This is a genomic window from Amphritea balenae, assembly GCF_003858655.1.
GTDB lineage: Bacteria > Pseudomonadota > Gammaproteobacteria > Pseudomonadales > Balneatricaceae > Amphritea > Amphritea balenae.
The window spans coordinates 57672-115342 of record NZ_RQXV01000014.1 but is presented as its reverse complement, the minus strand read 5'-3'; the positions used below and the strand labels follow the sequence as shown (position 1 = coordinate 115342).

At 47.6% G+C, this 57671-nt stretch carries 42 protein-coding genes and 1 pseudogene (2 of these 43 cut by a window edge); 32 read left to right on the top strand and 11 right to left on the bottom strand.

Translation table 11 applies throughout. The features are described from left to right. From EHS89_RS19375 to cobT, 8 genes are all read left to right on the top strand, one after another. A protein-coding gene (locus EHS89_RS19375) for a DUF1289 domain-containing protein (protein WP_229753624.1) crosses the window boundary here: on the top strand, positions 1 to 157 show its 3' portion. 113 nt of this gene lie to the left of the window's left edge; only the last 157 of its 270 coding nucleotides appear in the window; the start codon falls outside the window, past its left edge; its stop codon occupies positions 155 to 157. 412 nt (positions 158 to 569) lie between these two features. Beyond that, positions 570 to 1526, top strand: a complete 957-nt coding sequence (locus EHS89_RS19370) for an ABC transporter substrate-binding protein (RefSeq protein WP_124927820.1) — start codon at positions 570 to 572, stop codon at positions 1524 to 1526. A gap of 22 nt (positions 1527 to 1548) precedes the next feature. Beyond that, entirely contained in the window at positions 1549 to 3204 is a 1656-nt protein-coding gene (locus tag EHS89_RS19365; RefSeq protein ID WP_124927819.1) for a sensor domain-containing diguanylate cyclase, read from the top strand. A 367-nt stretch (positions 3205 to 3571) separates the two neighbouring features. Then, positions 3572 to 5692 carry a hydantoinase/oxoprolinase N-terminal domain-containing protein gene (locus EHS89_RS19360; protein ID WP_124927818.1) on the top strand — a complete coding sequence of 707 codons (2121 nt, stop codon included), beginning with the start codon at positions 3572 to 3574 and terminating at the stop codon, positions 5690 to 5692. 49 nt (positions 5693 to 5741) lie between these two features. Then, on the top strand, positions 5742 to 6593 hold the full coding sequence (locus tag EHS89_RS19355) for a hypothetical protein (RefSeq protein ID WP_124927817.1): 852 nt from the start codon (positions 5742 to 5744) through the stop codon (positions 6591 to 6593). Positions 6594 to 6611: 18 nt separating this feature from the next. Continuing rightward, positions 6612 to 7349 carry a glutathione S-transferase family protein gene (locus EHS89_RS19350; RefSeq protein WP_124927816.1) on the top strand — a complete coding sequence of 246 codons (738 nt, stop codon included), beginning with the start codon at positions 6612 to 6614 and terminating at the stop codon, positions 7347 to 7349. Between the two features lie 199 nt (positions 7350 to 7548). Further along, positions 7549 to 8070 carry a bifunctional adenosylcobinamide kinase/adenosylcobinamide-phosphate guanylyltransferase gene (cobU, locus tag EHS89_RS19345; RefSeq protein ID WP_124927815.1) on the top strand — a complete coding sequence of 174 codons (522 nt, stop codon included), beginning with the start codon at positions 7549 to 7551 and terminating at the stop codon, positions 8068 to 8070. Further along, complete coding sequence (cobT, locus tag EHS89_RS19340) at positions 8067 to 9116, top strand: nicotinate-nucleotide--dimethylbenzimidazole phosphoribosyltransferase (RefSeq protein ID WP_229753623.1); 1050 nt, start codon at positions 8067 to 8069, stop codon at positions 9114 to 9116. Before cobU ends, cobT begins: the two co-directional genes overlap by 4 nt. 77 nt (positions 9117 to 9193) lie before the next feature. Here the strand turns inward: cobT and EHS89_RS19335 are convergent, their stop codons facing one another. Further along, complete coding sequence (locus tag EHS89_RS19335; protein ID WP_124927814.1) at positions 9194 to 10906, bottom strand: HAD family hydrolase; 1713 nt, start codon at positions 10904 to 10906, stop codon at positions 9194 to 9196. 395 nt (positions 10907 to 11301) lie between these two features. Between EHS89_RS19335 and EHS89_RS19330 the strand changes: the two genes are divergently transcribed. Further along, positions 11302 to 11655, top strand: a complete 354-nt coding sequence (locus EHS89_RS19330) for a hypothetical protein (RefSeq protein WP_124927813.1) — start codon at positions 11302 to 11304, stop codon at positions 11653 to 11655. Positions 11656 to 11842: 187 nt separating this feature from the next. Here the strand turns inward: EHS89_RS19330 and folD are convergent, their stop codons facing one another. Next, positions 11843 to 12736 (bottom strand): bifunctional methylenetetrahydrofolate dehydrogenase/methenyltetrahydrofolate cyclohydrolase FolD, encoded by an 894-nt coding sequence (gene folD / locus EHS89_RS19325; protein ID WP_124927812.1) that lies wholly within the window; start codon positions 12734 to 12736, stop codon positions 11843 to 11845. 433 nt (positions 12737 to 13169) lie between these two features. On the opposite strand from folD, the gene EHS89_RS19320 reads away from it, so the two are divergent. From EHS89_RS19320 to EHS89_RS19295, 6 genes are read left to right on the top strand one after another with little or no spacing between them, the layout of a single operon-like run. Next, a complete protein-coding gene (locus EHS89_RS19320) occupies positions 13170 to 13877 on the top strand; it encodes a corrinoid protein (protein WP_211340375.1) in 708 nt (235 codons plus the stop codon). 28 nt (positions 13878 to 13905) lie between these two features. Then, positions 13906 to 14613 (top strand): DUF1638 domain-containing protein, encoded by a 708-nt coding sequence (locus EHS89_RS19315; protein WP_124927811.1) that lies wholly within the window; start codon positions 13906 to 13908, stop codon positions 14611 to 14613. A gap of 52 nt (positions 14614 to 14665) precedes the next feature. Then, positions 14666 to 15142, top strand: coding sequence for a methylenetetrahydrofolate reductase C-terminal domain-containing protein (locus tag EHS89_RS19310; protein ID WP_211340374.1), 477 nt, complete (start codon positions 14666 to 14668; stop codon positions 15140 to 15142). Next, positions 15139 to 16152: a methylenetetrahydrofolate reductase gene (locus EHS89_RS19305; RefSeq protein WP_124927810.1), complete on the top strand. Its 1014-nt coding sequence runs from the start codon at positions 15139 to 15141 to the stop codon at positions 16150 to 16152. The genes EHS89_RS19310 and EHS89_RS19305 overlap by 4 nt, the downstream gene beginning before the upstream one ends. A 2-nt stretch (positions 16153 to 16154) precedes the next feature. Beyond that, positions 16155 to 17063: a dihydropteroate synthase gene (locus EHS89_RS19300; protein WP_124927809.1), complete on the top strand. Its 909-nt coding sequence runs from the start codon at positions 16155 to 16157 to the stop codon at positions 17061 to 17063. Between the two features lie 9 nt (positions 17064 to 17072). Further along, a complete protein-coding gene (locus EHS89_RS19295; RefSeq protein WP_124927808.1) occupies positions 17073 to 19094 on the top strand; it encodes an ASKHA domain-containing protein in 2022 nt (673 codons plus the stop codon). A 381-nt stretch (positions 19095 to 19475) separates the two neighbouring features. Here EHS89_RS19295 and EHS89_RS19290 read toward each other — a convergent pair whose 3' ends face one another. Both EHS89_RS19290 and EHS89_RS19285 read right to left on the bottom strand, forming a co-directional pair. Further along, complete coding sequence (locus EHS89_RS19290) at positions 19476 to 20453, bottom strand: GlxA family transcriptional regulator (protein ID WP_124927807.1); 978 nt, start codon at positions 20451 to 20453, stop codon at positions 19476 to 19478. A 306-nt stretch (positions 20454 to 20759) separates the two neighbouring features. After that, positions 20760 to 22331 carry a trimethylamine methyltransferase family protein gene (locus EHS89_RS19285; protein WP_124927806.1) on the bottom strand — a complete coding sequence of 524 codons (1572 nt, stop codon included), beginning with the start codon at positions 22329 to 22331 and terminating at the stop codon, positions 20760 to 20762. A 425-nt stretch (positions 22332 to 22756) separates the two neighbouring features. Between EHS89_RS19285 and cobA the strand changes: the two are divergent. Next, positions 22757 to 23647, top strand: a pseudogene (gene cobA, locus EHS89_RS19280) (uroporphyrinogen-III C-methyltransferase). Positions 23648 to 23768: 121 nt separating this feature from the next. Here cobA and EHS89_RS19275 read toward each other — a convergent pair. After that, positions 23769 to 25367: a BCCT family transporter gene (locus EHS89_RS19275; RefSeq protein WP_124927805.1), complete on the bottom strand. Its 1599-nt coding sequence runs from the start codon at positions 25365 to 25367 to the stop codon at positions 23769 to 23771. Between the two features lie 1007 nt (positions 25368 to 26374). Between EHS89_RS19275 and EHS89_RS21530 the strand changes: the two genes are divergently transcribed. After that, a complete protein-coding gene (locus tag EHS89_RS21530) occupies positions 26375 to 28618 on the top strand; it encodes a calcium-binding protein (RefSeq protein ID WP_124927804.1) in 2244 nt (747 codons plus the stop codon). A 208-nt stretch (positions 28619 to 28826) separates the two neighbouring features. On the opposite strand, the gene EHS89_RS19265 is transcribed toward EHS89_RS21530, so the two are convergent. Together EHS89_RS19265 and EHS89_RS19260 are read right to left on the bottom strand one after the other, a co-directional pair. Continuing rightward, the gene (locus EHS89_RS19265) at positions 28827 to 29246 is read right to left on the bottom strand and encodes a phosphoadenosine phosphosulfate reductase (RefSeq protein WP_124927803.1); all 420 of its coding nucleotides are present in this window, start codon (positions 29244 to 29246) and stop codon (positions 28827 to 28829) included. A 208-nt stretch (positions 29247 to 29454) separates the two neighbouring features. Beyond that, on the bottom strand, positions 29455 to 30630 hold the full coding sequence (locus tag EHS89_RS19260) for a p-hydroxyphenylacetate 3-hydroxylase oxygenase component (protein WP_124927802.1): 1176 nt from the start codon (positions 30628 to 30630) through the stop codon (positions 29455 to 29457). 364 nt (positions 30631 to 30994) lie between these two features. Here EHS89_RS19260 and hpaA point away from each other — a divergent pair, with 364 nt between their 5' ends. Together hpaA and EHS89_RS19250 are read left to right on the top strand one after the other, a co-directional pair. Further along, complete coding sequence (gene hpaA, locus EHS89_RS19255; protein ID WP_229753620.1) at positions 30995 to 31951, top strand: 4-hydroxyphenylacetate catabolism regulatory protein HpaA; 957 nt, start codon at positions 30995 to 30997, stop codon at positions 31949 to 31951. A 214-nt stretch (positions 31952 to 32165) separates the two neighbouring features. After that, entirely contained in the window at positions 32166 to 33104 is a 939-nt protein-coding gene (locus EHS89_RS19250; RefSeq protein WP_124927801.1) for a flavin reductase family protein, read from the top strand. A gap of 425 nt (positions 33105 to 33529) precedes the next feature. Here EHS89_RS19250 and EHS89_RS19245 read toward each other — a convergent pair whose 3' ends face one another. Then, entirely contained in the window at positions 33530 to 34741 is a 1212-nt protein-coding gene (locus tag EHS89_RS19245; RefSeq protein ID WP_124927800.1) for a multidrug effflux MFS transporter, read from the bottom strand. Positions 34742 to 35328: 587 nt separating this feature from the next. On the opposite strand from EHS89_RS19245, the gene EHS89_RS19240 reads away from it, so the two are divergent. Together EHS89_RS19240 and EHS89_RS19235 are read left to right on the top strand one after the other, a co-directional pair. Further along, a complete protein-coding gene (locus EHS89_RS19240; RefSeq protein ID WP_124927799.1) occupies positions 35329 to 36600 on the top strand; it encodes an alginate export family protein in 1272 nt (423 codons plus the stop codon). Positions 36601 to 36672: 72 nt separating this feature from the next. Continuing rightward, the gene (locus EHS89_RS19235) at positions 36673 to 38082 is read left to right on the top strand and encodes an aldehyde dehydrogenase family protein (RefSeq protein WP_124927798.1); all 1410 of its coding nucleotides are present in this window, start codon (positions 36673 to 36675) and stop codon (positions 38080 to 38082) included. Between the two features lie 397 nt (positions 38083 to 38479). Here EHS89_RS19235 and EHS89_RS19230 read toward each other — a convergent pair whose 3' ends face one another. Continuing rightward, positions 38480 to 44890, bottom strand: a complete 6411-nt coding sequence (locus EHS89_RS19230; protein WP_124927797.1) for an AAA family ATPase — start codon at positions 44888 to 44890, stop codon at positions 38480 to 38482. 3 nt (positions 44891 to 44893) lie between these two features. Next, positions 44894 to 45616, bottom strand: a complete 723-nt coding sequence (locus EHS89_RS19225; RefSeq protein WP_124927796.1) for a response regulator — start codon at positions 45614 to 45616, stop codon at positions 44894 to 44896. A gap of 335 nt (positions 45617 to 45951) precedes the next feature. Here EHS89_RS19225 and peaA point away from each other — a divergent pair, with 335 nt between their 5' ends. The 7 genes from peaA to qhpG all read left to right on the top strand — a co-directional run bounded on the left by peaA (position 45952) and on the right by qhpG (position 54545). Continuing rightward, positions 45952 to 47547 (top strand): quinohemoprotein amine dehydrogenase subunit alpha, encoded by a 1596-nt coding sequence (peaA, locus tag EHS89_RS19220; RefSeq protein ID WP_124927795.1) that lies wholly within the window; start codon positions 45952 to 45954, stop codon positions 47545 to 47547. Between the two features lie 75 nt (positions 47548 to 47622). Next, complete coding sequence (gene peaB / locus EHS89_RS19215; RefSeq protein WP_124927794.1) at positions 47623 to 49068, top strand: quinohemoprotein amine dehydrogenase maturation protein; 1446 nt, start codon at positions 47623 to 47625, stop codon at positions 49066 to 49068. Between the two features lie 39 nt (positions 49069 to 49107). Further along, on the top strand, positions 49108 to 49434 hold the full coding sequence (gene qhpC / locus EHS89_RS19210; RefSeq protein ID WP_124927793.1) for a quinohemoprotein amine dehydrogenase subunit gamma: 327 nt from the start codon (positions 49108 to 49110) through the stop codon (positions 49432 to 49434). 11 nt (positions 49435 to 49445) lie between these two features. Then, positions 49446 to 50582 (top strand): quinohemoprotein amine dehydrogenase subunit beta, encoded by a 1137-nt coding sequence (gene peaD, locus EHS89_RS19205; protein WP_124927792.1) that lies wholly within the window; start codon positions 49446 to 49448, stop codon positions 50580 to 50582. Positions 50583 to 50702: 120 nt separating this feature from the next. Continuing rightward, positions 50703 to 52433, top strand: a complete 1731-nt coding sequence (locus EHS89_RS19200) for an ABC transporter ATP-binding protein (protein ID WP_124927791.1) — start codon at positions 50703 to 50705, stop codon at positions 52431 to 52433. Between the two features lies 1 nt (position 52434). Then, positions 52435 to 53169 (top strand): subtilisin-like serine protease QhpE, encoded by a 735-nt coding sequence (gene qhpE, locus EHS89_RS19195; RefSeq protein WP_124927790.1) that lies wholly within the window; start codon positions 52435 to 52437, stop codon positions 53167 to 53169. 44 nt (positions 53170 to 53213) lie between these two features. Continuing rightward, entirely contained in the window at positions 53214 to 54545 is a 1332-nt protein-coding gene (qhpG, locus tag EHS89_RS19190) for a flavin-dependent monooxygenase QhpG (RefSeq protein ID WP_124927789.1), read from the top strand. A 115-nt stretch (positions 54546 to 54660) separates the two neighbouring features. Here the strand turns inward: qhpG and EHS89_RS19185 are convergent, their stop codons facing one another. Beyond that, entirely contained in the window at positions 54661 to 55155 is a 495-nt protein-coding gene (locus EHS89_RS19185) for a MarR family winged helix-turn-helix transcriptional regulator (RefSeq protein ID WP_124927788.1), read from the bottom strand. A 247-nt stretch (positions 55156 to 55402) separates the two neighbouring features. On the opposite strand from EHS89_RS19185, the gene ectA reads away from it, so the two are divergent. The 4 genes from ectA to EHS89_RS19170 all read left to right on the top strand — a co-directional run. Next, positions 55403 to 55897: a diaminobutyrate acetyltransferase gene (gene ectA, locus EHS89_RS19180; RefSeq protein ID WP_124927787.1), complete on the top strand. Its 495-nt coding sequence runs from the start codon at positions 55403 to 55405 to the stop codon at positions 55895 to 55897. 50 nt (positions 55898 to 55947) lie between these two features. After that, positions 55948 to 57255: a diaminobutyrate--2-oxoglutarate transaminase gene (gene ectB / locus EHS89_RS19175; protein WP_124927786.1), complete on the top strand. Its 1308-nt coding sequence runs from the start codon at positions 55948 to 55950 to the stop codon at positions 57253 to 57255. A 119-nt stretch (positions 57256 to 57374) separates the two neighbouring features. Beyond that, positions 57375 to 57503 carry a hypothetical protein gene (locus EHS89_RS21525; protein WP_268239393.1) on the top strand — a complete coding sequence of 43 codons (129 nt, stop codon included), beginning with the start codon at positions 57375 to 57377 and terminating at the stop codon, positions 57501 to 57503. A gap of 18 nt (positions 57504 to 57521) precedes the next feature. Then, positions 57522 to 57671: the 5' end (the start) of an ectoine synthase gene (locus EHS89_RS19170; protein WP_124927785.1), read on the top strand. It continues 255 nt past the right edge of the window; 150 of the gene's 405 nt are visible here — the first part of the coding sequence; the start codon lies at positions 57522 to 57524; its stop codon lies beyond the right edge, outside the window.

Below are 57671 nucleotides of genomic sequence, written 5' to 3'. Positions count from 1 at the left end.
TGGCCGAACGGATGCTGAGATTGAGCAGTGGCAGAGCTATGATGCCGGCACCCGAGTCGGGCTTGAGGCTGAAATGCCTGAGCGTGTTAAACAGCTGATTGAACGTCGCCGTGCTGAACGGGGTGGCTCAGCGCGTCGTAGTCGCCGACGTACCTGATTCTGATTATATAACTTATCGTTGTGATATTTGTTGCTACGAATGAGAAGGCAATTAATCTCGTCTGAGGATTAATTGCTAACTCTGAACAAAGAACGTCTATATTCCCGCCTCGATTCTTTTTATGAGTAAAACAAAAGGATGCATTAAGAGTAATTGAGCACCTTGCTTATCTCTAAAATTTGTCATATCCCAGTTTGGGTGTTTCAGGATTGACCATAAGCGATGGCCGACTAAGCTGTTAACGTGACTTTTAATTTCACATTTAAAAGGACTTTGTCATGCTAAGCGTTTGCTGCCAAGAATCGATGATCCCGAGCTCTGGAGAGCCTCATTTCCCCCAAAGTATTTATACCCTCACGCCTGTATTCATCAACGACGAGATTAAGTTCAGGTCTTAGGAGGGTTTATCATGAGAATGAGAGTTTTTGTGGTATTTCTGTTTCTGTTTGTTTGGCGCTCAGTTGCTGCTGTTGAGCAGATATCTGTTCAATTAGACTGGAAACATCACGCATCTTATGGCGGCATCTATGCTGCATTAGCTAAGGGTTTTTATACCGATGAGGGGTTGGATGTTACCCTTAAAGCTGGTGGCCCGAATGTTGATTGGGTGGCTCCGGTGGTATCAGGAGAATCTCAATTAGGTATAGGCTCGGGTGAAGCGCTGCTTATCCATCGTTCCCAAGGTCTTCCGGTCAAGGCTTTAGCTGCAAGTTTTCGTCGTAGTCCTGTGGTTTTTTTCTCGCTTGCCGATTTCGGGATTAAGCACCCGAGTGACTTTATAGGCAAAAAAATACGTGTAGCGCCCAATTTGAAGCCGGCTTTAACCGCTATGCTTTCCCGCTTTGATATAACCCCTGATCAATATGAAACCGTAGTAATGGCAAGCAATCTGGACCTTGTTTTGAGGGGGGATGTACCTATCTGGGGAGCTTATATCACTGGACTGACACAGTCTGTGATGTCCAATGGCCACAAGGTAAATCTGATATTTCCGGATAACTATGGTGTGCACTCCTATGCCAGAGTGATCTATTCGACGGAAAAATTTATCGCTGAAAAACCGGAGGTAGTGTTTCGATTCCTGCGCGCAACGTTGAAGGGTTGGGAGTGGGCCGTGGAAAATTCTGAAAAGGTGGGTGAATTAGTTAAACGTCATAATCCTGCCGTTGACAGGGTTATGCAAAACCAGGCTATGGCCGCTAGCATTCCATTAGTGCATACCGGTGAAAATCGTATAGGTTCGATGTCACCAAAGGTGTGGGAAAATATAGCTTCTACCCTGGAGCTTAGTGGCGTTCTGGAGAAAGGTATCGACCCTGTAGATGTATATACACTCGAATTCTTGCGCCGAATTTACGGTCCTTAGCGGATAGGTTACGGATTAAGTTATGCGCCTTGCAACACGGATGTCTTTAGCTTTCAGTTCGTTCGCTATGATCGTTGTGATGGCTATTAGTCTGTTTGATTACAACAGCAGTCGGGATTCGCTGAAGGCTGCTGTAGTGTCTGAGCTGGACGCTATTATTGAGGAAAAAACAGCCGCCTTTGAGGTTTGGTTCGCTCATCAATTGATGGGGCCAAAAATGATCGCAAACTCGAATCATGTGTTAACTCATATCGATGAACTCTCGATATCCGGGATAGACGAAGATCAAAGGCTTCTTGCCGAGCAATATCTGCAGCAAGAGTTGACTAACTGGCATCACAATAATACGAGCTATAATTCCATTTTTATAATGAACGCAGCGAACGGTGAAATTTTTATTTCGAGTGATCCTGACCTGAAAGGTCAGTTTAAAGAGGATAGATCCTACTTCATCGAAGGTCGTCGCGAACTATATATACAACCCCCGTATTATTCTATTAGTACCCAATCGCCCTCGATGGTGGTTTCGGCCCCTATAGAGTCAGCTCCGGGTCATCCGCTGGCAGTAGTCGCCGCACGGATTGAACTTGAAAACCTCCAGATCCTTGCTCAACGAGTTGCTGAAAGACGGGACAGCTTACAGGCCTATTTTGTTGATAAGGCAAACCTGTTTGTCACTCAACCCAGGCTTATTCATAACCCGGCAGTGCTGTCGCGGGGTATTCATACTGAAGCGGTCAAACGCTGTCTGAACGGTAACAGTGGAATCTGGGTGGGGATTGGCGCTCAGAAAAGACCTGTAATCGCATCATATCGTTGGTTACCACAGGCCGGTCTTTGTCTGGTGGTAGAAATAGCGCAGGAAGAGGCTTTCAGTTCGGTGAATGAATTGGAGAGGAAAATTCTGCTGGTCAGTTTATTCGCACTGTTAACCAGCTCTATTTTAGGTCTGCTGCTGGCCAGAAAGATGAGTGCTAGGTTAGCGCTGTTAAAACGTGGAGCAAAGCGTATTTCAAAAGGCCGGTTGGACGAGCGTCTTTGTATTTCGGGTCAGGACGAGATTACAGATCTGGCTCACGCGTTCAATACAATGGCCGATAATCTGGCTGAGCGGGAGTTGCAGCAAAAACAGGCGGAAGAAAAAAACCGCTATCTGGCCAGTCATGATGGCTTGACAGGGCTGCCTAATCGCGGACTATTATTTGACCGATTGAAGCAGGCAATTATTGCCGCTAAAAGGAACAAAACCGAAGTTGCGGTCATGTTTATCGACCTGAATGACTTTAAGCAGGTTAATGACGAAAGTGGTCATGACGCAGGTGATCTTGTAATTAAGGAGGTCGCGGATCGTTTGAAGGGATGCCTTCGGGAAATGGATACTGTGGCCCGATACGGAGGTGATGAATTTGTACTGGTTATGGAGGATCTATGTGGTACTGATGCCACCCATCGTGTTGTAAATTCTATTTTTCATGCGGTTAACCAGCCTTTCGAAATTGATAATACAGAAGTGAATATCGGCGTTAGCATTGGTATAGCACTATATCCGCGAGACTCAGTAAGCATCAATCATTTGATCAGTTTGGCGGACGACGCTATGTATGTAGCAAAGAAAGAAACAAGCCAACATTATTGCTTTGCTTACGAAATGGAGCTGGAAGCTGAAAGTCCTGATTGATGAATGAGTTACTGCATGCGCTATTGTGAAAGGCTGTGAGCTAAAGCTTTGTTGCTTTCATTGATATCAAGAATATAACCCGCCATCACGAACAAAACCGTTGCTCTATTAAGTAGCGGCATATTAAAAAGCAGGGTGTTTATGAAGAGCCAGATTTTCGGCTGACTATGACTATAAGTAATTTCGCTGTGAAATGATTATGTAACGGTTCTGTTGCTACCTGTCTTACCTCCTTCTCAAAGTAACCCTTTTCCTGGTATGGGCTTATGTCGCGCAGCGAACAGTTTGTGCCGCAGTATGCTCCTTTGTATAGCCCTGTTCCTGATAGCTTGTACGCTGGCCCGGTTTTTTATTAATGAGGTAAGGTATGGCTTTTCGTTTGGGTATAGATACAGGTGGCACCTATACAGATGCAGTATTGGTTGATGACCAGCAACAGGTTGTGGCTACCTATAAAAGCCTGACTACCCGCTATGATCTGACCATCGGTATCGATAACGCTCTGTCTGGTTTGCCGGCAGAAATGATGACCGATATTACCCTGGTTTCGTTGTCGACTACTCTGACCACTAACTCCGTTGTTGAAGGGCAGGGCGCGCCGGTCTGTGTGCTGTTGCCGGGTTATAATGAGCGTCAGATTGCTCAGAGTGGTTTGTTAGATATCGTTACCGACGAAGGAGCTGTGCTGCTCACTGGTGGACACGATGCCAATGGTGATGAAAGTGAGCCGCTGGATGAAGCCGCTGCTCGCAATGCGATACTGGCACTTAAAGATAAAGTATCAGCTTTTGCTATTTCGGCGATGTTTGGTACCCGTAATACCAGCCATGAAGTTCGGCTACGTACTTTGGTTGAAGAGCTGACAGGGAAACCGGTGGCCTGTGGCCATGAGTTGGCCAGTAGTCTGGGTGCACCTCAGCGGGCACTGACCGCGGTGCTAAATGCCCGCATGGTGCCATATATTCAGCGTTTGATCAGTTCAGTAAAAGAGATCCTTAGTCATCATCAGATTGTCGCGCCGTTGATGATTGTGAAAGGCGATGGTTCGTTAGTAAATACAGATACAGCCTTACAACAGCCCGTTGCTACGGTGCTTTCCGGTCCTGCCGCCAGCGTAGTGGGTGCCTGTGCTCTGAGTGGCCTTAAAAATACAATTGTTGCTGATATGGGTGGCACTACGACGGATATAGCAATCGTTAGTAATGGTCAGCCAGAACTTTGTTCAGAAGGTGCCAGAGTCGGTGATTGGCAGCCGATGGTTGAGGCCGTACGGGTTTATTCTGTGGGCCTGGGTGGCGACAGTGAAATTCATTACAGTACTGCCGAGGGTATCGGTATTGGTCCACGTAGGGTGGTACCTATGTGTCTGTTAGGTCATCAGTACCCCTGGGTATTAGAACGTCTGGAACATCAGTTAAATGATTACCCTAATGCCCGTAATAATCGTTTTGTGATGCGCCTTGAAGCAAACGAAGTGCTATTGAATCAGCTTGGTGAGCATGAGCGCTATGCCTGGGAAAGGCTGGCCGATGGTCCTATAGAGCTTGAAGCTGCAGTGATGGAAGATCGTAACTTAGGTCGGTCTCTGGCAAAGCTGCAACGTGCTGGTCTGGCTATTTATAGTGGTTTTACCCCTTCAGATGTGGCGCATGTGTTAGGGCTGAGTAAACACTGGAGTACTGATACTGCTAATCTGGCCGCAAAAGTGTGGGCGAAGCAACTTCGTAACTTGTATGGCATGGGTAAATGGGAACTGGGTGATGCGAAAGAGCCTTGCCGTGAAGTTTATCAGCTGATCGTCACTAAGATCAGTACCACGCTGGTTGAGGCGGGTCTGCATCAGGCGGGTAAGCTCAGTGAGGCGCGGGCACAGAATCTGGCAGGATTATTGACGGAACTTATCTTTAATTCAGAACAGGAGCCGGGTGCCGGTGCGCTGTTTAATCTGGACTTTGCAGCGGACTATCCTCTGGTAGCCGTGGGTGCGCCATCTGCCAGTTATTATCCGGTCGTAGCGGATATGCTGGGAACTGAATTGATATTACCGGAACATGGTAATGTTGCTAATGCGGTCGGTGCGGTGATGGGGTCTGTGGTCCAGCGGGCAAAAGTAACCATATCCCAGCCAACCTATGGCGCATTCTCGTTGTATCACAAAGGTGAACCTAAGCGATTCAGCAATCTTCAGGAAGCAGAACACTGCGCTGAACAGATTGTCAGAGAGGAAGCGCTAAAAGCGGCATTAGCTGCGGGAGCTGCTTCGGTTGAGGTGGTTATCTCCAAAGAAGAGAATCATATCACTCATGATATCGATGGTGATCTGTTCCTGGATAGTGAGGTTATTGCCACCGCAACCGGTCGACCGGACTGCAGGGCTTTAGTACTGAACGCTAAAGGTGACTCTGAAACCAGTGTAGATATAAGCCATGATGTAGGCACTGATCTGGCAAGCGCCAGTGATGCTTCATCCCGGTATAATATTCATTAGTGCATAGATAAGATTTTAATAGATAAACTGTTTTCATTCGGGAGCCAGAATGAAGGATTCAGGTAGCGAAGCTTCGGTCGTGAAAAATGCAAAACCACAGGTAAACACTGCCCGGCTAATAGATCGATTGTCAGAAAAGCTGGCTGAGCAGGGGTTGCTAATACGCTCGCAATTATCTCTCGATGTGGATGATCCCTTGTTTCCTGAATGTCTGTCTGAGAGCTTGACTGATGAGCCGGATGAAGAACGGTCAAAGATGGCTGAATCAACTCAGGACAGCTGTGTTGTAACGCTGTTGTTGATTGGTAATGTTGGTTCGTCTCTCTGGCCGGCCTTTAGTCAGTCGCCGGAGTATCAGGACTTGTTACCTGATCCTCTGGATCGCTGGAGCCTCAGAGTGGGTCGGCAACTGGCTGAAGAGTTTGATGCAAGGGTGCTGTTTCCATTCGGTGGACCTCCTTATCATCCTTTTCTTAGTTGGGCTAAGCGCAACGATACCGGTTTTGAATCGCCTCTGGGTCTGACATTGCATCCTGAATTCGGATTGTGGCATGCGTACCGCTTTGCGCTGGCCTATAGCGGTAATATTGATATCGAAGCAGGGTTGGACGATTATCAGAAAAGGGCTGATGTTATTAGTCCTTGTTCAAATTGTCCGGATTCAAAAGTGCGTGAACATAACTGTAAAGAAAAACCTTGTCTGAGCAGTTGTCCGGTTGATGCTTTTTCATACCAGGGGTATCAGGTGAAACGTTGTGCTGCTTTTCTGGCGCAGAATCCAGAGCATGACTGCAACCTTAAGGGGTGTCGAGCCCGTAGGGCTTGCCCGGTCGGGCAAAACTATCATTATGATGATTTGCACGCTCAGTTTCATATGCGCCAGTTTGTGGTGAGTCATTAGGGATGCGGATGTTTAATCATGAGCTATAGCCTTTATGGAGCGCCGGATAGCGCAAATATTATTGTTCACATGGTACTGGAGCATTTGGCTCATTTGGTCGGACCGGATGAATTGAGCTATGAGCTGAAATGGGTCGATTGGAGTGTTAAAGAGCATCGTTCAGATCAGTTTCTCAGTACATTGAATCCTCAGGGGTTGGTGCCGGTATTAGTCGATGGTGATCAGCCGGTTTTCGAAACTGCAGCGATCGTTCTTTATTTGGCGGATAAGTACCAGAAACTTGCGCCTTTAGCGTCTGCGATGCCAGAGCGCCCCCGCTTTCTTCAGTGGCTATTTTACCTTTCAAATACCCTGCATGCGGATCTAAGGGTGCAGTTCTACCCGGATCGCCATGTTGTAGATGAATCAGCGGTTGGCCCGCTATTAGAAAAGACCCGTGAACGTGTTGCCGGGCATCTGTCTTTACTGGAGGACGAGCTGGCAAAAAACAGTTCTGGCCCCTGGTTGATGGGAGAGCAACTGACTGTTCTGGACTTTTATCTGGGGATATTGTGTCGCTGGTCGCAGCTGTATCCCCGGGGGCGGGCTTTAAGCCCGGATGTACTGATCTGTTTGCCGCATTTGCAGGCACTGTTAACTGAGTTGGAGCAGCTGCCGGCTGTTGTAAAGGTTTTTCCAGAGCATAAGATCCGCGCGCCATTTTTTAACCAACCATCGCCTCCTGATCTGTCAGTCGAAAAAGTTTCGGCATTTTGATGCGCGTTCTGGCTTCTTTCGATGCGGGTGAAAGATATATGTTGTTGGCTTTGATACAAGTTAAGTACTGGGCTGAATAAGCCCTTTTCTATGCTGAGGATGTTCTTATAATGGTTGGCGCAATGAAACTGATAGATAGTGTAACTTTCATTACCTGGCCTGTTAGCGAGGCTTACCTCAGTAAGTTTGGGAATCTTAAATGAAACAATTGATCCTTGGCGGAGCCCGTTCCGGTAAGAGTGCAATAGCGGAAAGACTAGCGACGGAATCTGATAGTCAGGTGCTTTACATCGCCACAGCTACAAGTGGTGATGGCGAGATGGCAGAACGTATTGCAAAGCACCGGCAACGGCGCCCTGATCACTGGTTGCTGACTGAGGAGCCGGTGCATCTGGCTGCGACTCTGAAGCAGCAGGCCCGCGAGGGGCTATGTATATTAGTTGATTGCCTGACGCTGTGGCTGACAAACATCATGTTTATGGATGAAGGCCGGCATTTTCAGGTAGAAATGGATGCTTTGCTGAAGACCTTACCCGAGTTGCCCGGCGAGATAATTATGGTGAGTAATGAAGTGGGTTTAGGCATTGTTCCTATGGGTGAAATGACCCGACAGTTTCAGGATGAATCCGGTCTGCTTCATCAGAATGTGGCAGCGGTCTGTGATCGCGTAGTATTAACTGTTGCGGGCTTACCGCATACCTTAAAAGGTGAAAAGTTGTGACCATTGAGTGGCTGAGTAATACCCTTAAAGTACCTGATGTAGCCCTGCAGTCAGCCGCGCTGGAGCGCCAGATGCAACTGACAAAACCGCCCGGATCATTGGGTCGGTTGGAAGATGTGGCAGTGCGCCTGAGTGCAATGCAAGGTAGTGAAAAGCCTTCGGCAGAAAAGATCAATATCACTATCTTTGCTGCTGATCACGGTGTAGTTGCTGCGGGTGTGTCCGCTTTCCCACAGGAAGTGACGGTACAAATGGTGGCAAATTTTTCCGCTGGTGGTGCTGCCATTAGTGTATTGGCTAAGACGCTGGGGGCAAGCCTGCAGGTGGTTGATGTAGGCACTGTGACCGATCCGGGGACAATGCCCGGTGTGATTAGCCGTCGTGCTGGCCATGGCACTGGCAACCTGCATAAGCAGGATGCGATGACATCAGAACAGTTAGCTATTGCCATGAATGCCGGACGAGAAGCGGTGCTACAGGCAAAGGAGATGGCCGCGGATCTGTTTATTGGTGGTGATATGGGTATCGGCAATACCACGCCGGCAGCTGCGATCGCCTGCGCGTTACTTGGGGCTGATCCTGTCGATCTGGCCGGTCCTGGAACCGGCTTAGATGCTGAGGGTGTGTCCCATAAAGCACAAGTTCTGCAACAAGCATTGCAGCGTTATGAGGGGCTCGAGTCTGAACCCTTAAAAGTGTTGCGTTGTCTGGGAGGCTTCGAGATAGCCGCGTTAACCGGGGCCTATATCAGTTGCGCACAACAAGGTTTACCGGTGCTGGTGGATGGATATATCACCACCGCCGCAGCATTAGTGGCGGTTAAGTTGCAGCCTGGCGTGAAAGACTGGCTGATCTTTTCACATCGTTCAGCCGAGCCTGGGCATAAGGCGATGTTGGAAGCGCTGGATGCAGAGCCATTACTGGATATGGGGATGCGACTGGGTGAAGGGAGTGGCGCCGCGACAGCAGTACCTATGCTGCGGGTTGCCTGCGATCTGCATAATGGTATGGCAACCTTTGCTGATGCGGGGGTAGCAGAAGGCTAGTTTCGAAAAGGTTGGTTGCAGCTATCATGCTGTCGGTTTATCGAGGTTACGTTTTCTCAATTGCTACTGCGTCAACCTTACTTGCGCTGGATATTACGGCAGGCTAATACCAGCGCCCAAAACTCAGAAAAGTCATTAACCACAACATCCGGTTTGTGCGGATATCGTTCCGATCCAGGAAATATTGTATTCAGCCAGGGTTGGTCCCACAGGGCACCGTTAAAGAACACGCTGGTAATTCCAGCACTTTTTGCGGCAATGACATCGGTAGTACTGTCGCCCACATACCAGATATCTCTCCCTATGCCAGAGCCAAGATTATCCGCAGCTTTATAGATCTGATCGGCATGGGGTTTACGGCGTTCAGTATCGTCACCACAAATTTCGGTATCAAATAGCTCGTTCCAGCCGGTGCCCTCGATGGTGGCAAGCTCGTGGCTGAAGAACTCCCGGTCGCGGTTGGTGATTACGCCAACGGTCAGGCCTAGTTGGCGCAAGCCCTGTAACACTTGCTTCACTTTGGGTTCAAAGGGCAGGGCAGTACCGTAGTAATTGCGGTAGTGGCGATTAAATCCCTGGTGCGCAATCTGCTTAGCCTCCTGATTATCGGCAAACAGGATTTCGAAGATATCGGTACGGGATATCTTGCGATCCAGTTTTATTTTGGGGTGCAGGCTGAGGTTTTCACGGACATATTCTACCAGTCTTGAATCATCGGGTGATTTGCATGAAGCGGAAGGAACCAGGTGATCCAGTAAGCCCATTTCCCGCAGATCTTTTAACATGTCATCCACTGCGTGGTACATCGCATCCAGGGTGTCTACCAGAGTGGCGTGCCAGTCGAACAGTACAATTCTTGGGTAGGTCAGGTTTGCAACCGCAGGGTGCCAGTCGGGCTCTTCGCGGGGTGGTGGCGGTGTGAGAGGGGGTAATCGGGCAGGTCTTTGATTGAGAAGGTTTGTCGCTATTGGTTGCTCAGAACAGGCACTTCCGGCGGTTTCTACCAGATCGATCAGCTGATCAAAACTATTAGCAATAGCGGTAGGTGAATGGTCAGCATGGTCTGCGGCTGAAAAAACATATTCAAACCAGTTATCGTCCCACAGGGCACCGTTGTAAAATACTGAGGTGATATTGGCTTTGCTGGCGGTAATCATGTCCGTCAGGCTGTCACCAACATACCAGACCCTTGTATCAGCGGTTTCGCCGAGTCGCTCTATCGCATGAAGTAAACCATGGGGGGCGGGCTTATAGCGTGGCGCTTCGTCTCCGCCCAGGGTGAAATCAAATAGATTTTGCCAGCGACCATTATCAACCTTTGCCAGCTCTGGAGCGAGAAATTCACCACTGCGATTAGTCACTACCCCTATTTTGATACCCAGTTTTTTCAGGTAGCAGAGATAGTCATGCATGCCGTCCTGAAATGGCGCTACGCTGCCGTAATGATTGTGATAGCAGCGATCATAAGCGCGGTGGGCAATGGCGTTGGCGAGATCGTTATCGCCAAACAGGACGTCAAAAATATCGGTGCGGGAGATGCGTTGCTCGGCCAGTACTTTGGGGTGTAGGTGGCGGAAGATCCGGATATAGCGGATTAGCTTCTCATCCTCCTCTGTCTTAGCCTGTCCCTCCGGCAGGATATGCCGCATCAGATCGAGTTCGTCCAGCTGTGCCAGCATCTCTTCTATCGCCTGATACATCGCATCGTGGGTATCGACCAGGGTGCCGTGCCAGTCAAACAGTATAACGGTGGGAAAAGGAGGTGTTGCGCCTGCAGTTGAAAGTGCCATTACCTGAGTCCTTATCGCGATACATTACAGGTCAGACTAGCAGCAGAAGTTTAGAGAGACCAAATATCCTGGTCGTAGCTGATGGTAAATGAGCTGTTTCAGGTGTTTTGATCAAATGATTAAAATAGCATCTTGCGTCAGATTGAGTGCATCAAAAAAATAATTTCGGGCTGATATTTGGTGTAATCAAAATGAAAAGTATAACTTCAATTTTTCTATTTCAACTTTTAAAACAAAATGATAGAGCGGTATAAATCGCTGTAATTTGTTGTTGGTCTGTAGTTTGCAATGTTTTATATGAGTGAAACGATTCACGTTTGATTCATTAAGGGATGCAATAGTAAGGGTGCAATAACGATAAGGGAATGCTGATGCTAAGCCGATAGGTGATCAAAATGACCAGACTAGCTAACCAAAGATCTTACCAACAAACTAACCAAAGCCGTTTGGCTGCCGAAAATAAAAAGTTTCAAGGCAGTGGTGGTGTCAGTGTGGGAAATGTATCTGCTGGTTTTATTCCTGCATTTATGGACCCTGTATCCGGACGAATTGAGCTTTCTCGTTATCCTGATGGGCGCCAGGCACCGTTTCATATGTTGGATGGTTTACCGGATGAATGGATCATAAGGAGAAATCTGGCAGGTCATGTTGAGGAAATCCGCTGTGCGATTGTCTCTGGGTTTGTCCGTCTGGGTCGATTTTTTACCCGACAAGAGGCTGCTGATTTTATTAGCAAGCTAGATGCCTGATTCAGGCATGTTCAACGCTCGTTTGGTAACTTCTGGTAGATTGAACTCTAAGATTTTTCTGCATCAGCGGCTATTTCGATAGCATGCGATTCGGTAATTTAAGCAATATATTTAAAGGCCAGAAGCCGGGTAGGTATTGAGTAATACTGCCCGGCTTTATTATCAGGCTCACCTGACTTTTGACTGTTTAGTTCTGAGTCGGTATCCAGGTTGGGATCGGCAGATCATTCTGCCGTAGTGCGGCAGTGAGTGTGTTTAGCAGCAGGCAGGCGATGGTCATTGGCCCAACACCACCCGGCACCGGAGTAATGGCACCTGCCACTTCAGCTGCGCTGGAAAACTGAACATCACCGACTAAGCGGGCTTTGCCGCTATCCTGCTCGATACGATTGATGCCTACGTCAATCACTGTAGCGCCGGGTTTAATCCAGCTTCCTTTGACCATCTCCGGACGGCCGACAGCAACGATCAGGATGTCTGCCCGGCGACACTCTTCTTGTAGATCTTTAGTGCGGGAGTGGGCGGTGGTGACGGTGCAGTTTTCATTCAATAGTAGGGTGCTCATCGGTTTTCCGACAATATTAGATCGACCCAAAACCAGTGCGCGGGCGCCACTCAGGTCGCCAAGTTGGTCTTTGAGCAGCATCAGGCAGCCGAGTGGCGTGCAGGGGATAGTACCGTTGCCACCGGTAGAAAACCGACCCACATTAACCGGATGAAAGCCATCTACATCTTTACGGGGATCAATGGCGTTAATGACAGTATCAGCATCGATATGATCCGGTAGCGGAATCTGTACCAAAATACCTTGCACGCTGTTGTCATTATTTAGTTTGTTTATCAATGCCAACAGGTCTGTCTGAGAAGTACTTTCGGGCAGCTTATGAACAAAAGATGACATGCCTACTTCGATCGTTTGCTTACCCTTATTGCGCACGTAAACCTGGCTGGCAGGGTCTTCACCTACCAGTATTACTGCCAGGCCAGGTGTAATTCCCTGCTGGTGTAGTTTGGCTACTTCCTCTGCAATATCGTTACGGAGACTGGCAGCAAACGCTTTGCCATCAATGAGTTGTGCCATCTTTGTAAGGCCCTTTCTGGTTACTGGTGTTAATTGTCTGATCATGGCTTTTTTTGATTAAGCCAAAAGTTGCGCAGGTCAGCCTGGCTTTGTATAAGTGCTTCGAAATCTATCGCGCTGAAAATGTTGTGCTTTCTATCACGGTCATTTTAATTCGAGTTTTGCGCAATGAGTTTTTGCTCACAAAGTTATCCAGTAACGACGCCTCTTCAGATCTCTATTTTTCAGCTATACAGGGTAGGCCTGAACGGCATCCGGGCATGCTCCCGCGCGACCTGCACTTTACAACTCGCGACGGGCTATTTTTGGGTGTCGCTTTCCAGTAACTTCGGGTCGCACAAATATCAGAACGGATAGCGCTCTGGCCATAATCTAAAGCAACATTCCGTCCCCCGAGACGGACAGGTTTGAATAACTACTGGGGTTTATGCAGATGTCTGATGTTGAAGAGTTGTATGACGAAGAAGAGCTTGATCTGACCACTCTTCCCGATGATGAGCTTGTTGAGCAGATGTTCGACGACTTATACAACGGTTTACGTGAAGAAATTATGGAAGGAACAAATATCCTGCTTGAGCGGGACTGGTCACCGTCCAGAGTACTGAACGAAGCTCTAGTGGCCGGTATGGCAATTGTGGGTGTGGATTTCCGTGACGGTATTCTGTTTGTTCCCGAAGTACTTTCCGCAGCGAATGCAATGAAAGGAGGAATGGAGATTCTTCGTCCTCTGCTGGCTGAAACCGGTGCAGAGTCAGTCGGTAAAATGGTTATCGGTACAGTGAAAGGTGATATCCACGATATCGGTAAGAACCTGGTAGCGATGATGATGGAAGGTGCCGGTTTTGAAGTTATCGATATTGGTATCAATATTCCAGTTGAGGATTACCTCGAAGCACTGGAAGAGCATAAGCCAGACATTTTAGGTATGTCGGCACTGCTTACCACTACCATGCCGTATATGAAAGTTGTGATCGATACCATGAAAGAAAAAGGTATTCGTGATGATTTCATCGTACTGGTTGGTGGTGCACCTTTGAATGAAGAGTTTGGTGATGCAGTCGGTGCAGATGGTTACTGCCGTGATGCGGCTGTAGCTGTTGATATGGCTAAAGAGATGGTTGCTCAGAAGCGAGCTGCCTGATCTCTGGATAGATATTGGAGCATCCGAAATGCAGTTAGATGTACATTCAGAGCCTCAGGCTGAGCGGTCTCGTAAACGGGCCTGCAAAGTGCCTCAGTCTATTCGTGAATTTTCGGATCAGCGAACGGATGCTTCGGCGGTAGTGATTACCTGTTCGGCGTTGTTGCGGGAGATCACTGCGATCTCCCGAGCTAACGGCTGGACTCACCTGCAGACGCAAAGTATCAGTGCAGAGTTACATAACTTTCCGGAAAAAATTCCAGCGGCGGTTAAACAGCATATCGATGCGGCCAAAGCCAAAGGACAACAAGTGTTTGTTGCTTATGGCGATTGCGGTACCGGTGGTTTGTTGGATGCCATGCTGGAAGAAGAAGGTATAGAGCGGATACCGGGTGCTCATTGCTATGAGTTTTTTAGCGGTGGCGAGCGTTTTAACCAGTTTCATGAAGATGAGATCGGTACTTTTTACCTGACGGACTTTCTGGTGCGACATTTTGATCGTCTGGTTATTCGGGGGCTAGGGTTGGATAAAAAGCCTGAACTGGAACCTATGTATTTTGGGCATTATCGCAAGCTGCTGTATATCTCGCAGAGCGATGATGAGGGGTTGAAGCGTCAGGCTCAGGCAGCCGCTGATCGGCTTAACCTGACCTTTGAGCATTACGCTGGCGGTAGTGGTGATCTGGGTGCCGCGCTTGAATCCTTTAACCGCAGAATCGCGGTAGAGCTGAAGTAACTGATTTGATTTGCATATCCCACGGTTAAAGCGATCGTGGCGGGAGGTGTTTGTGTATTCCGTTCGTCTTTGGGTAGTACGCCATGCTGGCGCATTTGAGCGTATCTACAACATGTTTGAACCGGTGCTGGTTAAGTTGCATCCGGTATGGAACAAGATCGGTTATCAGCGTGCTGAAAAGCCGATGAGCAAGATTGAACAAGCCTGCAAAGGGTTGCTCTTTGATTGCAAAATGTGTGGCCAGTGTGCTCTGAGTTCCACCGGTATGTCCTGTTCTATGAATTGCCCGAAAAATCTGCGTAACGGTCCTTGTGGCGGTGTACGACTTAACGGTAATTGCGAAGTGTACGCCGATCGCCGCTGTGTCTGGGTGGAAGGCTGGAAAGGTAGCCAGAAGATGAAGAATGGTGATCGTATTTTTGCAGTACAAAAACCGGTTGATTTTAGTCAGCAAGGGAGTTCTTCCTGGTTGCGTGTCGTGCGTCAGATCTCGAAAAATAAAGAGCAGACCAGGGAGAAATCGCAGTGATTTTTCATGATGAACCTAATGCGGGCGATCCGTTTCCACATCTGCCGGATCATTCCTCGCAGGGGCGGTTGGAGCGGGTACTTCGGGCCGGTCATTTCGCGGTTACTTCTGAATTGGCGCCGCCGGATTCAGCTAATCCTGAAGATGTTTACGACCGTGCCCGGGTATTTGATGGTTATGTCGATGGTATGAATGCCACCGATGGTTCCGGTGCTAACTGCCATATGTCCAGTGTAGGTATGTGTGCCTTACTGACCCGGGTGGGTTATTCCCCGGTCATGCAGATCTCCTGTCGTGATAAGAACCGCATCGCTATTCAGGGGGATGTGTTGGGCGGTGCCGCGATGGGCGTTACCAATATGCTCTGTCTGACCGGTGACGGTGTGCAGGCGGGGGATCATCCTGAAGCTAAGCCGGTATTTGATCTTGACTGTATGTCTCTGCTGGAAACGGTACGAGGCATGCGTGATAAGCATGAGTTTCTCAGTGGTCGTACCATCACTGATGCACCTAAAGTGTTTCTGGGGGCTGCATCTAATCCGTTTGCGCCACCCTATGATTTTCGCCCTCACCGTATGGCGAAAAAAATTGCCGCCGGTGCACAATTTATTCAGACCAACTACTGCTTTGATATTCCTCGGTTCAAAGAGTTTATGGCCCGTTCAAGAGATCTGGGCTTGCTTGAAAAGGTTTTTGTGTTGCCGGGTGTGGGGCCAATGGCTTCCGCCAGAACAGCGACCTGGATCCGTAATAACGTACCGGGAATTCATATCCCGGATGAAGTAATTAATCGTCTGGCTGGTGCTAAAGATCAGAAAAAAGAGGGCCAGCAGATCTGTATAGACCTGATTCAGGAGCTTCGTGAGATCGAAGGAGTGAGTGGGGTGCATGTGATGGCTTATCGTCAGGAAGAGGCGGTAGCTGAAATTATTGATCGTTCGGGTGTACTGGATGGGCGTGTGCCCTGGTATCCGGGACGCGACGAAGAGTTACTCAAAGAGAGAGCATAATCATGACCGATACTATTATCAGCTCAGCTACTAAAGAAGCCATCATCGGCTTTGAGCGTCCGTTTACCATTATCGGAGAGCGTATCAATCCTACCGGACGTAAGGTTCTGGCTGCTGAGATGAAAGAGGGCGATTATAGCCGCGTTGAAGCGGATGCCCGGGCTCAGATCGAAGCGGGTGCACATATACTTGATGTGAATGCCGGTATTCCCCTGGCGGACGAACCGCGAATTCTGGCTGAAGTTATTCAGTTGATTCAGGGCTTCAGTGATATCCCTTTATGTATCGATTCTTCTATCGTTGCTGCGCTTGAGGCAGGTCTTGAAGTGTATCAGGGTAAAGCGCTGGTTAACTCAGTAACCGGCGAAGATGAGCAGATGGAGCAGGTATTGCCGCTGGTTAAGAAATATGGCGCGGCGGTTGTTGCTATCTCTAATGATGAGACTGGTATTTCTCAGGACCCGGATGTCCGTTTTGAAGTGGCAAAGAAGATCGTTCAGCGCGCCTCTGACTACGGAATTCCGGCCTGTGACGTTGTAGTCGATCCTTTGGTAATGCCGATTGGTGCGGTGAACACTGCCGGTGTTCAGGTATTGAAACTGATTCATCGTTTGCGTACCGAACTGAAAGTTAACACTACTTGTGGTGCTTCTAATATCAGTTTTGGTCTGCCTAACCGTGATGGTGTTAACGGCGCGTTCCTGAGTATGGCTATCGCTGCAGGTATGAGTTCTGCCATCGCTAACCCACTACATAAAGAAGTTATCGCAGCGACACTAGGTGCTGACGTGATGATGGGGCGTGACCCGGATTGCATGAACTGGATCCAGCGTTTCCGTGAAGCGCCTGCAGAAGGTGCTGAAGGTGCCCGTGGTCGTCGTACCAGTGGTCGCCGTCGTCGCACAGCTTAAGGAGAATGTATGTCTGATACGGCTACAGTCGTTTTTACACCAACCGGTCTACGGGGTGAATTCCCGCTAGGTACTTCAGTATTGCAGGCGGCACAGCAGTTAGGTGTAGACCTGGAATCCAGTTGCGGTGGTCGCGGAATCTGTGGCCGTTGTCAGGTTATGCATAGTGTCGGGGAGTTTCCCAAACATGGGATCAACTCCCTGGCTGAGCACCTTTCGCCTCCGACAGAGCGGGAAGAAGGGAAAAATAATGAGGTACTCAGGCACGGACGTCGCCTGGGATGCTCGGCCCAGATCCTGGGTGATATGGTTGTCGATGTTCCCTCCGACAGCCAGATACATAAACAACATATAGTTAAAGAAGCGACGGCTGTTGAGATTGATCATGATCCGGCTGTGAAGCTATTCACTGTGCAGGTACCGCCGCCGAATATGGATGAACCGCAGTCTGATCTGCGTCGGGTGCAGCAGATTTTACTGGATCAACATCATGTGCAGGCGATCAGTACCGATCTGTCTGTGCTGCAGGCCTTACAGCCGGCATTAGACAGGGCTGAGCGGCAGATAACGGTTGCTGTATACCATGATACTGAAGATCAGAACCAGATTATGGCGGTATGGCCGGGCGTTAAAGAGCGGGTTTATGGTCTGGCGGTAGACCTGGGCTCAACGACGGTTGCTGCGCATCTGTGTGATCTGACCAGTCGTGACGTTGTTTCCAGTTCATCGGTTATGAACCCTCAGATTCGCTTTGGTGAAGATCTGATGAGTCGGGTCTCATACGTCATGATGAATGACGGTGGTGATCGTGAAATGACTCAGGCGGTGCGTCAGGCCTTTAATGAGATGGCGAAAGACGCTGCAGAGAAAGCGGGTATCAAACTGGCTGATATTCTAGAGCTGACCGTGGTGTGTAACCCGATTATGCATCACCTGTTTCTGGGTATTGATCCAACGCCATTGGGCTCGGCTCCATTTGCACTGGCCACAGATCGTCCGGTGACAGTGCGTTCTGCTGAGCTTGATATCCATCTGCATCCTCAGGCGCGATGCTTCGTCTTGCCTTGTATTGCCGGGCATATTGGTGCTGATACAGCCGGAGTCATTCTTGCTGAACGGCCTGATCAGGCGGATGAGATTACATTGATTGTCGATGTCGGTACCAATGCTGAAGTGGTATTAGGCAACAAAGATCGCTTGTTGGCTGCGTCCAGTCCGACCGGTCCGGCTTTTGAAGGTGCGCAGATCAGCTGTGGCCAGCGAGCAGCAACCGGCGCGATCGAAAGAGTGCGCGTTGACCCTGAAACACTGGAGCCGCGTTTCAAGGTAATAGGTTGTGACCTTTGGTCTGATGACCCCGGTTTTGCAGAGCACACTCGCAAAATAGGCATCAGCGGCGTTTGCGGTTCAGGAATTATCGAAGTATTAGCTGAGCTATTCCTGGCCGGTGTGATCGATTCAGATGGTGTTATTGATCCGGCAATGGCTGAGAAAAGTCCCCGGGTTATCGCTAACGAACGAACCTTCTCATATGTGCTGTATGAGGGTGATAAAACCCTCCAGATCACACAGAATGATGTGCGCGCTATTCAGCTGGCAAAGTCTGCGCTGTATGCGGGAACTCAGTTGCTACTTGATCATCTGGGTATTACTAAGGTTGACCGGATATCCCTGGCGGGTGCATTTGGTAGCCATATCGATGTTAAGTATGCGATGGTGCTGGGTTTAATACCGGACTGTAATCTGGCCAATGTAGGGCCGGTTGGTAATGCAGCAGGGACGGGGGCCAGAATAGCCTTGTTAGATCGTTCTAAACGAAATGAGATTGAACAGGTATTACGTCGGGTAGAGAAAATTGAAACGGCTACCGAGGCAAAATTTCAGGATCATTTTGTTAAGTCGATGGCGTTTCCGCATCTTACCGACCAGTTTATAGAGCTGGCTAAAGAGGTTCAGCTGCCAGAACGTCGTGTGGTTAATGCTAGTGGTGGTACAGGTCGACGTCGCCGTAGAGTTCGCAAGGCGTCATAGTTTTTGGGAAGGTGCGAATAAGTCCTTTATTTTCTCTGCGGGCTATAGAACGGTCAAGTGCGCGAAAGATAGTGCAGTGAAATGTCTGGACCTTTTCAAACTATCTGACAAAGCAGGTGACCGTTATAGAGCCCGCCCCCTCTTTTTAAAAGAAGGGGGGCTTTCAGAGAGACTGAATCTCGGTGTTAACAATTTTCGACGTACAACCAGTATGCCTGTAATTGTTGCCTTGATCTTCAATCTCTCTGAAAGCCAGAGGCGTAAGGGGCTTGTTCGCACCTTCCTTAGCACTGCATATAAAAAAACCGGGCTATTGCCCGGTTTTTTTTTAATTAATGCATCCAGTACTATCGTTTGCCTGGGTCTTGTTTGTTGCTGTTATTACGAAACCGGCGTTTTGAGTTTGCGTTCATCCCGGGGGGGTAAGCCAAAATAATCGCGGTAGCATTTACTGAAGTGGGGTGCCGAGACAAAACCGCAGGCCAGGGATACGTCAACAACGGATTTGTCGGTTTGTAAAAGCAGCCGACGGGCACAGTTGAGACGCAAATTCATATAGTAACGTGTGGGAACGCAACTCAGATGTTTCTGAAATAACCTTTCCAACTGACGACGGGATACACCGACCAGTTGAGATAACTCATCAACACTCATTGGTTCTTCAATATTTGCTTCCATCAGGGTGACCGCTTCAATCAGTTTTGGCTGGCCAGAGCCCAGATGTAGTTGCAGTGGCATACGCTGACGGTCATGGCGTCCACGAATACGGTCACACATAAACTGTTCAGAAATATTGGCGGAGAGCTTGCCGCTGTTAGTTTCGGTGATCAGGTTGAGCATCATATCCATGGGAGCGTTACCGCCGGCACAGGTATAGCGGTTTCGATCTATCTCATAAAGCTCATCACTGAGTTGTATCTTGGGAAACTGTTCGCGCATGCTGGCCATGTTTTCCCAATGTACTGTGCATTTGTAACCGTCCATCAGGCCTGAGCGGGCGAGTAGGTAAGTGCCAGTGCATAAGCCGCCGAGCTTAACTTTTTGGCGATCCTGCTTACAGAGAAATTTTTCCATCTCTTTTGAAAAAACACCGGATACATCCACGCCGGAGCAGACAAAAAGAATATCTACCGGTGGCATGTTGTTAATGGAATAGCCTGGCGGGATTGTCAGATCGTTGCTGGCATATACCGGTTCGCCATCCATTGTGATAACCGGCCATTCATACAGGGCCTGGTCGGCTAGTCGATTGGCCATACGCAGTGGTTCAATGGCGGAACTTACCGCAATCATTGAAAATTTTTCCACTAGGAGAAAGCCGATTCTAGTCGGTGCGGGTGTTTGCTGCTGAGGTGTCATGTCTTCCTCATCGGAATAATATTACTGCACTCAATCAATACATACTCAGCTGTAATGAAAGAGCTCATAATTTTTTGTAATTATAGTGCGCTGGCTTGTATTTTAACTTCTGTTGTCAGGAAGTTATGGCTCTCATCCGTAGAATCTGCACAGCGAACCTACCTGTAAAAAATGTGGAAAATTCAGCTTAAAACCAAACTACTTTTCCTCAGTTTTTGACAGCATAGACAGTTAGTAATCATTGTTATTGTTATAGCACCACGAAGGCAGTATAGCCTTCGCAGTGTAAATAGTAATAGTTGTAAATTAGGAGATATTTGAGTCCGGGAAGGATGCTTTACGTTGCTCCATGTAATCGAGGAGTGCCTGATCAATGGCAGGATCCAGTTCTGGTGCCTGATACTCAGAAAGCATCTTCTTCCAGTGAGCGTTAGCCCGTTGTTCCTGGCTTTTACTGCCTTCGGATTCCCACTGTTCGAAGCTGTTATTGTCCGCCAGAGGTGAACGATAGAATGCTGTCTTGAAGTTAGCCTGAGTGTGGGCGCAGCCGAGGAAGTGATTACCCGGGCCTACCTCTTTAATTGCATCCATGGCCTGGCCGTTTTCGGACAGATCAACACCTTTTAGCAAGGTCTCCATCATGCCGGCATTGTCAGCGTCCATGACGAATTTTTCATAGCCCATTACCAGTCCGCCTTCCTGCCAGCCGGCCGTATGCAGAGCAAAATTAACCCCAGCCAGAGCTGTTGGAATCAGTGTGCTGACAGCTTCACCGGCAGCTTGAGCGTCAGGTACCTTAGCGGCGCAGAAGCCTCCACCTGAACGGAAGGGTACGCCAAGACGGCGTGCCAGATTAGCCATGATATAAAGTACCAGCGCCGGCTCAGGGGTGCCGAAGGTTGGTGCGCCTGATTGCATAGAGATGGAGCTGGCAAAGCTACCCATAACGACTGGTGCGCCGGGATTGACCAACTGTACGAAGGCCATGCCTGCCATCGCTTCTGCCAGGGACTGTGCTGCAGTACCGGCTACCGTTACCGGTGACATAGCGCCAGCCAGAATGAAGGGGGTGACGACGCAAGCCTGGTTGTTACGGGCATAAACTTTTGCGGCACCCAGCATGGTATCGTCAAAAGTCATCGGTGAGTTAGCGTTGATAAGGCTGGTCACGATGGTCTTTGGTTTGCCTGTTTCCTCATCGATATAGTTATCGCCGAACAGGATCTTACACATTTCTACGGTATCTTCAGCCCGTTCAGGTGCGGTTACCGAGCCCATGAAAGCTTTATCAGAGTACTTCATATGCGCGTAAAGCATGTCGAAGTGACGCTTGTTTACCGGCAAGTCGACCGGTTCACAGATGGTGCCGCCAGAGTGGTGAAGGCTAGGCGACATGTAAGCCAGTTTTACGAAGTTCTGAAAATCTTCGATGGTCGCATAACGACGCCCTTTATCCATGTCATACACGAATGGACAGCCGTATGCCGGAACAAATACTGTGTTTTTACCACCGATACGGACATTTCTGGCAGGGTTGCGGGCGTGTTGGGTGTATTCACGAGGCGCAGATGTCTGAATAAGAGAACGACACATACCACGGGGGAATTTAACCAGCTGGCCTTGTACGTCGGCACCGGCGTCACGCCAGATCTGCAGGGCTTCTTCATCATCACGAAATTCAATGCCGACTTCTTCAAGAATAGTTTCAGCATTATTTTCGATCAGACTCAGGCCATCATCATCCAGTACTTCATAATAAGGAATGTTGCGGGTGATATAAGGTACGCTAGTGTCAGCGGCCTGGGTTCCGGCAGCCTGCCGGCCTGCGCGTCCACGACGACTACGGCGTGATCTGACTGGGGCTTCTGTATCGCTCATTATCTGTACTCCGGTATTTTCAGGCTGATGACCTGATGTCTTTTTACAACAGCCTGACATGGCTAAGCTTTCAAACAGTATGGTTTTGCAGCTGTTGCGGAGCTGACCTCTTAGCGACACAGTTCTGTTCTAAAGCGTCATTTTCTGGCGCCAGGCCGACAAACTTATCGCTGGATATTTGACCTTTCCTGAAGCGGTCGTTTTGCTCCTGATATTGAACCAGACTAGTCGCTCCCGGGATATTTGGAAGCTCTGTTTTTTGCTAGATTCTGGACAGACTGTTAGCCCTTTTTGTTAGTTGGTTTCGTTAGTAGAGCCAGGCAGATTGGGTTGCAGTGCTGAAGTGACTTTGGCCAAAACTTAATATACAGATCCGGGCTACTCAATCAGAACGATGGGCTGTATTAGTATCAGGAGAGATCGAATTGGATTATCTTCCGCTGTTGAGAAAATGCCTGAATCAGGAATGTTCCGCTCATAAGTCCGGTTCAAATGCCGGCGAAGTTTATCTTGTAGGAGGAGGGCCGGGAGACCCCGAACTGCTTACCTTTAAAGCGTTGCGGCTGATGCAACAGGCTGATGTCGTGCTTTATGATCAGTTGATTTCAACGCAAGTACTGGCATTGTGTGCTCCTGATATAGAGAAGATCGATGTGGGTAAGCGCTGTGGTAATCATCGGCTTGCGCAACAAGCTATTAACGAACTGATGATTAAGCATGCACTGCAAGGTAAACGAGTGCTGCGCCTGAAGGGGGGAGACCCGTTTGTTTTTGGCCGGGGCGGGGAAGAGCTTATGGCGCTACAGCAGCAGAAAATTCCCTATTAGGTTGTGCCGGGGATTACTGCGGCCAGTGCCTGTTCGACTTATGCGGGTATTCCGTTAACACATCGTGATTATGCTCAGTCGGTTACCCTGGTGACCGGGCAACTGAAAAATCATACCAGCGATCTTAATTTTGCTCAGTTAGTGCAGCCGAATCAGACCGTTGTTTTTTATATGGGCTTACAGAATATAGACAAACTGTTTGAGCAACTGATCGCTCATGGCAAGCCTTCTGCTACGCCCGCTGCTATTGTTTCTCAGGGCACAAGCCCTGAGCAGCGGGTATTGACCGGGACTCTGCATGATCTGCCTCAAAAGCAGGAATATGCTCAGTTGGCTGCTCCCGCACTGATTATTGTCGGAGAGGTGGTGCAGCTGCATGATGATCTGGCCTGGTTTGGTACAGAGCTGTTGCATAACCAAGACTTGGCTCTGCCTGTTGGGGAGGTAGATGCGGAAGTGGAAACAGTGAGCGTTTCCAGTGCCTGTTAATCTGTTCGTTTAGTCATATATTCTTCCATTGCATAGTTCCTGCATTTTTTATGGAGGTACAAAAAAGCCGGCTAAATAAGCCGGCTTTTTATATTGCTGAAGCAACTATCGAATGAGAATCTTACTGAACTTCAGACTTGAGGCCTTTATACAGACTCAGGCACATAAATATCAGTACCACAGTAAATGGTAAGCCAGTTGTAATGGCACCAGCCTGAAGTGCTGTCAGCGCTTCTGAGCCACCACCGTACAGCAGCACGCCGGCAATAGTTCCCTGAAGTACTGCCCAGAAGATGCGCTGAGGTACAGGCGCGTCAACTTTACCACCGGCAGTAATGGAATCGATTACCAGTGAACCGGAATCAGACGAAGTGATAAAGAACACCAGGACCAACACAATCGCCAGGATTGAGGTCAGTTCGGTCAGAGGCAGGTTTTCTAACATGTGGAACATGGTCAGAGAAACATCACCAACACCGTTAGTTAGTTCACCAATGCCATTCTGAATCTGGTCCAGAGCGCTGCCACCAAAAGCGGCCATCCAAACGGCTGAAACAATGGTAGGAATCAGCAGTACGGCGGTCATGAATTCACGTACCGTACGACCTTTGGAAATACGGGCGATAAACATGCCTACAAATGGAGACCAGGATACCCACCAGGCCCAGTAGAATACGGTCCAGCCGGTATAGAATTTTTCATCTTCGCGGCCAATCCAGTTACTTAGCGGGATAATATCGCCGGCGTAGCTGCTAACAGTACCAACAAAGTTACCAAAGAAAGCGGTAATAGAGCCGGCAACGATTACGAACAGTAGCAAAATGCCTGCAATGCACATGTTGATGTTACTCAGCACTTTAACGCCGCCTTCCAGGCCGCGGATTACCGATAGTATCGCAATGGCAGAGACTGCGATGATGATAGCAACCTGAGTGGAAATATTATTATCGACACCAAACAGGAAATTAAGACCCGCAGCTGCCTGGGAAGCTCCCAGGCCCAGAGATGTCGCAAGACCGAAGATAGTAGCCAGTACCGCTACAATATCGATAACATGACCGATAGGGCCCCAGACACGTTCACCTAATAATGGGTAGAAAGCGGAACGAATGGTCAGCGGCAGGCCTTTGTTATAGGTAAAGAAAGCCAGCGCCAGAGCAACTACACCATAGATAGCCCAGGGATGCAGTCCCCAGTGGAACATGGTTGCGCCCATCGCTGCAGATGCACCTTCGGGTGTGTTAGCAGCAGCATTTAATGGGGTACCCCACCAGTCGGTATAGTAAGCGACGGGTTCTGCAACACTCCAGAACATCAGACCGATACCCATACCTGCGGCAAATAGCATTGAGAACCAGGACATTCTGCTGAAATCAGGTGTGGCTGTTTTGCCACCCAGACGGATTTTGCCTACCGGTAAAAAAATCAGAGCGATACAGAACAGAACAAACAGGTTGCCGCCGATCATAAACAGCCAGTCAAAGGTCTCAATCGACCAGGTACGGGCGCCAACCAGCATCTCTTTAGCATCAGCAGGGAAGATCAGAGCCAGTACAACAAATGCGATGATAGCAAATGCGCTGGTTCCGAATACGGGGTTGAGGACATCCATCCCCATGACCTGTACGTTATCCTGACCGGCTTTATAGTCGGTGGTATATTCTGAACTCCCATTCGAAGTGGCCGTTGTGCCTGAGCCACTTTGAGTATTGTCGTACATAGGGTTACTCCATTGTTTTTATTATGAGTCAGTCTTCTGTTACAAAGCAGACCGGTAAATGCCAGAACTTACCGCTGCATATAGGGCATATTAAAGAAGAGCAATTCATATTGATGATTCTGATTGCGACATGCTCGGCATTGAGTGCGTCGGTTTACAGTAAATTGAGGCGTACTGACTGTATTTAAGCGTCGTTATTATGCGGACCTGTTTTTGATAATCAAGCACTTGTCAGAGCTAAGCTTGCTAGATGTAATATTCAGAGAGGCCACGTTAGGCAGAATATGTTGAAGTTGATGTTCAGGATGAAAGCGTTCGGACCCTGATCCATAAAGTAATAAAGTAACATAAAGCAGGATAAGTTGTTGTGATATAGGAAATATTTTGTTAGAAATATACATAAGCAAGGATGCCCAACGAAAAAAGGAATTCAAATCATGTATTACATCCCACCATTTTTTTAGTCGTTCACATGCTGGTAAACCGCAAAGAAGGGCTGCTATATGATGACTTTGTCGAAACTTTATGGTCGATTAGCTGACTGTGTTTATCAGTACTGTCGTTCATTGTTTTTCCTTAGTTTTCAATGTTTGGCGCCCTTAAATTGAATCATAGTCTTGTGTTTATCTAGTTGTGTGCGATTTGTAAATTTTTTGCTCTCGTACAGCAATATTAATGGCATAAAGTCATAAAAAGCTGAAGCAAACCATGCTGATACGGAAACTGAAAAAACCGTAGTTTTACCTTTTTCATGTTATCTAATTGAGTAGATAACAATTTTTCTAGGTGGCAGATTTTAATTAATAAATGTCGTCTATAGTTCCAATGCAGGATGCATATAGTGAGCCAGGATGCTCTTTCTTATCGTTATCTTCCTTTCTATATGAATCATGTTTGAATTTCTGCAAGTAGATACTTGGCATGCCTTAGTCGCCGGGTTTCCAGTTGCTGAGATAAATAGCTCTTATGATTAAGGGCTAAAAATTAAATAGTGGGGAGAATAAATTATGACTACAAGAACTGCAGATCTTTTGTTATACGGCTCAAAGATATCCGCAGCAAGCACAACTACGCTTGCTACGCCAGGTAATGATGAGCTCTTCGGCACAGCAGGAAACGATATTATCGACGGTGGTGCTGGTGATGATGTTATCAGAGGCCGTGATGGTTCAGATTTACTTATTGGTGGTACTGGCACTGATACGTTATTTGGTGGTGCGGGTTTAGATGAGCTTCAGGGCGGCGATGGTGATGATGTCCTATACGGTGAAGCTGATAATGATTTGCTGGATGGTGGAGAAGGTAACGACATATTATATGGCGGAAATCATTTAGATTCACTGTTTGGTGGCTCAGGTAACGACCATTTATACGGTGAGAGTGGTAATGATTATTTAAGTGGCGATCTAGGTGATGACCTGCTAGATGGTGGCGTGGGTAATGATTCTCTTCATGGTGGTTTAGGTAATGACCAGCTTCTTGGGGGGAATGGACTTGACTATCTGGTAGGTGGAGATGGTGATGATGTTCTTGACGGAGGACATGGTCAAGATTATCTAGCAGGAGGAAATGGTAGTGATATTCTCTTGGGTGGTCATGGTCAAGATAGTTTGCACGGGGGCGATGGCAATGATGAGTTAGATGGTGGTCATGGCAGCGATATTATTGATGGTGATGCCGGTGATGATGTCTTAATGGGAGGAGAAGGGAACGATATCTCCTATGGTGGCGATGGTAATGATGTAATTATCGATGATTTAGGTTTTAACACCTTATTCGGTGAAGACGGAAATGATCTGCTTCAGATCTCAAGAGTTGACGGGCAAGGTGCTGAATTCAGTAATACTCTGGACGGTGGTAAAGGGGAAGATCGATTAGAAGGCTGGGCAAGTGCTGAAACTTATCACTTTGATCGTGGCGATGGTCACAATACGATTAATGATCTTGATATAGCAATCGATACTAATATTGACAAAATATCTTTTGGCTCAGGAATATCCGTAGATGATATTACGGTTTCTATTGAGGGGGATAATATTGTTATTGATATAGAGGATCCTAATGGTATAGAACAAGACAAAATTACCATTGAGAATATGGCAACAAACCAGGCTTATCGCGTTGAGTGTTTTGCATTTGCTGATGGTAGTGTATTAACTGATAGTGAGCTGTTGGAGTTGGTTGAGCTTACAACCAATTCTGCGCCCGAAATAAATAGAATACTTTCAGATCGCCTCTATACAAAAGGAGATTTAATTAGCATCAATTTGTCTCGTGCATTTAGTGATCCCGATGGTGATGCGTTAACTTATACTGTGACCGAGGCCGATGGTAGTAGACTACCTAGTTGGTTAGAGTTTGATGCTAATAGGCTTTCACTCAACGCTGACCGGTATTCCTATTACCAGACTCCGGGTGTCACTGAAGTTAAAGTAACGGCAACTGATGAGAGTGGTGAATCCAGTTCTCAAGTATTTTCGCTGGCTCATGGTGATGGAGACTTTAAGTTTTATGGCCATAGTTGGGGAGATATATTCCTGAAGGGGTTAGGGGATGATGTTTTTTATGGTAACGGTGGAAATGATTATCTAACGGGAGGGATTATCGGTGACGATACCCTTGTAGGAGGCTCAGGCGATGACCGACTATATGGTAATTATGGTGACGATGTCCTCGATGGCGGCACTGGAAACGATAAATTATATGGCGGCACTGGAAACGATGGGCTTGTAGGAGGCTCAGGTAATGACTTTCTTTCAGGTGAGGCCGGTCGCGATACCCTTGTCGGTGGTCGTGGTAATGATGTTTTATCAGGAGGCGATAGCGGAGATTATTTGTCAGGAGGGGAAGGTGATGATGTTCTTTTCGGTGGAGAAGGTTCAGATCATTACATAATGCATGCTCAAGGTGGCCATGACCATATTCTGGATAGTGGCAGTGGAAGGCGGGGGGATAAGTTAACATTTAGTTCAGTGGATTCAGAGTTGGGATTATGGTTTTCCCGATCACAGGATGATTTGATAATTGATGTCGTTGGAACACGAGACAAAGTGACAATTGATAATTGGTATCGCTCATCAAGCAACCAAATAGAAACAATTCGTATTGAAGGAGCTTCTATTTCGGACACTGGAGTCGAAGCATTGGTTAATGCAATGGCGAGTTTTGACAGGCCAACAGGAAATGTTGACATTATTCCGCAGGACGTTGCGAGTCATCTTGAACCTGTACTCACCGCTGTTTGGAGCTAAGGATAGGTTACGTTTTAAGCTGCCGGAAGAGTGCTTCCGGTAGCTTAAATGACCTAAAAGGCTCTATCTGAGCACTGAGATTTTAAGTAGTTTCATTCTAAAGTTCTGACCATATCTTATGGATAGATTGGTACACCCCAAAGCCTGCTAAGCCTGACCATAAAGTTTCATCTCAAACTCTGGATGTATAGTTATTGCAGCAACGAGATTACCCAAAGATCATGCTTCTGGCGATCCAGACCATAATAAAAGTGGCTAAAGCGATGATACTGGAGGATACCCCCGCGAGGCGGGATTGGAGCCAGCCGAGAATGCCAATTGAGATAATAAACAGAAAAAGTGCAAGTGTAGCAGCAGAGGTACCTATAGAACGGACAAAGGTAATGCTTTCTAAAAGTTCTGCTGAGACCTCATCGATACCAGCAATACGCAGGCTAAGCGCGACATCGATGTAAAGAGCGATAAGAAAGAGCAGGGAGGTCGCGGTAAACAAAATAAAGCTGAGAGTGGCCATGGGGCTTTCAGATTTACTACGGATAATCTGAGCAGCAATAGATAGAGAGAAGCCTGCCATCAGACCGCTAATGAAAGATACCTGACCCGTTTGTAACTCGAGAATCTCATTCATATTTTTATCGCCTGATATTAACCTATGAGATATCTATCTGGAAATAATCAGTCTATCGGGGAATTGGGGTTTCGGCTAGGGCTGATAAAGCTGAGTGGTGAAAGATAAAGCGGTGTGGTTGGTTTTGCTTTTGCAGAGGAATTGATAAGGAAGCTTAGGATATAAAAAAAACCCGCGTCAGGCGCGGGTTTTTTTACAAGTATGGTAATTAAACCATAGTTGGATCTGGATCCATGCCCATGATAGAGCGGCCCAGAACCTGCTTACATACATCGTAATCAGTGTATGCGTGAGCAGCAGTCATGTTCACATCACGCCACAGACGCTGGATCTCGTTGTCGTGAATCCAGGTAGAACCACCGGATACTTCAAACAGACGGTTAACAGCTTCAACACACATCTTGATTGCATAAGCCTGGTTGGTACGCCAGAAAGCCAGTTCAGCATCAGTTGGGTAGCGCTTCTGCTCACCAAACTCTTTGTGCTCATCCCAGGTTTTTTCCATGAATGCACGGGCAGCCATTACCTGGTGAGTAGATTCAGCCAGACGCATCAGAGGTGGAATCTCTTTACCGGAAGCCGCCATAGTATAAGCACGGGTACGGTTCTGAGTCAGCTCTTTGTATACAGTCAGCATGCGCTCTGCGATACCCAGTGCCATCGATGCGAAACCACAAGCGAAGTATGGACGGTAAGGGGTGTAGTAGATCTTGCTGTCAGGGTACAGACCGAAACCAGCAGATTCGCCGCTCATCATCGCCTTAGCTTTTTCAATACGGTGCTCAGGGATGAAGGTGTTCTCTTTAATATGCAGAGTCTTAGTACCTGATGGCTTCATGCCCGCAGAGTACCAGTCATCGATGATTTCGTAATCATCTTTATACACAACACCGAAGCTGTAATCTTTTTCGCCAGTTTCTTTGTTGTCACGCAGGAAACCAAGGATAGCCCACTCAGCGTGGTCGCAACCAGAACTCCAACGCATATCACCATTGAAGATTACGCCGCCTTCGGTTTCTTCTGCTTTACCGAAAGGTGCGATAGAGCTGCTTGCAGTAGCATCAACGTCTTCACCCCAGAACTCATCCTGAGCTTGCTTAGAGAACATAGCCATCTGGTGGCTATGGGTGATCAGCAGGCTGAATGCCCATGCGGTACCGCCACAAGCGCCAGCCAGTGCAGCGATGCAATCGGTTACTTCCGGCAGAGACAGTTCAAGACCGCCGTAAGCTTTAGGCTGAAGTGCACGGTGCAGTTTGATTGACTTCAGAAGACGGATGTTTTCATCTGGTACCCGACGTAGTTGTTCAGCTTCAACCGCATTAGCTGCGATCGCAGGCAGAATCTCTTTCAGTTGGTCGAGCATTGGATTTGTTCTTTCCATCGTTCAGTACCTTGTTTGTATTATTCTGTTGTTACAACACAGTCTGTTCAATCATCTCTTGCTGAACATCCTGTACTAGTGATGGATCCATTATTGTTCACAAGTTAACTAATTAAAATGGATCTTTCATAGGCTTGCTTGTACTTTTGATAGTTAACATATGAATTAAAATGGCCCTGTATCTAGGTAGATTGGAGAGGGTGTTATGGTTATCTTATTGATAATTAAGGGTTTAGGTATTTGATGCTAGTTTGGGAACTGTTAGTGATTGCACAAAGGGTGGAATAATTCTTTATAAAAGCCTCAAAGTAACTAAAATAAATCCTATTCAGAAATCAAAGCATCTTTAGTTGTGAGGCTATGTATGAGTACAAGTACAACTTCAACGCCCATTGGACAAAAATCGACTAAGCGCTCTGTGACTGGTTCTGCTAATTCCGACGATATTCCAAATATAGATATAGGTCACGCTTACGATCAGCATTATGTAGATGCAGAGATCCATTATGAGCATCATGAAAAGATGGCTGATTTCTTTGGACGAAATATGCCGGTACATCATCATGATCGCTTTTATCAGGTACATGTGATTTTAAATGGTACGGTGCGTGTACATCTGGATGAAACAAGCTACACAGTTAAAGGACCGATGTTTTTCTTTACACCACCGACGGTTCCACATGCCTTTGTTACCGATAATAATGCAACAGGCCATGTAATAACTGCACGGCAACAGTTGGTGTGGGAATTAATGGGAGCGATGATTCCAACCGGATTAGCAAGTAAGAGCTTTATTAATAGCCCTCTGTGTGTCGCTTTATCGCCGGAAAAAGATCCAACCGCGGAACGTATGTTGCATCTGCTGACATTGATGGCCGATGAAAATGACCATACCAGTATGGAGCATACCCTGGCACTTAAAGCATTATTACAGTTAGTGTTGATTGATATAGCGCGGCTATCTGATCAGAAACAACCTAAACAGAAAACCCGAAAAGAAGATGTGCGAATCTTTCACCGCTTTAACGAGCTAATAGAAGCCCACTTCTGTGAACATCTGACGCTGACGCAGTATTCTGAAATGATCAGCGTTACTGAAGCTCGCTTAAATGAGATCTGCCGTCGTCTGGCAGGGCTACCATCAAAACGATTGATTATGGAAAGGTTGATGCAGGAAGCCAGACGACAACTGACTTATTCCGTAGCGCCAATTACCGAAATTAGTTATCAATTGGGTTTCAAAGATCCTGCATACTTCGCAAGATTTTTTCGCAGAAATGCAGGCGTGACGGCGAGCGAATACAGAGAAAAAGTTAAATAGTCTTTATAAACAGTGTCTTATCCGCATTGCTGAGTTTTGTTGTTAGTTTTATATAATTGTTTAAACTATGAAAAGTACAATTAAAGCAGTGAAAAATATATGTTAACTGTCAGCATTGAATCTATAATTAGTTAACATATGAAGTTTCGCGTAGCTTGGCGCAGACACAAAGCATAATAATCAAAGCGACTCCTATTAATAAAAGGTGACCTCCATGTCTCAGACAGCATTTGACCCTAAAGATTTCCGCCGTGCATTATCTCAGTTTCCTACTGGTGTAACTGTTATCACTACACTGGATGCTGAGGGTAACCCTGTTGGTGTAACAGCTAGCAGCTTCAACTCTGTGTCAATGGATCCGACCCTGGTGCTGTGGAGTATTGATAAAGGTGCCCACAGTCTGTCTACTTTTGAAAATGCAGAGCACTTTGCTGTAAACGTACTGAGTCGTGATCAGGTGGCAACTTCAAACAACTTTGCCAGCCGTGGTGAAGATAAGTTTGCTAACGCTGAATATACAGCGGGTCTGGGTGGTGCGCCGGTACTGAATGATTATGCAGCACAGTTTGAATGTAAAACATGGGCTGTATACGAAGGTGGCGATCACTTGATTCTGGTTGGTGAAGTGCTGGACTACCGTTTTAATGATGCTGTTGAACCGCTTGTTTTTGCTCGTGGTAGCTATGCAGTTTCAGCTCAACATCCAGAGATGGTTAAGTCGCCAGCGCCATGCGCAGCCAGCGAAGATGATTTTGTTGGTGATTACCTGTTATACCTGCTGCGCGCCGCGTACCAGGGTTTCAGCGCTGACCTTTATCCAAAACTAAAAGCCGAGTGTGATGTGACACCGGAAGAGTGGCGTATTCTTGCACGTATGATCAGCTGTCCTGCAATTAAAATTGCTGACCTGAGTGGGATGGTAATGCAGCCTGAAGTAGCGCTGCGCCAGACTGCTGACTGGATGGCTGAACGTGGTCTTGTAGCATATCAGGATAGTGATACTCTGGCTGTGACTGCAAAAGGTTCTGAGGTTGCGGCGAATATGCAGGCGCTGGCGGTAGGTGAGGAATCAGCTCTGCTTGCTTCCCTGACTCCGGAGCAGTCTGAGCTATTGAAAGGAAGCCTGAAAGGTTTGATTGCCAAACTGGGTTAAGGGCTCGGTTAACTAAGGCTCGTCTCACAAAGGCTTAGCTTAACAACCATAACTTTCCCCGTATTATAAAAACCGCTCTGGTGCAAGCCAGAGCGGTTTTTTTGTGTCTTGTGAAGACTGTTAAAGGGATGGGGTATCTGTCTAGCTTATCTTGTTTATAGAACAGCTGATTGACCCGGTATTATTGAATTTTCTGCTAAGTAGTAGCGACAGTGGATTACATATAAATCAAGGGACGTAAGTAAAGGGCAATAAGGGAAGTTAGAAAACAAGGAAAGCAAAGAACAGTAAGCAGGCGAGGTAAGACATGAAGGTAAACAGGCCTCTTTATGTTTTAAGAGACCTGCTTAATCGTCAGTGTTGATAGCCTGGCCGGCAGCGACTGGTGCTAAACAACCTGAGCTATAGCCAGTGGTAGCTGCGACTCAGGCTGACTGGCTGGCCGCCCAGCGGGTAATGATAAATGAACCGCCCGGTAACAGGACAAAACCCAGCATCAATGGGATAGGGGTGTCGTTGAACGACTGGCCAACGATAGTGCCTAAGGCAACAGCAATTAAAGTTGAAACAACGCCGACAAAGCTGGATGCCAGACCGGCTATATGGCCAAAAGGCTCCATGGAAAGCGCATTAAGATTACCAAACAGCAGTCCAACACCCATAAGTAAGATAGTGAAATAAGTCATGATGAACCATAACGGAGGTACTGAACCAAGCCAGATACAACTGATCAGAGCTACCAGGGAAAGTAATGCGGTTCCTGCCTGAGCGCCCATTACCAAAGGCTTCATGCCAAACCGAACTACAAGTTTTGCATTTAGAATGTTAGATACACCAATGCCTATCGCCAGAACCGCGAAATAGAAAGGGAAAGCGGTACCTAGCTGATAGAGCTCCTGGAGAATCTGCTGAACTGAATTCAGGAAGCCCAGGAATGATCCGAAAGCCAGACCTAATGCAACGATATAGGCGACTGCTACTTTGTTCGCGAGTACTTCTTTTGAACTGTTCTGCAGTGTTTTAAAGGATAGCTTTCCCCGTTTTTCTGATGGCAGGGTTTCAGGTAGTCTAAGTGCAAACCAGGTAACAATACCCAGTGCCATCAATAGCAGGAATATAAAAATTGCCCGCCATCCTGCAATCGCGAGAATGCCCTGACCAATAATAGGAGCAACGATCGGCACCATAATAAATACGGTCATTATCAGTGACATTACGCGCGCCATCTGAGGGCCTTTGTAATGGTCTCTGACGATAGCGACAGTCACAATACGTGGGCCTGCTGCTCCAAGCCCCTGAAATAACCGGCCGAGCAACATCATCTCTAAACTGGTTGAGAAAATAGAGATCAGAGTGCCTATGATGAACAGGCAGAAACCCAGATATATGGAGGGTTTGCGGCCGATAATGTCCGATAGAGGACCGTATAAAATCTGACCGACAGCAACACCGAGAAAGACCATGGTTATGATGAGCTGTGTATCGTTAGCCCGGCTGACGCCCAGGTCCAGACCTATCTCAGATAGTGCTGGCAGCATAAGATCAATCGCCATCGCAACAAAACAGGTGACAAACCCCATCATCGCAACAAATTCTGTAAATCCGATATCGGGTTTAGTGGTGCTGGCATTGTTCATTATTGTGGCACCTTCCTAGGATTACGCGGACTTAAATTCGACATAATATTTTCCATGGCATAGAACTGGATAGTTGTAATAACCCTCGACGACAGATCATGTGAGTCTGACCTGGCGAACCCATTAACCGAACCGGGATATAACCAGAAAGCGTATTTTAATGTCTGATAACTGTACTTTAAATGGCGACTTCAGAGCCTGGGCTGTTCAAGTAGCAGGTTACAGAGATCAACGGAGGGTTAAAAGTACTTAATATAGTAATTATATTTTGTAGTTTACCATTAATCAGAAACAGATAAACGCCGGCCGACTATATAATTACCGGAGTAATCACCATTAGCCGCTAAATTAGCCAGAGCCTTTAAGGGCTTGTTACAACTGCTTACATTTTTATACAAGTTACTACATCCCTCGCGTATCTGATTTACACCCCGGCGTTATGCTTTCCTCAGTGCTCTTTTTGTCCGTCATAAGGATATTCTGTTTTCCCCCTTCTAAACGGAATACGCAACGGGTGAGCCATGCAGCTAGAAGAAAATTAGAACGATAATAAGAAAAAACGCGTGTTTCGCGGAGGATACTAGACGATGAAAATGATTACTGGTCGTAAAGCTACCGGTTACCTACTGACCATGGCAGTTGCCGCTGCGATGTCTGCACCGGCACAGGCTTATAACCTTTATTCAGAAGAGGGTGCAGAGCTGAATCTGGATGTTGAAGCTATTGTTGGTACATTCAGCAGTGACGAGAACTACTTTGGTAAAGCCGGTAATGGTTCTAGCTGGCAGGAAGCCTATATTAAGGCTGGTTTCAGTGGTAGTAAATCTGTAACGGAACAGAACAGTGTTTACGGCGGTATTAGTCTGGTTGCTTCAGGTACCTGGGGTGATGGTGACGCTGGCGGAAATACCGATGGTAGTGAGCGCCGTACTGCACTGGAAGATGCTTATGTGGGTTATCGTACCGGTATGCTGGATATCTCAGTGGGTCGTCAAAACTTCTCAATTGGCGATGGCTTTTTAATTAATGGTGATGCATTGAATCTTGGAGAAGGCGTTTTTCCTGATTCAAACCGCGGCGGCGCTTATTGGCTGGCAGCCCGTAAGGCATTCGATAAAACCGCTATTGCCCGTATTGGCGGCGATGATGGTCTGCGTGGCGATATTTTCTATCTGCATTCAGATAACAAAGCTCAGTCGGAAATGGAGTTGGCTGGTCTGAACATTGAGTATGTCACTGATAAAGGAACCTTTGGTGGTACCTATATCAAAGGACTTGATGCGGTAGGCAATACGGCCCGCGATGGTCAGAAAACCATGAGTGTACGTTACCAGGGTAATGCCGGTGTCGAGAACCTGTTCCTGTCAGCAGAATATGCTGATCAGTCCCAAGGCGATAGCTCTGCTGACGGCAATGCATGGTATGCAGAAGCGGGCTGGACCTTTGCTGATGCTCCATGGGCGCCTCAGCTGACCTACCGTTATACTAAATACGATGACGGCTTTGATTCTCTGTTCTACGGTTTTAACCGTGGCTACGGCACCTGGTTCCAGGGTGAAGTTGCAGCTAATTATGCTGGACCATTCGGCAGCTCGGCCAAGATACAGCATGTTGCTCTGAAAGCTTACCCGGCTGAAACGCTGGCGATTGGTGCGCTGTATTTTAACTTTGATGATTCCACTACCTTTGGCGCAAACTCCAATGGTCAGGAACTGGATCTGTATGCCGAGTGGGTGGTTAATGATCATTTGATCATCAGCCCTGTAATTGGTGTCTATTCTCCGGATAGCGATAACACCACCCAAAATACCAATGACGACAATTTCTATGCGCAAGTTATAGCGATCGTACCGTTCTAAGAAAAAACATAATTATAAAAGTCGGTCTACTCATAAGTAGGCCGGTATTTTCGGTTAAATGAGGATAAAGCAATGCAAACATATTCACTGATTATCAATGGCCAGAAAGTGGCGGGTGAGGCGGGTAGCTTTGATGTACTGAACCCTGCTAACGAAACAGTTGTCGCTCAGTGCCCACAGGCCAGCACCGCTCAGTTAGATGAAGCCGTTGCTGCCGCCCAGGCATGTTATGAAAGCTGGCAGTACTCCAGCCATGAAGCACGTAAGCAGCTGTTATTGGATATCGCTGATCGTATTGAAGCGAATGCGTCTGAACTGGCGCAGATTGTTGTTGAGGAACAAGGCAAACCTATGTTCCTGGCACAGGCAGAAGTCGGTGGTGCGATCGCATGGACTCGTGCAACGGCTGATTTGGAAATGCCGGTTGATGTGCTTGAAGATACTGATACAAAGCGGGTAGAGGTGCACCGTAAGCCGTTAGGCGTTGTAGGTTCTATTACGCCATGGAACTGGCCGTTGATGATCGCCGTTTGGCATATAATGCCGGCCATTCGTTCAGGCAATACGGTGGTGTCCAAACCATCCGGTCTGACGCCATTGAATACCCTGCGTCTGGTTGAAATTATTAATGAAGTAGCCCCGGCGGGTCTGGTTAATATCGTTACCGGTGAAAGTGGTATCGGTAGCGGTATGACTAAGCATCAGGGTATTCGCAAGATTGTATTTACCGGTTCAACGCCTACGGGTCAGACTATTATGCGTGGTGCTGCTGATAATCTTAAGCGTTTAACGCTAGAGCTGGGTGGTAACGATGCAGGTATTGTACTTCCGGATGCCGATCCCGCTGCGATTGCAGAAGGCATTTTCCAGACTTCGTTTCTGAATATGGGTCAGACCTGCGCATGTCTGAAGCGTCTCTATGTACATGACTCTATCTATGAAGAGATGTGTGAGAAGCTGGCAGAAGTGGCAGTACAGCAAACCCTGGGTAACGGGTTGAATGAGGGTGTCACTTTCGGTCCGATACAGAATAAAGATCAGTTCAATCTTGTTAGTGAGCTGGTTGAAGATGCCCGTGCAAATGGCGCTCGTATCTTATCTGGTGGTGAACCGTTGGACGGAAAGGGATATTTCTATCCGCCAACTATTGTTGCCGATATCTCTGATGGCACTCGCCTGGTTGACGAAGAACAATTCGGACCGGTTCTTCCGGTTATTCGTTACTCTGATATTGATGATGCGGTTAAGCGTGCTAACGCTTCTGATGTGGGGCTGGGTGGTTCGGTATGGTCAGCTGATATTACCAAGGCTGCTGAAATTGCCGGACGTCTGGAGTGCGGTACTGCCTGGATCAATGGTCATGCTGAACTGCTACCTTATGCGCCGTTTGGTGGCTGTAAGATGTCTGGTTTTGGTGTTGAGTTTGGTCAGGAAGGCCTGATGGAATACACCAGTGCTCAGGTAATCAATATCAACAAATAATTCAGAAGCTACTGTGCTTGGCTATCCTGCGTTAAAAATTGTCTCAAAATGCTCAGCGGCAGCTTGCTGTCACAACGCTGAAAGGCGGCCCTTTAGGGTGAGCAAAGCGAATATTTACATTTGTAAACTCCGCTTTTTCAACAATTTTTTCCTTGCTTAGCCAGCGCTCGTAACGCTTCTGGGGCTCTGCATTATTTATAAATGATGAATAGAGTTTTTCAGCTTCTAAGTTGATCACCCTGCCGGGAGGGTAAGCCCGGTGTTTTATCTCCTTCTTTAACCGGAAGCTCTTGTGCCCCTCATTTGAGGGGCTTTTTTATTCTGTACCGAATATTCAAAACTGATTTTTGCAGAGTGTTTTCCAGCCTAATTAATTTAAGTCTGGTTATATCAAGCGCTAATCTAGGCTGGACCTGATCTCGTCTAAGCTTAGCGTTAACAGGCTAGTCAGTTCTCCGACGGTGGTAGATGTGGCTGATTGCGGGGCCTGTTCCAGTTTTTTGCTAACACCAGACAGAGCACTCAGGCCAAAATTGGCGGCAGCCCCGGCAAGCTGGTGGGCAAGCTTTTCTATTTCCTGAGCTTTGCTCTGTTGCTGTGCGACCTCTAATTTTACTATCAGCTGTTCGCACTGCTGCTGTAACTGGCTTAGCAGGGCTAAAAACTTATCATGTCCCAGCATTGAACAATGCTGACTGATAAGTGTTGAATCCAGTAACGTTTCCGATGATTGTTCTGACTGGATCGGTTTAGTAGCCATCAAAACACCTTCATTTTTATCATTAATTGTTGCCGGACTGGTTGCTACCGGGTTTCCGATCAATTGTTGTAACTCTTCAAACTGCAAAGGCTTACCAATAACAGCGTCGATACCGGCTGCATGATAGTTATTGATCTCGGCTTCGGTAAGGCTTGCTGTCAAAGCGATAATACGGATGTCCGCTTTGGCAGGTTGCTTGTGGTTACGCATGCGTCGGGTTGTTTCCATACCGTCCATATCAGGCAGGTGAATATCCATCAATACAAGGTCGTAGCCATTATCATTGTGAAGCTTCAGAGCACTGTAACCATCTCTTGCGATATCTACATAATGTCCATCGCTCTCGAGTAAACCTTTAGCCACTTGTTGATTAATCTCGGTATCTTCAACTAATAAAATACGCAGATCAGTATGTAGTACTTGTGACGGCGGACTGATTATTGGCTCCTGCTGGTTGGTATCAGGTAAGGGATAAGGAATCTCGAACCAAAACTGACTGCCCTGGTTTGCTTCGCTGCTGAAGCCAATCTTGCCCTGTTGCATCTCGACAATCTGTTTGCTGATAGCCAGGCCCAGACCTGTGCCGCCGTAGCGGCGGGTGATTGAAGAATCAGCCTGGGAAAACTGCTGAAAGATTCGGTTATGCGATTCTGGCGGAATGCCGATGCCGCTGTCCCGGACAACAAAGCGAATATTGGCCCGGTTGTCCTGTTGGTGGCAGGAAATTGTGATGCGTATATAGCCCTGCTCGGTGAATTTAATCGCATTACTACACAGGTTCATCAAAACCTGTCCCAGGCTACGCCGGTCGCCTATTACCTGCTCAGGTAGCTGATCGGTGATATTGAGTTGCAGCTGTAACTGCTTTTGCTGAGCCATAGGTTTGAGCATGACAGTCAGCTCATCAATCACTTTCCTGACCGAAAATGGCGCCAGTTCCAGGGCTGCCTGGCCCGCTTCTGCTTTAGTGAAATCCAGTACATCATTGAGGATTGAGAGCAACGACTGGCCCGATTGATAGATCGCTTGTACCTGCTGAGTTTGCAGCTCAGTAAGGGCGCCTTTATTGAGTAGCTGCGCCATTCCGAGAATGCCATTCATCGGGGTACGTATCTCGTGACTCATGGTGGCCAGAAATTCAGATTTAGCCAGACTGGCCGCCTCGGCTTTTTCACGGCCGATCTGTGCTTCCCGTTGCTGTTGTTCGGCTTTTTCTTTGGCTTTGCGTTCGGTGATATTGGTTATAGAGCCTTCGTAATATTGGGCAATACCCTGATCGTCTAACTGTCGGCGGGCAGAGATCGAGACATAAACCTGCGTGCCGTTTTTACGTAGCCAGCGGGTTTCAAAACCGATGACTCTGTTATCAGAGGCCAGTGAGGAGAGAAAACGTTCAAGGTCTTCAGGACTGGCAAAGCACTGACTGCCGATATCGTTAATACTGCTGAGGAATTGCTCCGGTGATTGATAGCCCAATAACTCCGCAAGCGCAGGGTTTGCAGAGATAAAGAAGCCCTGCGCACTGGCTCTGAAAATGGCTTCAACGGTATTCTCAAACAGTGAGCGATACTCCTGTTCGGAGTGCTCAAGGCTGGAATAGAGCTTAGCGTTTTCAATAGATATCGCTGCCTGGGCTGATAATATCTGTAAGGTTTCCATCCGTGTCCGGTCGAAAACATTGCGGCTTTCATTGTTTTCAAGATAGAGAATAGCGGTCAGTTCACTGTGATAAAGGATAGGTAAACACAGCAGTGAGCGAGGCTTGTGCTGGCGAATATAGCTATCCTGCATGAACATCTCATGGCTGTGAGCGTTGCTAAGTACCATATGCTGTTTCGTTCTTGCTACATAATGGCAAATACTCACGGGTAAAATTGTACTTTCATCCAGCAACTCATTTTCAAAAAAGCGGGGCGGTTGGTCCAGCTCCGTTTCCGCTTCAATAAACAGTTGGTCTTTTTGGCTGAGTATCAGTATTGCACGTTGCGCACCGGCACTCTCTAACGCAAGCGACATTAGTCGTCCGAGTAATTTTTCTAACACAATCTCTTCTGAAATGGCCTGAGAAGAGCGGATGACTGAGATAATGTCCAGGTTTTCATTGGACAGTTCCTGTCTGCTTTTTTCCGGGTTGAGCTCGGTTAACAAAGATTGGTGTTTAACGCTTCGTTCACTTAGCTGTAGAGGGTAGGCCTTGCGCAGCTGCTCCAGCTTGGCATTCGCCTGTAACTTTTCGAAGCCGTTCCAGGCTTCGTTCAGATAAATTCGGGCGATATTCTCTCTGTTCCACTCAAGATAGCAACGGCCTGCCAGTTCGTTAGCCAGTGCCGCAACCAGATGAAAGCCGTTATCACTGGCGTGGCTGATTGCCTCATCATACTGGTTCATCGCCTTGGTATACTGCTTATTTACCCGGAATAGCTCAGCCTCTAGTAAGTAAACAAAATGCAGGTGATTTTCGGGGCTGTGAAGGGCCCAGCGCTGGAAGCGCTTCAGTGTTTTGCGTACCGGTTTTAATCTGTGCGGCTGCTGTAGAATACTAACCCCTGAGATCAGTGCTAATTGCGACAATGCCGAGATGAACTGGAAGCAGGGTGAGGTAAACGTGCCGCTGATATAGGGTAGATACTCAGTACCCGTTTCGCTATGCCAGGCTGCCTGTTCAAAATCATGGAACAGGTAGTTCAACAACGCACTGTAATAATGATAGATAGAGATAGCCGTTCGATGATCTTCCAGTCGGTTCTGATCTAATAAATTCTGATTGAAGTAACTACCAAACAGTTGCGTGGGATTGTTTTTCACTTCACTGAGATTTTCCATTGCCTGGAGCGCTAATAGTGAATATTGCTCCGACTGTTTCTGGCCATGAAGATTCAGGGAATCAGTATATTTTTCTAAAGCAGGCTGTAGTTTGGACAGATCGTCTGCCAGTACAAATGCATATTGAATATAAGCTGCGAGACAGTAGCCTCCCCATTCCACATCACCGCAATCAAGTGCCAACTGGTGGCCTTCCAATAGTGATTCAAGGGTGTTGTTAAGTGGCTCTTTCCAGTGCCGTACGTAGGTATTGAATAGTGACAGGGTTTTATGATGAATCAAACGGGCGGGTTGACGCTGATCCAGTTCCATCGCCATAGTGCCCAGCTCATAACCTTTATTGATGGCATGATACTGACCACAGAGGATACCGCCGTATCCGGCAAAGGCCATAGATGAGTGAGCGGTCAGGCCGTGATTCAGGGTAAGCTCAACCTCTTTAGCCATGACTAACGGTCTGAGGCCCGAGCTGGAAAACTTAGTGGCACCAAACATACTGGCAAGAATCGAAAGGGCAGCAAGGTGGTGGGGATCTTGCATCGGGGGCGCATTTAATATCTGCTCTCTGTTGCGACGGTGCAGTAACCACTGAGTTCGCAATACGCCTTGCCAGCTCTGGTATTTTCCAGGTTCACCAGGCAAGTTAACGCCTAATAGTCTCAGTACTTGTAACGCAACCTGCATGGCCTGATCGAACTGATTACGCGCGACATGTGACTGGATTCTGATCTCATAAACCCGGACTTTATCCAACAGACTCTCTGCCGATTCAATGACCTGATCTATCAGGTTATTCATCTGCCCGAAGCTGGCTTTGATATAGGCTGCCTCCGCACAACTACTATATAGCGCCAGCGCGAGGGGATAATTATTCTGCCAGCAGTTTTCTGGCAGTAGCTCGATACCGGTTTGGAGGTATTCCAGGGCCGCATCAAAAGCGGCAGAGTCCAGCGCCCGGATACCGGCCTGACAATTGAGTTCTGCCAGTGTTGTTTGTTCCTGCTGCTGGACTATTAAGGAGCGAGCGCTGTTCAGGTGATTGGTAATTTCAAAAACCGGGCAGTTGTCGCTGTTCTTGTAACGTTGCTGCATCATTCTGCCAATTTTAAGATGCAGTTGCTGGCGTTTGGATTCCGGAATTAATGAGTAAGCGGCTTGTTGAATGCGGTCGTGTACAAAGCGGTAGCGGCGGTTATCTTGTTTGAGCCCCTGGTTTTGTGGAAAACTGCTGTCGAGAGGGATTAACAGGCCTTCAGTCACTGCTTGCCATAAGCTATCGGCGGTAGCGCGCGGAGCTTGTTGTAACACGGTGGATAGCGTTTGTAGCATAAAAGGGCTGCCTATACCTGCCGCGAGCTGCAGAGCATGCTGAGTGGGCGGCGGCAGCTTCTGGATTTTGCTGGCCATCAGATCAATAACGTTATCTGTCATCTCCTGCGACTGAATTTTCTGTTCATTCCAGTGCCAGCGTGACTCCCGAAAATAGATTAATCCTTCATCGTGCAACGAGTACAGGAACTGAATCAGAAAAAAGGGGTTGCCCTGTGTTTTCTCCATACAGGCTTTGGCCAGAGGTACACACTTTTGTGGCTCACAGCGTAGTGTGTCAGCTATCAGGCGGATTACCTGGCTCTGATTTAAGGGTTCTAGTGTCACTTCACTGAGCTGACAACTTCCTGAATTGAGTCGTTCAATGCTACGTCTCAGTGGATGCGTGGCTGAGACTTCATGGTCTCTGTAGCTGCCCACGACTAAAAGATTGGGCAGATTATTACTGTTAGCAAGGGCTTCAATTAAACCGAATGAGGCCAGGTCAGCCCAGTGCAGGTCATCAAGAAACAGCAGCAGAGGGCGGTCCGGGGTGGTAAAAACCTGTAACAGGGACTGCACCATATGGGAAAACCGGTTCTGTTCTTCTGTTGCTGACAGGCGTGGCGGGGCTGTCTGAGAACCGATAATCAGTTCAAGCTCAGGGATCAGCAGAATCAGGGCCTGAGCATTTTGCCCTAAGGCTTGCAGTATGGATTGTCGGTAGCCCGAAATTTCCTGTTCAGTTTCGGTCAGGAGTTGGCGTACTAACCCCTGCAGAGCCTGAATGATGGCGGAGTAGGGCCGGTTACGTTTGAACTGATCAAATTTGCCACTGATAAAGCGTCCATTCTGTTCATGGATGTAGTGGCGTAGTTCATGTACCAGGCTGGATTTTCCTACCCCGGCATAGCCGGTAATGAAAATGACCTCTTGTTGTTGCAGGCCGGCCCGGTCAAAGCTGTTTCTCAGCTTCTGTATAGTTGCTGCGCGGCCATACAGGCGTTGGGGGATTGCGAACTGTTCTGAAATATCCTGTTGAGCAATGCTGAACAGCGGAATATCCCGTTGTGTCAGCCAATAGCTAAGGCAACGCTGCAGATCTTGTGATAAGCCAAAACTGGATTGATAGCGCTGTGATGCATCTTTAGCCAACAGCTTAAGAATGATCCTTCCCAACATCTCCGGTAACTGATCATTCAAGACCTGAGGTGGTTCGGGATGTTTTGCTATATGCGCATGCAACAGCTGTAAGCTGTCTTTGTTATTAAAGGGCGGCAGGCCACTGAACAGTTCGTATAGTGTTGCTCCCAGGCTATAGAAGTCGGTGCGGTAATCGATATGCCGGTTAATCCTGCCGGTTTGTTCCGGTGCGATATAGCGTAATAACTCTGGTTGTAACCGCTGGGCATTCCAGCTGGCCTGTTCGCGGGTAAGCCGGGTCGCCAGAGAAAAATCAATTAACCGTATATCGCCGCTTTCAGGCAGATAGATAATATTATCCGGTGACAGCTTCTTATGTATGATTTTGGCATTGTGTAACTGACTCAACAGATCGCTGATTTTGATGACGATTGGCAGAAGCTTGTACCAGGGGAGTCTTTGCTGCTGCATTAGCTGGCGTAGACTAATACCCCCGCAATCAGTAAAGATCAGCGTGGGTCGATTATCTATTGTTGTAAATTGCAGTGGAGCAGGCGCGATATGTGTATCAAATTCAGCGTTAAGGCTGTTTAGTAACTCGTATTCGTGTTCGAAGCGGTTGATCTCTTCTGCTGTGATCTGGTTACTTACCAGCTGTTTTATGATGACTTTGTGTTGATCCGTATCGCGAACTGCGCGAAATATATGGCAGTTTTTGCCCTGATGAAGTAGCTCAATAATATGATAGCCGGCCAGGTGTGATAGTTCGGGCATAGCTTAGTTAAGCTCGCCGGCAAATACGTATCCGGCCCCATGTGCAGTAAGAATAAAGTGGGGATCTGCTGGGTTATCATTAAGTTTGCGCCGTAATCTTCCTACCATCACGTCAACGGAGCGGTCGTTGGGTGTCCATTCACGATCATGGATAGCATCCATAAGCTGGTCTCTGCTGAGGACCTGTCCGGGATTGCTTATCAGGGAGTGTAATAATTTGAATTCACCTTCGGGCAGGCGTTCAGATACCTGAGCCGGGGTGGTTAGCAGTCGTTTTTTACTGTCCAGCGACCAGCCTTCAAAATTCAGCAACGTCGAACTCACTTCGCTACCTAACGGAGGATGCTCGTTCACCCGCCATAAAAGGTTTTTCGCTCGTACCAGAAGCTCTCTGGGATTAAATGGCTTAGTGACGTAGTCATCAGCCCCCATCTCCAGGCCTACAATTCGATCTATTTCATCACCTTTACTGGTCACTAAAATGATGCCGACCCGCGACACTGAGCGAAGTTCACGGGTAAGGGTCATGCCGTCTTTACCTGGTAGGTTAATATCCAGCAGTACTAACTGAATTGATTCGTTGAGTACTTTTTGACAGAGGTCATCACCGTTATCAGTATCACTGACACGATAGCCTTCGTTTTCAAAATAACTCACCAGTAAAGCACGGGAAGCAAAATCATCTTCTACGATCAGGATATGCGGACTGTCCGGTGAGTTGTTCATAGACTAATTACCATCAATTAATTATAAAAATCCCAGTGGGCTGATTATGTGCATCTGAGTCTAGCAACTGCTGTGGGTTGATAAAAGCGAATCATAAATCAGGGCATTTATTATTTATTTAGTAATTTCAAATAGTTATAGTCAAGGTTGATGTTTGTGTGTTACATCTTGTTACATATGACTACAACTTAGCACAAATAACCAGAAATTCATTTACACCCGAGGGGTAACTTAAGCTGCAATCAGCCAAAAGGTTGAGGTAATAAAAAAAATAAGGGCCTGCATCTTTCGTTCTTAAGATGCTGCGAAAACAATTGTTACAGGAGTGATTGGCCTTGAATAATAATAAATCCAAGCGGGCGCTGCTAAGCGGCAGTGCACTGGCTCTGATGGGGGCTATGCTGACCCCTGCGGTGTCATCAGCTGCGGATGGTGAGACGCTGATACAGGAGAAGTGTTTACTCTGTCATACCCAGACAGGTGATCCGGAGGCTCCTTTTTCTCGCATTAGCCAACAGCGGAAAACCCCAGAAGGCTGGCAGATGACCATTAATCGTATGCAACGGCTTAACGGGCTGGTGATCTCTCATGAAGAGACTCAGGCAGTTATTAAGTATTTGTCTGATACCCAGGGGCTGGCACCATCAGAAACAGCACCGCATCGTTATGTATTAGAACAGAAGCCAAATGTCGTTGAGGACGTGGACCCGGCATATGCTGAAATGTGTGCCCGCTGCCACTCCAACGCTCGCTTCGGCCTGCAGCGCCGTACATTGGGTGAATGGCAGTTACATGTAAACACGCATATGGCGATCAATCCAACCACAGAACTACATGCGTTGGCACGAGATCGCTCATGGTATGACATCGCTTATAACGATGTAGCGCCAAAGCTGGCAACCGATTACGCCTTTAATGATCCGGCCTGGGCTAACTGGCAGAAGATGGCAAAGCCAGATCTGACTGGCAGCTGGAGTGTAGCTGGCTTTATGCCAGGCAAAGGTGACTACAGTGCAACACTGACCGTTACTGAAACAGCAAAAGATAATTTTTCCCTGACTCTGCAAGGCCATTATGTTGACGGCAAAAAGTTGCAGGGCAGTGGTAGCGCGAAAGTGTTTGCCGGTTATGAATGGCGTGCCAGTCTGGCGGTTGATGGTGTGAAAATGCGCCAGGTAATGGCGGCGTCTGAAGACGGTTCAGCGATGACCGGTCGTATGTATCAGAGTGCACATGATGAGATCGGCGGTGAAGTAACAGCCGTTGCTGGTAAAGCGGTTGTTGCGCTGTCTCCCGCTGCGATTAAACAGGGCCAGCTACAGAAAATAACCATTATTGGTAGTGGGCTGAAGGGTTCTGTATCTCTGGGCGATGGTGTTCAGGTCGTAAAAGTACTGTCACGTGATGCTGATCGTGTTGTGGTACTGGCAAGAGCGTCTGCTACTGCTTCTGTAGGTCTGCGTAATGTAGCTGTTGGTAGTGCTAAGGCAAATGCTCAGTTGGCCGTTTATGATGCGGTTGCCTCAATACAGGTAACGCCTAATGAATCCATCGCTCGTGTCGGTGGTAATGGCGGTAAGTTACCGAAAGTTAAGTCTAGCTACCGGGCTCTGGCATTCAGTGCTGGTAAAGATGGTCAGCCAGGTACGGAAGATGATATGCGTCTGGGTTATATGCCAGCGCAATGGTCTTTGCAGCCATTTGATGAAGTTGCTGAGCATGACAAAGATCTGCAGTTTGCAGGGTCTATTGACAGCAGCGGTGTATTTACGCCGGGCGATGCAGGTTTGAATCATGAGCGTAAATTCTCTACCAACAATGTTGGTAACCTGAAAGTGGTTGCTAAGGTGATGGATGGTGATAACGCGGTTGAGAGTGATGCGCACCTGCTGGTGACTGTACCCACCTTTATCAAACGAGCGATTCAGTAATTGTTGTACTGATAACAACTGCCAATAACAGACTTTTACGAAAAGCCTGGACCAATAACAAAAAAAGAGGCTGATATGGGATCTTTAACTCTGGTTAAACCGAACCTGCATCTGGTGGATGTAGAGGCGCGGCAGATGCTGTTCCATGTTCCAACATCCAGTCTGTTTGAACTGGATGATCTGAGCCGGGAACTTATCGAACTGTTCTCGGAGCAGCGGGAAGTATCTGCACCACAGATCCGTGAGCGGTTTGATGGCCGCTTTAATGCCGGGGAAGTGGTGGATACCCTCGAAGAGTTTAAGACACTCAAGATCGTTGCTGACGCTGAAACGGTTGCTGCCAATAAGGCACAGATTAATATTGAGCCTAAGCCGGTTAATCAGTTTCCGTTGACGACCATCGTATTGAACACTAATACCGGTTGTAACCTGAGCTGTACCTACTGTTACAAAGAAGATCTGACCACTCCGTCTGAGGGTGACAAGATGAGCTATGAAACAGCGGTGCAGTCAGTGGAGATGATGCTTAAAGAGTCTCCCGACCAGCGTCAGTACAACGTTGTGTTCTTCGGCGGAGAACCACTGACCAATATGACACTGATCCGCAATGTAGTGGCTTATTGTGAAGAGCGTTTTGCCGATCTGGAAGCCGATGTCAGCTTCACCATGACCACCAACGCCACCATGCTTAATGAGCAGCTGGTGGACTGGTTTAACGAGCACCGTTTCGGTCTGACCATCTCGATGGACGGGCCCAAAGCGATGCACGATAAAAACCGGATTACTGTCGGTGGCCAGGGTACCTATGAAGTGGTGAAACAGAAAGCACAGATGTTGCTGTCTCGTTATACATCACGGCCGGTAGGGTGCCGGGTTACATTGACCCGGGGGATTACTGATGTGGAAGCGATCTTCGATCATCTGTATCAGGATCTTGGCTTTTCGGAAGTCGGTTTTGGTCCTGTGACTTCCGGTGATATTAGCTCGTTTAACCTGACCTCTGACGAAATGGTTGAAGTATTTGCGGGTATGAAACGTCTGGGCAGGAAGTATCTTGCTGCTGCGCTTGAGGGCCGCAATATGGGATTCGGCAACATGCATATGCTGATGACCGATATCCATGAAGGTAACAAGAAACAGTTACCTTGCGGTGCGGGTGTTGGGCTACTTGCGGTAGACACTCAGGGCGGCATCAATTTATGTCATCGGTTTACCGGTTCAGATCAGCCACTGTTTGGTGATGTTAGTGACGGATTGGATAAGCCTGCGCTAGCGGAGTTTGTCGAAACCCGGCTGGATCGTACTGAAACAGGTTGTGAAACCTGTCGTATCCGAAACATCTGTTCTGGCGGTTGTTATCACGAAAGTTATGCCAAATACGGTGATGCCACTGTGCCTTCCTATCACTATTGTGACCTGTTACGCGACTGGGTCGACTTTGGTGTGGAAGCGTACACTCGCATCATGCTAGAAAATCCGGGCTTTTTCGAAGCCCATGTGACACCGAGGGCCTCACGCTAATGGCCGTTAATGTGAATAAGCCCTTTAGGAGTACAAATAATGAAACATCTCAAGTCGTTTAATAAGAAAGCGAAAATGCTCGACCAGGCCACTTCACAGAATGAAGTGGAAGAAGTTGTAGCGATGCAGTCTGTGGTGGGTTGTACCTCCACCAATGATCCGGGCTGGGAAGTTGATCCCTTTGGTGGGTTGGGCTCTTTGTGCCAGCCGATGGAATCTGATCTCTATGGTTGTGCGGACGCCTGCTGGTGGCCGGCTCAGGTACCAGACACTATGAGTCAGTACCCTGAATGGTCAAAAGATGTGGCTAAAGCAAATGAAGACTGGCGTAAGCTGGATGGCATTTTCCCTGAAGAGCAGAAGTAACGGAGGCGCAGATGAAATTTTCTAAAATGTTTAAAGCGGCAGCGTTGCTGGGGGCTGCGGGTAGCGTAGCACTGTTATCAGGCTGTGCTATGAATCAAAGCAGTGCACTGAATGGTATGAAGGCCGGTGGTCACGAATATCTGTTAACAGTGACCCGACCAAATCAGCTTCATGTGATCGACACTGAAACCAAGCAGGTATTACGTAGCTGTGATGTGCCTGGAACCTTTGGTACAGGTGCTGTACAGCCTTCACCGGATGGTCGTACAGCCTATGTACTAACCAATGGTGCAGAGGATGTATACGGCTTTGATATCACTAATTGCGAGATAACCTTCTCAGCTAAACAATCGCAAAACGGTGAGAAGGTTAAAACCTTTATCTCGCTGGCGATTAGTGGTGATGGTAAAGAGCTGTACACGGTTCAGAATCCTACCCGCAAGCTGAATGACCGCTATGAGGTCCTGGCCCCGCGCCTGGCGGTATTCAATACCGAAGATGGTATGGATGCTAAATCAGTACGTACTTTCCCGGTTGATCGTCGTATTACCAAGATCATGACCATGGAAAATGGTGAAGTCATTCTGGGTGGCGCTGATATTAAAGCGATTAACCCAGAGAATGGTGAAACCCGCGTGTTGAGCGCTCTGCAAAGCTGGGCTCGCGGCGCAGACTGGATTCCACCTGATGCTTTTGCAATGTTTACCCAGGGTGAGCATGTAGGGGAGTACATCATGCCGTACTTCACTATTAAGTGGAACGGCGCACCAGGGGACATGGAACAGGCTGAATTCTGGTGGGGCATGAGCCGCATCGATATTGCTACCGGTGAGGTTGATGAACGGGAAACCGTGCCATTTGAATTTATTGTGTTCAACTGGATTACTGATCCTGCTGACAGCAATATTTTGTATGGTGCATTCAATCAGCTGTCAAAGCACGATCTTAGTCAGAATAAGACTGTCGCTATTACCGACCTGGATCATACCTTCTATAGCATCAATATGGATCGTGATCGCACTATCTATATTGGCGGTACGTCCAGTGACATTTCGATCCATAATCCGGACACTCTGGAGAAGATCGGATCGATCCAGCTAAGTGGTGATATGTCGACTTCTGATCTGCGTATTGCACGCTTACTGTAAGGCGTGTAACTTACAGCTATAGCTAGGGTTTTCCCTAACAAGGAAAGGGCTGTCCGATGACAGCCCTTTTGTGCTTTAAAAACCTTTTACACATTAAAAATAATAACAACTGAGAAGATAATGTTTAGATGGCTAAGTGCCGCAATTGACGGTCAGGACCGGGGGCGGTTAGAAGACGCATTTCGCTGGCTTTATACCTTTGTAAAGCCGCAATCAAAAGCGATTATCGGCCTGATGCTGTTGTCTGTATTTGGTTCAGCGATGGTGTTGCTGCAACCCTGGTTAACCAAAATGCTGATAGACGATGGTTTGCTGGCCAAAGACTACGGCATGCTGGTTACTATGGCTATCGCGATGATTCTGGTAGGCATTGCCAGTACTGCACTGTCTGGTATCAACCGTTATCTGCATACCCGCCTGTCGGGCAAAATTCTTTTCTCCCTGCGCGAACATCTTTATGAGCATCTACAAACCTTGTCACCCCAGTTCTATGGGGGGCGTCGTATAGGTGACATACTATCGCGGCTTGACGGTGATGTATCTCAGATACAGCGCTTTGCCGTTGATAGCATGTTCTCGGCTTTAAGCAGTGTGCTGGGCTTGGTCGGCGCATTGGTGCTACTGGTGACCCTGTCCTGGCAGTTGTCCTTGCTGGTGCTGGTATTGATTCCTCTGGAAGTGCTCTGGCTACGCTGGATGCGACGTAAGGTTGAACGGCAAACCCGGGTAATCCGTGAGCGTTCTGCTGATCTGAGTTCGTTTTTGGTCGAAACCTTGCCGGCAATGAAGTTTATTCAGTCTGTGTCCCAGGAAAAGCGGGAATCCCGTAAGCTGAATAAGCTGAGTGATAGTTATCTGACTGATCTTTTAAAGTTGCAGGTCACCGAATTCTTTACCCAGGCAATTCCCGGTACATTAACCTCGCTGACCCGGGCGACCGCTTTTCTGATCGGTGGTTACTGGGTGATTGAGGGGCAGTGGCAGCTCGGCTCTCTGATCGCTTTTTCTACTTATCTGGGTATGGCGACCGGCCCGGTTCAAAGCCTGCTAGGTCTTTATGTTGCGATTCAACGTATGTCGGTCAGCCTGGACCGGGTAATGGACCTGCGCCGGGCAGCGCCTGATATTGAAATGCCTGAGGTGCCAGTAGTCCTGCCTCAGGAACTTAAAGGTGAAATCAGGTTTGAGCGGGTCTCGTTTAGCTATGAACAGCGTGAAGATCCGATTCTTAGTCAGACCAGTGTTCAGTTTCCTCCGGGCATGAGTATTGCCCTGACAGGTCCATCCGGGGTAGGTAAATCAACGGTTATTGATCTGTTGATGCGTTATTACGATCCGGATCATGGCCGGATCACGATCGATGATATTGATCTTAAAACACTGGCACCGATGGCGCTGCGTAAGCGGGTTGCTTTAGTGAGCCAGGATATCACTCTGTTTCGAGGCTCACTGGCAGAAAATATTCGCTATGCGGCACCTGATGCGACCGATGACCAGATCAATGACGCCGTAAAACAAGCTCAATTGACAGAACTGGTTGAATCTTTGCCGTTGGGTTTAGATACGCCTCTAGGCGAACGGGGTAGTCAACTGTCCGGTGGCCAGAAACAACGGGTCGCTATTGCCCGGGCGATTCTTCAAAAGCCCGTTATTCTTATTCTTGACGAGGCCACTTCGGCGGTAGATGAAGCAACAGAAGCTGAAGTGATTGCCAATGTGAACCGGGTGTTTGCAGACCGTACCCGGATTCTGATCAGTCACAGAGCATCTACCTTAGCTAATGCCGATGTGCGGATAGCACTGACTGATGGGCAGTTGATTAGTGAAAACCCGTTACCGGAGGCTGGTTGAAATGGCTACTAAAGAGACGGGTAATACGGCTGAAAAAAAGGTGCTGATCGGTATTGTTGATAGCGGTTATGGCTTTGCCCATTCACCGTTAACTGGCGTTGATCAGGTGAGGGTCACACAGTCATTCAGTTTTGACGATGGGATTGTTACCGGCCCCGTTACGGATGACCAGTTAGGGCATGGTTCAGCGCTGTTGGAAGTGATCGCTGAACAAGCTCCGGATGCTGAGTTTGCGATCGCTCAGATATTTTCCAAGCGCTTAAGCACAACACCGGCGCAAGTGGCAGCGGCCATTGACTGGCTGGTGGAGCAGGGTGCAGCAGTTATTAATCTGAGCCTGGGGCTACGCAATGATAGGGATAACCTACGTATTGCCTGCGAAAAAGCGATTGCGGCTGGTGTAATCCTTTGTGCATCTACGCCGGCTAAAGGTGATCCGGTATATCCGGCAGCTTACCCGGGCGTGTTTAGGATGACCGGAGATGCCCGTTGTCGTGTCGATCAGATCTCTTGCCTGCGCACCCAATATGCGGACTTTGGTGGTTATGTAAAAGCCCGTAACGGGGTCATCGGAGCCAGTGCCGGCTGTGCTCAGATGGCAGGCCATATAGGCCGTTACCTGAATGAAGCTGGGGATACCTCGATGCAAGCGGTAGATAGCTGGTTGCAACAACAGGCTGATTTCTTTGGTGCAGAAGTGCGTTTTCCTGATGCCAAACAGTCGCAATCTCAATGAACCGGCACAGTCATGATAACCCGGAACAATGGAGGACAGGACCGATGGAAACAGAATACAAAATTGTCGTATTAGGTGGCGGTCCTGCGGGTGGGGCTACCGCTTTAGGTTTGAAAAAACTGGGTTATCAGATGACAGTGATTGCAGAACCGAGACCGTTTAAAGCGGTTGAAGGTATTTCTGAGCGGGTAGTGGAAGGTTTACGTAATGCCGGTTTTACGCAGGCATTAGCTAATCTGCCTCAACCTTCACCCCGGAATGCCAGTTGGAATGGTGCTACTAACAGCGCCAATACTGAGATGCTGATCAATCGAAGTGAGTTGGATAGTGGTATCTTGCAAGACCTGCAAGCGGCAGGTGTTGAGGTAATTACTGGCCGGGCTGCTAAGGTCAGTTCAAGTGATAGTGGTCATGAAATAGAGATTAAAGATTCAGCTTGTGGGGGTATTTCAGCTGATTTTCTGGTGGAGGCCCGGGGTCGCAGTGCGCCGGCTGCCGGACTTGATCGTTTACGTGGCAGTGAAACTGTATCCCTGTTGCAATATTGGCAGGGCGAGCCTTGTAAGCCCCAGTCTGCAGCGGAAAGCTTTGAGGATGGCTGGGCCTGGATGGCGGCCTGGTCCGATGGTACCCGCTATCTACAAGTGACTTTTGATGTGGCGACAGCTGATTTGCCGGATAAAGCACAGTTGATCGACCACTGTAATAACATACTGTCCGGTCTTTCCAGTGCTCAGCCGTTTTTAGAAACCGCTGAAGCCACCGGTGTTATTCATGCCCGCACCAGTACACCTGTTTTATGTAAAGAAGCGATAGGGGCTAACTGGATCAGGGTGGGTGATGCGGCAATGGCGGTAGATCCGTTATCCGGCAACGGTATTTTTCAGGCGCTCTCCAGTGCACTGCAAGCACCTGCAGTGATTAATACATTGCTTAAACAGCCAGCAAAAGCAGAATTGGCAAAACAGTTCTACCAGCAGCGGGTTAATCATCTGTTCTTCCGTTTTGCCCGTATAGGCCGGGATTTTTATGCATCAGAAGAGCGCTATTGGGATAATCCGTTCTGGGCTACACGACGTAACTGGCCCGATGTAGAGCCTCTGCATCAGGATACCGATCCGGATTCACTGCAAGTGGTTCGTATGCCCGTTGTCAGCGAAGGCTTGATTGAAGAGCAGGATGTGGTGATTACCAATGATCAGCCGTTAGGTATCTGGCATCTTAATGGCATCGCTATGGCGCCCGTTGTTAAAGCATTGCAGAGCAGGGGGGATGGAGAAAGCGTCGCGGCTTGTTTGGAACCATTAGGTTTGTCGCCTGAGCTGAATATCGGTATGGAACGCTGGCTGGTACAAAACAACTGGATAAGAGCCTGAGTCAGATTTTTTGCACGGAACGCTAAAGCAATGCTGTCAGGCAAATAGTTTATTAGAGAGTGGCACAGAACAGTCGTAGACTTAATCGTCTACGACAATTTTATTTGCAGTAAATTTAGTTTTTTGAGTGATCGTTCTGCGCCCGATCCAGCTGGCCTATATCTAACAAAGGAGCTGCATCCAGGTGCTGAGCATTGAGCATGAAAGCGACTCGCTCAAGGCTTGCTACGACCATTGATTGTTCCCAGTTCTGTATGTCTTCGAAGTGACGGACAAACAGGTCCTGTTGAGTGGTAGGAGCACCTTTCATCAGCTCAACACCATCGTCGGTGAGGCTTACCCATACCTTACGTTTATCTTCTGTTCCACGTTGTCTGGCAATAAGTTCTTTTTTCTCAAGACGATCCAGAATGCTGGTGACGGTGGCCTGAGTCAAAGCCATCTCTTTAGCCAGTTCACCGGTTGTTAGTTGCAAATTTTCCCGCAGTGTTTGCATCAGCATTAGTTGTGCTGGAGTGAGCCCGGTTCTGCGGCTGATCTCCTTATCCTGCATATCAGTTGACCGAATGATCTGTCGCAGCAGTACAAGTGCTTTCTGGCTATTTTCCATCGATTTTCCTGCGCTGATTTTTAATCGGCCATTCTACGTATATTTGGATTTCTTATCTATCGATCAATCAATGATGCTTTAGTTGTGTTTGTTCGTATTGCTAACTAATTTACCTGCCTTTTTGTTCAATATATAAGCAGGTATGGGTTGTTAAACACATTTTAGTATGTTTTATAATAAAGAAAAGCTTAGCAATGCTAAATATTAGTAATACTAAATTTTAGCAATTCAATTTATTAGGGATGCAATGAATATTTCTGGCGTAATTTTACGCAAACCCACCGCAGAAGATGGTCAGTTAGTACATCAGCTTATTACCCGAACCCCTGAATTAGATAGCAACTCCTGTTACTGCAACCTACTGCAGTGCAGTCATTTTTCTGACACTTCTATTATTGCTGAAAAGCAGGGGACTACTTTAGGATTTATCAGTGGTTATCGAAAACCGGATAATCCTCAAATCTTATTCATATGGCAAGTTGCTGTTAGCTCAGAAGCCCGTGGTTTCGGACTTGGAAGCAAGATGCTTAATCAGTTGATAGAGCGTGATGAAAATTGCGCTATTACCCATCTGGAAACAACAATTACTGAAACTAACAATGCCTCATGGGCATTGTTTAATCGATTGGCAGAGCACTTTAATGCCCCTCTTGAACGTTCAGTGATGTTTGATCGAATTACCCACTTCAACGATGAGCATGATTCTGAATTACTTGCCAGAATCGGCCCTTTAGTACGCTGATACTTCGCCCTTCTAAACAAATTATAAAATTTACTATTTAAGAGTATGTTATGAAAATATTCGAAGAGATTGAATCGGAAGTTCAATCATATGCCCGTGCGTTTCCGCGTATCTTTAATAAAGCGCAAGGTGAGCACTTGTATGATGAGGATGGTAATCAGTACCTCGATTTTCTGGCCGGTGCCGGAACCCTGAACTACGGGCATAACAACCCGATATTTAAGGAAAAGTTATTAGATTACATCCATAGCGATGGCATCACCCATGGACTTGATTTGCATACCAAAGCAAAAGGCGAATTTATGGAGGCTTTCAATGAAAAAATTCTTAAGCCCCGTGATCTGAATTATGTGATGCAATTCACCGGACCTACAGGTACTAATGCGGTTGAGGCTGCCTTAAAGCTGGCGCGTAATATCACCGGACGTGAGAATGTAATCAGCTTCACCAATGGGTTTCATGGTGTGAGCATGGGCGCGCTGGCGGCGACCGGTAACTCGCATCATCGGGGGGCAGCGGGTGTTAGCCTGAGTGGCGTTAGCCGTATGCCTTATGACGGTTATCTGGGTGATGATATTGATACTACCGTCTATCTGGACAAAGTACTGAGTGATTCCAGTAGTGGTATTGATAAGCCTGCAGCAGTCATTGTGGAAACGGTTCAGGGTGAAGGTGGAATCAATGCCGCCGACATAAAGTGGCTCAAGCGCCTGGATCAGGTATGTAAAAAGCACGAAGTGTTACTGATTGTCGATGATATTCAAGCTGGTTGTGGCCGTACAGGAACCTATTTCAGCTTTGAAGAATCCGGTATTAAACCAGATATCGTTACACTGTCGAAATCACTGGGTGGATACGGGCTGCCGTTTGCCGTTGTTCTGTTCAAACCAGAACTGGACCAGTGGAAGCCGGGTGAACACAACGGTACCTTCCGGGGTAATAATTTTGCTTTTGTAACCGCTAAAGCTGCCATTGATCACTACTGGTCTGATGATACTTTCGCCAAAGAGATTATGAGTAAAGGTCGTTTTGTCGCCAATCGTCTGGCTGAGATAGTAGAAGAATACGGTGACGGCAACTTCACTACCCGTGGTCGCGGCATGTTCCAGGGTATCAACTGTGTCAACGGTGAGTTGGCTGGAAGGATTACCAAGAAGGCATTTCAGAAAGGTTTGATTATCGAAACAAGCGGTGCAGATGATCATGTTGTTAAGCTTCTTTGCCCGCTCATCATCGATAAAAAGAACCTGGCTAAAGGCATCGATATTCTTGAAGAAGCTGTACGGGAGGTCTGTGCTACAGAAGACTCTATTCCTGAACAGAAGAAGTATTTCGATCCGGTCGATCTTGCTAGTTGAGTAGGACAAATCAGGGGCTGATTTATATCTGGAAAGGAGAGCGTGTACTCCTGCCTGATAGGGAACATGGGCGGAGATATCAGCTTCGTTGTATCAGTGGGTCAGGATTGATTCGCCTGATGTCACGCTCCCGCCCTGTGCGCTTAGAACCGCAACAAGAATTAATGATTCCGGCTGATGAAGTGGTCACTGTTTCTGGTAGTGAGGACATGGTGATCTTGTTACAGCCCGGCAAAGTAACAGAATGATTGAATGAAGGAATAATGATGATAGTTCGTGACTTGAAGACAGCAGAGCAAAGTAATCGTCGAATTGTATCTCCAGACGGGAACTGGGAAAGCACCCGAATGCTTCTTAAAGATGACAATATGGGCTTCTCCTTCCATATCACGACCATTTATAAGGATGCTGATTTT

Coding starts and splice junctions, on each gene's coding strand:
- EHS89_RS21525 (WP_268239393.1), top strand. CDS start 57,375: ATGTCACGCTCCCGCCCTGTGCGCTTAGAACCGCAACAAGAATTAATG.
- EHS89_RS19350 (WP_124927816.1), top strand. CDS start 6,612: ATGAGCTATAGCCTTTATGGAGCGCCGGATAGCGCAAATATTATTGTT.
- EHS89_RS19265 (WP_124927803.1), bottom strand. CDS start 29,246: ATGAATGAGATTCTCGAGTTACAAACGGGTCAGGTATCTTTCATTAGC.
- qhpG (WP_124927789.1), top strand. CDS start 53,214: ATGGAAACAGAATACAAAATTGTCGTATTAGGTGGCGGTCCTGCGGGT.
- EHS89_RS19235 (WP_124927798.1), top strand. CDS start 36,673: ATGCAAACATATTCACTGATTATCAATGGCCAGAAAGTGGCGGGTGAG.
- EHS89_RS19360 (WP_124927818.1), top strand. CDS start 3,572: ATGGCTTTTCGTTTGGGTATAGATACAGGTGGCACCTATACAGATGCA.
- folD (WP_124927812.1), bottom strand. CDS start 12,736: ATGGCACAACTCATTGATGGCAAAGCGTTTGCTGCCAGTCTCCGTAAC.
- EHS89_RS19370 (WP_124927820.1), top strand. CDS start 570: ATGAGAATGAGAGTTTTTGTGGTATTTCTGTTTCTGTTTGTTTGGCGC.
- qhpE (WP_124927790.1), top strand. CDS start 52,435: ATGGCTACTAAAGAGACGGGTAATACGGCTGAAAAAAAGGTGCTGATC.
- EHS89_RS19335 (WP_124927814.1), bottom strand. CDS start 10,906: ATGGCACTTTCAACTGCAGGCGCAACACCTCCTTTTCCCACCGTTATA.
- EHS89_RS19260 (WP_124927802.1), bottom strand. CDS start 30,630: ATGGAAAGAACAAATCCAATGCTCGACCAACTGAAAGAGATTCTGCCT.
- ectB (WP_124927786.1), top strand. CDS start 55,948: ATGAAAATATTCGAAGAGATTGAATCGGAAGTTCAATCATATGCCCGT.
- cobU (WP_124927815.1), top strand. CDS start 7,549: ATGAAACAATTGATCCTTGGCGGAGCCCGTTCCGGTAAGAGTGCAATA.
- EHS89_RS19185 (WP_124927788.1), bottom strand. CDS start 55,155: ATGGAAAATAGCCAGAAAGCACTTGTACTGCTGCGACAGATCATTCGG.
- EHS89_RS19285 (WP_124927806.1), bottom strand. CDS start 22,331: ATGAGCGATACAGAAGCCCCAGTCAGATCACGCCGTAGTCGTCGTGGA.
- EHS89_RS19355 (WP_124927817.1), top strand. CDS start 5,742: ATGAAGGATTCAGGTAGCGAAGCTTCGGTCGTGAAAAATGCAAAACCA.
- EHS89_RS19275 (WP_124927805.1), bottom strand. CDS start 25,367: ATGTACGACAATACTCAAAGTGGCTCAGGCACAACGGCCACTTCGAAT.
- EHS89_RS19240 (WP_124927799.1), top strand. CDS start 35,329: ATGAAAATGATTACTGGTCGTAAAGCTACCGGTTACCTACTGACCATG.
- hpaA (WP_229753620.1), top strand. CDS start 30,995: ATGAGTACAAGTACAACTTCAACGCCCATTGGACAAAAATCGACTAAG.
- ectA (WP_124927787.1), top strand. CDS start 55,403: ATGAATATTTCTGGCGTAATTTTACGCAAACCCACCGCAGAAGATGGT.
- EHS89_RS21530 (WP_124927804.1), top strand. CDS start 26,375: ATGACTACAAGAACTGCAGATCTTTTGTTATACGGCTCAAAGATATCC.
- peaB (WP_124927794.1), top strand. CDS start 47,623: ATGGGATCTTTAACTCTGGTTAAACCGAACCTGCATCTGGTGGATGTA.
- EHS89_RS19250 (WP_124927801.1), top strand. CDS start 32,166: ATGTCTCAGACAGCATTTGACCCTAAAGATTTCCGCCGTGCATTATCT.
- EHS89_RS19315 (WP_124927811.1), top strand. CDS start 13,906: ATGCAGTTAGATGTACATTCAGAGCCTCAGGCTGAGCGGTCTCGTAAA.
- EHS89_RS19290 (WP_124927807.1), bottom strand. CDS start 20,453: ATGACACCTCAGCAGCAAACACCCGCACCGACTAGAATCGGCTTTCTC.
- EHS89_RS19230 (WP_124927797.1), bottom strand. CDS start 44,890: ATGCCCGAACTATCACACCTGGCCGGCTATCATATTATTGAGCTACTT.
- EHS89_RS19365 (WP_124927819.1), top strand. CDS start 1,549: ATGCGCCTTGCAACACGGATGTCTTTAGCTTTCAGTTCGTTCGCTATG.
- EHS89_RS19200 (WP_124927791.1), top strand. CDS start 50,703: ATGTTTAGATGGCTAAGTGCCGCAATTGACGGTCAGGACCGGGGGCGG.
- EHS89_RS19300 (WP_124927809.1), top strand. CDS start 16,155: ATGACCGATACTATTATCAGCTCAGCTACTAAAGAAGCCATCATCGGC.
- EHS89_RS19245 (WP_124927800.1), bottom strand. CDS start 34,741: ATGAACAATGCCAGCACCACTAAACCCGATATCGGATTTACAGAATTT.
- EHS89_RS19320 (WP_211340375.1), top strand. CDS start 13,170: ATGTCTGATGTTGAAGAGTTGTATGACGAAGAAGAGCTTGATCTGACC.
- EHS89_RS19330 (WP_124927813.1), top strand. CDS start 11,302: ATGACCAGACTAGCTAACCAAAGATCTTACCAACAAACTAACCAAAGC.
- EHS89_RS19225 (WP_124927796.1), bottom strand. CDS start 45,616: ATGAACAACTCACCGGACAGTCCGCATATCCTGATCGTAGAAGATGAT.
- qhpC (WP_124927793.1), top strand. CDS start 49,108: ATGAAACATCTCAAGTCGTTTAATAAGAAAGCGAAAATGCTCGACCAG.
- EHS89_RS19295 (WP_124927808.1), top strand. CDS start 17,073: ATGTCTGATACGGCTACAGTCGTTTTTACACCAACCGGTCTACGGGGT.
- peaD (WP_124927792.1), top strand. CDS start 49,446: ATGAAATTTTCTAAAATGTTTAAAGCGGCAGCGTTGCTGGGGGCTGCG.